This window comes from Segatella copri (assembly GCF_002224675.1).
Classification (GTDB): domain Bacteria; phylum Bacteroidota; class Bacteroidia; order Bacteroidales; family Bacteroidaceae; genus Prevotella; species Prevotella copri_U.
On the sequence record NZ_NMPZ01000012.1, the window covers coordinates 1 to 57,671 of the forward strand.

43 protein-coding genes and 2 tRNA genes (1 of these 45 running past the window's edge) are annotated in these 57,671 nt (G+C 48.0%); 23 read left to right on the forward strand and 22 right to left on the reverse strand.

From position 1 onward, the window contains the following. Positions 1-217 precede the first annotated feature (217 nt). The 5 genes from CFT61_RS08750 to CFT61_RS08770 form a co-directional block, all read right to left on the reverse strand. Complete coding sequence (locus CFT61_RS08750) at positions 218-1,177, reverse strand: hydroxymethylpyrimidine/phosphomethylpyrimidine kinase (protein WP_089544063.1); 960 nt, start codon at positions 1,175-1,177, stop codon at positions 218-220. Between the two features lie 28 nt (positions 1,178-1,205). Further along, complete coding sequence (locus CFT61_RS08755; protein WP_176425553.1) at positions 1,206-4,103, reverse strand: two-component regulator propeller domain-containing protein; 2,898 nt, start codon at positions 4,101-4,103, stop codon at positions 1,206-1,208. Between the two features lie 250 nt (positions 4,104-4,353). After that, positions 4,354-6,813 (reverse strand): glycoside hydrolase family 2 TIM barrel-domain containing protein, encoded by a 2,460-nt coding sequence (locus tag CFT61_RS08760; protein WP_089544065.1) that lies wholly within the window; start codon positions 6,811-6,813, stop codon positions 4,354-4,356. Positions 6,814-6,902: 89 nt separating this feature from the next. Then, entirely contained in the window at positions 6,903-7,979 is a 1,077-nt protein-coding gene (locus CFT61_RS08765; protein ID WP_089544066.1) for a glycoside hydrolase family 53 protein, read from the reverse strand. 283 nt (positions 7,980-8,262) lie between these two features. After that, a tRNA-Phe gene (locus CFT61_RS08770) sits at positions 8,263-8,335 on the reverse strand. 175 nt (positions 8,336-8,510) lie between these two features. Between CFT61_RS08770 and CFT61_RS08775 the strand changes: the two genes are divergently transcribed. Beyond that, positions 8,511-8,583 (forward strand) — tRNA-Pro (locus tag CFT61_RS08775). 22 nt (positions 8,584-8,605) lie between these two features. Further along, positions 8,606-9,565 (forward strand): helix-hairpin-helix domain-containing protein, encoded by a 960-nt coding sequence (locus tag CFT61_RS08780; RefSeq protein WP_089544067.1) that lies wholly within the window; start codon positions 8,606-8,608, stop codon positions 9,563-9,565. A gap of 96 nt (positions 9,566-9,661) precedes the next feature. Here CFT61_RS08780 and CFT61_RS08785 read toward each other — a convergent pair whose 3' ends face one another. From CFT61_RS08785 to CFT61_RS08805, 6 genes are all read right to left on the reverse strand, one after another. Further along, positions 9,662-11,017 carry a sodium-dependent transporter gene (locus CFT61_RS08785; RefSeq protein WP_089544068.1) on the reverse strand — a complete coding sequence of 452 codons (1,356 nt, stop codon included), beginning with the start codon at positions 11,015-11,017 and terminating at the stop codon, positions 9,662-9,664. 103 nt (positions 11,018-11,120) lie between these two features. Further along, positions 11,121-12,482 carry a sodium-dependent transporter gene (locus CFT61_RS08790; protein WP_089544069.1) on the reverse strand — a complete coding sequence of 454 codons (1,362 nt, stop codon included), beginning with the start codon at positions 12,480-12,482 and terminating at the stop codon, positions 11,121-11,123. A 202-nt stretch (positions 12,483-12,684) separates the two neighbouring features. Beyond that, positions 12,685-13,170, reverse strand: coding sequence for a CYTH domain-containing protein (locus CFT61_RS08795; protein ID WP_089544070.1), 486 nt, complete (start codon positions 13,168-13,170; stop codon positions 12,685-12,687). A gap of 30 nt (positions 13,171-13,200) precedes the next feature. Beyond that, positions 13,201-13,350, reverse strand: coding sequence for a hypothetical protein (locus CFT61_RS16960; RefSeq protein WP_176425554.1), 150 nt, complete (start codon positions 13,348-13,350; stop codon positions 13,201-13,203). A gap of 29 nt (positions 13,351-13,379) precedes the next feature. After that, positions 13,380-14,504, reverse strand: a complete 1,125-nt coding sequence (gene prfB, locus CFT61_RS08800) for a peptide chain release factor 2 (RefSeq protein WP_089544071.1) — start codon at positions 14,502-14,504, stop codon at positions 13,380-13,382. 33 nt (positions 14,505-14,537) lie between these two features. Beyond that, positions 14,538-16,346 (reverse strand): AMP-dependent synthetase/ligase, encoded by a 1,809-nt coding sequence (locus CFT61_RS08805; RefSeq protein ID WP_089544072.1) that lies wholly within the window; start codon positions 16,344-16,346, stop codon positions 14,538-14,540. Positions 16,347-16,476: 130 nt separating this feature from the next. On the opposite strand from CFT61_RS08805, the gene CFT61_RS08810 reads away from it, so the two are divergent. Further along, positions 16,477-17,541 (forward strand): M20 family metallo-hydrolase, encoded by a 1,065-nt coding sequence (locus tag CFT61_RS08810; RefSeq protein WP_089544073.1) that lies wholly within the window; start codon positions 16,477-16,479, stop codon positions 17,539-17,541. Between the two features lie 52 nt (positions 17,542-17,593). Here the strand turns inward: CFT61_RS08810 and CFT61_RS08815 are convergent, their stop codons facing one another. From CFT61_RS08815 to dut, 4 genes are read right to left on the reverse strand one after another with little or no spacing between them, the layout of a single operon-like run. Further along, entirely contained in the window at positions 17,594-19,342 is a 1,749-nt protein-coding gene (locus CFT61_RS08815) for a murein hydrolase activator EnvC family protein (protein ID WP_089544074.1), read from the reverse strand. A 41-nt stretch (positions 19,343-19,383) separates the two neighbouring features. Continuing rightward, the gene (locus tag CFT61_RS08820) at positions 19,384-20,280 is read right to left on the reverse strand and encodes a DUF4292 domain-containing protein (protein ID WP_089544123.1); all 897 of its coding nucleotides are present in this window, start codon (positions 20,278-20,280) and stop codon (positions 19,384-19,386) included. A 5-nt stretch (positions 20,281-20,285) separates the two neighbouring features. Beyond that, positions 20,286-22,172, reverse strand: a complete 1,887-nt coding sequence (locus CFT61_RS08825) for a tetratricopeptide repeat protein (protein ID WP_367379335.1) — start codon at positions 22,170-22,172, stop codon at positions 20,286-20,288. Positions 22,173-22,200: 28 nt separating this feature from the next. Next, positions 22,201-22,638 (reverse strand): dUTP diphosphatase, encoded by a 438-nt coding sequence (dut, locus tag CFT61_RS08830; protein ID WP_089544075.1) that lies wholly within the window; start codon positions 22,636-22,638, stop codon positions 22,201-22,203. A gap of 158 nt (positions 22,639-22,796) precedes the next feature. On the opposite strand from dut, the gene CFT61_RS08835 reads away from it, so the two are divergent. Further along, positions 22,797-24,134 (forward strand): deoxyguanosinetriphosphate triphosphohydrolase, encoded by a 1,338-nt coding sequence (locus CFT61_RS08835; RefSeq protein WP_089544076.1) that lies wholly within the window; start codon positions 22,797-22,799, stop codon positions 24,132-24,134. Positions 24,135-24,689: 555 nt separating this feature from the next. On the opposite strand, the gene CFT61_RS08840 is transcribed toward CFT61_RS08835, so the two are convergent. Continuing rightward, positions 24,690-25,682, reverse strand: coding sequence for a GNAT family N-acetyltransferase (locus CFT61_RS08840; RefSeq protein ID WP_089544077.1), 993 nt, complete (start codon positions 25,680-25,682; stop codon positions 24,690-24,692). Between the two features lie 81 nt (positions 25,683-25,763). Beyond that, a complete protein-coding gene (locus CFT61_RS08845; protein ID WP_089544078.1) occupies positions 25,764-26,591 on the reverse strand; it encodes a glycerol acyltransferase in 828 nt (275 codons plus the stop codon). A gap of 373 nt (positions 26,592-26,964) precedes the next feature. On the opposite strand from CFT61_RS08845, the gene rsmH reads away from it, so the two are divergent. The 12 genes from rsmH (at position 26,965) to ftsZ (ending at position 42,431) form a co-directional block, all read left to right on the forward strand. Then, complete coding sequence (gene rsmH, locus CFT61_RS08850; protein WP_089544079.1) at positions 26,965-27,879, forward strand: 16S rRNA (cytosine(1402)-N(4))-methyltransferase RsmH; 915 nt, start codon at positions 26,965-26,967, stop codon at positions 27,877-27,879. A gap of 47 nt (positions 27,880-27,926) precedes the next feature. Continuing rightward, entirely contained in the window at positions 27,927-28,478 is a 552-nt protein-coding gene (locus tag CFT61_RS08855; RefSeq protein ID WP_176425555.1) for an FtsL-like putative cell division protein, read from the forward strand. Continuing rightward, positions 28,475-30,631 carry a penicillin-binding protein gene (locus CFT61_RS08860; RefSeq protein WP_089544080.1) on the forward strand — a complete coding sequence of 719 codons (2,157 nt, stop codon included), beginning with the start codon at positions 28,475-28,477 and terminating at the stop codon, positions 30,629-30,631. The genes CFT61_RS08855 and CFT61_RS08860 overlap by 4 nt, the downstream gene beginning before the upstream one ends. Before the next feature lie 38 nt (positions 30,632-30,669). Then, positions 30,670-32,130: a UDP-N-acetylmuramoyl-L-alanyl-D-glutamate--2,6-diaminopimelate ligase gene (locus CFT61_RS08865; protein ID WP_089544081.1), complete on the forward strand. Its 1,461-nt coding sequence runs from the start codon at positions 30,670-30,672 to the stop codon at positions 32,128-32,130. A gap of 34 nt (positions 32,131-32,164) precedes the next feature. Beyond that, on the forward strand, positions 32,165-33,433 hold the full coding sequence (mraY, locus tag CFT61_RS08870; protein ID WP_089544082.1) for a phospho-N-acetylmuramoyl-pentapeptide-transferase: 1,269 nt from the start codon (positions 32,165-32,167) through the stop codon (positions 33,431-33,433). A 41-nt stretch (positions 33,434-33,474) separates the two neighbouring features. Then, positions 33,475-34,812 (forward strand): UDP-N-acetylmuramoyl-L-alanine--D-glutamate ligase, encoded by a 1,338-nt coding sequence (gene murD / locus CFT61_RS08875; protein ID WP_089544083.1) that lies wholly within the window; start codon positions 33,475-33,477, stop codon positions 34,810-34,812. 57 nt (positions 34,813-34,869) lie between these two features. Next, a complete protein-coding gene (locus CFT61_RS08880) occupies positions 34,870-36,147 on the forward strand; it encodes an FtsW/RodA/SpoVE family cell cycle protein (protein WP_089544084.1) in 1,278 nt (425 codons plus the stop codon). Positions 36,148-36,250: 103 nt separating this feature from the next. Next, the gene (gene murG, locus CFT61_RS08885; RefSeq protein ID WP_089544085.1) at positions 36,251-37,357 is read left to right on the forward strand and encodes an undecaprenyldiphospho-muramoylpentapeptide beta-N-acetylglucosaminyltransferase; all 1,107 of its coding nucleotides are present in this window, start codon (positions 36,251-36,253) and stop codon (positions 37,355-37,357) included. Then, positions 37,357-38,733, forward strand: coding sequence for a UDP-N-acetylmuramate--L-alanine ligase (gene murC, locus CFT61_RS08890; protein WP_089544086.1), 1,377 nt, complete (start codon positions 37,357-37,359; stop codon positions 38,731-38,733). The genes murG and murC overlap by 1 nt, the downstream gene beginning before the upstream one ends. 44 nt (positions 38,734-38,777) lie before the next feature. Next, complete coding sequence (locus tag CFT61_RS08895; protein WP_089544087.1) at positions 38,778-39,572, forward strand: cell division protein FtsQ; 795 nt, start codon at positions 38,778-38,780, stop codon at positions 39,570-39,572. Between the two features lie 39 nt (positions 39,573-39,611). Next, complete coding sequence (ftsA, locus tag CFT61_RS08900) at positions 39,612-41,066, forward strand: cell division protein FtsA (protein WP_089544088.1); 1,455 nt, start codon at positions 39,612-39,614, stop codon at positions 41,064-41,066. A 27-nt stretch (positions 41,067-41,093) separates the two neighbouring features. Continuing rightward, positions 41,094-42,431 (forward strand): cell division protein FtsZ, encoded by a 1,338-nt coding sequence (gene ftsZ, locus CFT61_RS08905; protein ID WP_089544089.1) that lies wholly within the window; start codon positions 41,094-41,096, stop codon positions 42,429-42,431. 11 nt (positions 42,432-42,442) lie between these two features. Here ftsZ and recO read toward each other — a convergent pair whose 3' ends face one another. Beyond that, the gene (gene recO / locus CFT61_RS08910) at positions 42,443-43,168 is read right to left on the reverse strand and encodes a DNA repair protein RecO (RefSeq protein ID WP_089544090.1); all 726 of its coding nucleotides are present in this window, start codon (positions 43,166-43,168) and stop codon (positions 42,443-42,445) included. Positions 43,169-43,401: 233 nt separating this feature from the next. Between recO and rpsT the strand changes: the two genes are divergently transcribed. The 4 genes from rpsT to CFT61_RS08930 all read left to right on the forward strand — a co-directional run bounded on the left by rpsT (position 43,402) and on the right by CFT61_RS08930 (position 49,345). Beyond that, entirely contained in the window at positions 43,402-43,656 is a 255-nt protein-coding gene (rpsT, locus tag CFT61_RS08915) for a 30S ribosomal protein S20 (RefSeq protein WP_089544091.1), read from the forward strand. Between the two features lie 201 nt (positions 43,657-43,857). Further along, the gene (gene gyrB / locus CFT61_RS08920) at positions 43,858-45,828 is read left to right on the forward strand and encodes a DNA topoisomerase (ATP-hydrolyzing) subunit B (protein WP_089544092.1); all 1,971 of its coding nucleotides are present in this window, start codon (positions 43,858-43,860) and stop codon (positions 45,826-45,828) included. A gap of 117 nt (positions 45,829-45,945) precedes the next feature. Continuing rightward, entirely contained in the window at positions 45,946-48,321 is a 2,376-nt protein-coding gene (locus tag CFT61_RS08925; protein ID WP_089544093.1) for a glycoside hydrolase family 95 protein, read from the forward strand. Between the two features lie 100 nt (positions 48,322-48,421). Then, positions 48,422-49,345: a hypothetical protein gene (locus CFT61_RS08930; RefSeq protein ID WP_089544094.1), complete on the forward strand. Its 924-nt coding sequence runs from the start codon at positions 48,422-48,424 to the stop codon at positions 49,343-49,345. Between the two features lie 31 nt (positions 49,346-49,376). On the opposite strand, the gene CFT61_RS08935 is transcribed toward CFT61_RS08930, so the two are convergent. The 4 genes from CFT61_RS08935 to CFT61_RS17260 form a co-directional block, all read right to left on the reverse strand. Beyond that, the gene (locus tag CFT61_RS08935; RefSeq protein WP_089544095.1) at positions 49,377-50,012 is read right to left on the reverse strand and encodes a DUF3109 family protein; all 636 of its coding nucleotides are present in this window, start codon (positions 50,010-50,012) and stop codon (positions 49,377-49,379) included. A 91-nt stretch (positions 50,013-50,103) separates the two neighbouring features. Beyond that, positions 50,104-50,769, reverse strand: a complete 666-nt coding sequence (locus tag CFT61_RS08940) for a uracil-DNA glycosylase (protein WP_089544096.1) — start codon at positions 50,767-50,769, stop codon at positions 50,104-50,106. A 57-nt stretch (positions 50,770-50,826) separates the two neighbouring features. After that, positions 50,827-52,344, reverse strand: a complete 1,518-nt coding sequence (gene gpmI, locus CFT61_RS08945) for a 2,3-bisphosphoglycerate-independent phosphoglycerate mutase (RefSeq protein WP_089544097.1) — start codon at positions 52,342-52,344, stop codon at positions 50,827-50,829. Positions 52,345-52,469: 125 nt separating this feature from the next. Then, on the reverse strand, positions 52,470-53,549 hold the full coding sequence (locus CFT61_RS17260) for a winged helix-turn-helix domain-containing protein (RefSeq protein WP_254918916.1): 1,080 nt from the start codon (positions 53,547-53,549) through the stop codon (positions 52,470-52,472). A 202-nt stretch (positions 53,550-53,751) separates the two neighbouring features. Between CFT61_RS17260 and CFT61_RS08955 the strand changes: the two genes are divergently transcribed. From CFT61_RS08955 to CFT61_RS08965, 3 genes are all read left to right on the forward strand, one after another. Continuing rightward, a complete protein-coding gene (locus CFT61_RS08955) occupies positions 53,752-54,615 on the forward strand; it encodes a GLPGLI family protein (protein WP_089544098.1) in 864 nt (287 codons plus the stop codon). Between the two features lie 87 nt (positions 54,616-54,702). Next, positions 54,703-57,255 (forward strand): TonB-dependent receptor, encoded by a 2,553-nt coding sequence (locus CFT61_RS08960; protein WP_142990599.1) that lies wholly within the window; start codon positions 54,703-54,705, stop codon positions 57,253-57,255. A gap of 195 nt (positions 57,256-57,450) precedes the next feature. After that, positions 57,451-57,671 carry the 5' portion of a GLPGLI family protein gene (locus CFT61_RS08965; RefSeq protein WP_089544100.1) on the forward strand. It continues 604 nt past the right edge of the window, so only the first 221 of its 825 coding nucleotides appear in the window; it begins with the start codon at positions 57,451-57,453; its stop codon lies beyond the right edge, outside the window.

Sequence of the window (57,671 nt, forward strand, 5' to 3'; positions counted from 1 at the left end):
AGTTTACGTTCCAACCTCTCTTATTCTCCTTAGGCTGCTTTAGAGCTTTATGTTAACGAAACCAACTCATAGTTTTATGGCTCCTAAGTCTATGAGTTCCAAGAAGAAAAACATAGAGTTAAAAAGCAAAGAAAAAAATAACACGGACAAATTCAATTTGTCCGTGTTTCTAATTTAACTTAATTATTTTAACTTTTTGGTCAAAAACCACCTGTTTTCAGCCTTTCTGCCTGAAAGCAGAAGGCGTGACCCCTCTCATCTTCTTGAAGAACTTGGTGAGATGAGCCTGGGATGAGAAGCCGAAGGTATTGGCTATTTCCTGCACCGTATGCGTGGTGGTAGAGAGTTCGCGTTCAATCTCCTTCACGATGTATTCATCGATGATTGCCTTCGGCGTCTTGCCGGAGATACGGCGGGTAACCTGCGCCAGATAGCGGCCACTCACATTCAGCTGGTCGGCATAGAAATGCACATCGCTATAGGTGCGGCAGAAGTTATTCACCTGCGAGATAAACTGGTTGTAAAGTTCAGAACTCCTGCCCTGCAGATTGCTCTCCCTAGCCAGTTCTATATTGATGAAATCCTGCGCCATCGCCAACGCCTCCTCCATCTTCTTGCCCTGGTTCAGATAGATGGCAAGGGCAGAAGAGAAGCGGTTGATGAGACCATGCGAATTGGCATTATCGAGCCGGTAAATCCTGAGCCCCTGCTTTTCGGCAAGCTCCAGAAGTCGGGAGTTCTGAAGAATGATATCACTCTCCTTCTTTCTCGCCACAACTACCGAGCAGAGCGGCAGCAGACGGTATTTGATCTGGCTCACCACATCCTCGGTCATCAGCGCATCGCCCTGACTCGACCAGATGGAAGGGGCGTAGATGATATGGTCGGGACGATACTTTGTCAAGGCATCGATGAGCACATTCAGCGTCTCTACCTTGCGTATCATTCCCACCTTCACGATGTTGGGCTGCATATCGTTCATGATTGCCTCTATCTGTCCGGAAACAATCTCGACGGGAATATCGAAGAACTCCTGGATACCCAGCGTATTCTGCACGGTGATGCTGGTTATCGCCGAAACGGCATAACCTCCCAATTCGAATATCGTCTTGATATCCGCCTGCACACCAGAGCCACCGGTGCTGTCGGAACCTGTAATCGTTAATATTGGCAACATATCGTTTGAACTTTAATCCATATACTTTTTAGCTGCGCATAAACTCGGTTGGAGTCATTCCAAATGCCTTGGAAAAACATTTGGAGAAATAGCTGCTGTTAGAGAAGCCTACGGTGTACATTACCTCCGACACGCTGAACTTGCCCGCCTTTAATAATTTTGCCGCCTTCTGCATTCTCATATCACGGATATACTCCACCGGAGTCTGACCCGTAAGCGCCTTCAACTTTCGGTAAAGCTGCTTGTTTCCCATACCCATCTTCTCCTGAAGCATCGACACGTTAAAGTCAGAATCCACCATATTCTCTTCTATCATCTCCCGAATCTGGTTGAGCAGTTTCTTATCCATCTCATCCATCTCAACTTCCGGAGCCTGAGGAGCATGGAGATCTACAATCATTGCCGACTCGGAATCGCCAGCGGAAGCATTCACATCGAGATTAGAAACTACCAGATGATTCACCTCCTCGAACGAACGGTGAGCGGCAGCATTCTTCAGGTCATCGGCAAGATTGGCATAGAACTGCATACGCGCCTGCACCTGCTCCAGGATTTCCTCCTTCTGCTTTTTCGCCTCCTTCAACTGCTTTCTTACGAAATGAGCATTGATGACCCAGGCTATACCCACAATCAGGAGGGTAAGATAGAACAGCTTGCACCAGATGGTGAGATACCATGGTGGAAGAACGGAGATTTCGAGCTGATAAACTTCATCTCCGATATTTCCCTCGCCATCCACCACATGCACGGTGAGATGATAATCGCCATACGACAATCCATTGTAAGTGATGTCAAGATTGCCCTTGTCCAGATAATGCCACTCGTGGTCGCTACCCTCCAGACGGTAGGCATAGACGGCGGTAGGATGATCGGCAAAAGGCAAATCAGACAGTTGGAGCGTGAAGTTGTTCTCATCATGCTTCAGTACCAGCGTCTTCAGTCCCACGGGCGAAACACCCGGTGTTCCCTCAATGCTCTCGTCGAGCAAGGCATCCTGGGTCTGTCTGCCATTCACCACGATACCCGCCAGGAGCAGCTGCGCCTTGTCGTCCTTCTGCATGGTAAGGTCGGCACGGATGGAGATGAAGCCATCATTGCCACCCATCACCACTTCGTGGTTCAGCTTGGAATAATAGATATTGTTCGGACTCTCCATCGGAATGAAGAATCGGAAACTGTTGTTCTCAGGATCCAGCACGCTGCAGGCATTGCCTGCCACCACCCAGACCTTGTCTGCCACATCACACATGGAGACTACCTTCGCACCAATCTTCCATTCCTTGCTTTCCAGTTCCTTGCCCTTCATCGGCAGGTTCACCATAAAGCACTTCACGCTGGCATTGTATCCTACCCACACATTGCCGTTGTCTGATTTCATCAGATAATTGATGGCATCAGTGCCAGGGATATGAGAGATGCGAAGGGTACGGGTATCGATACGGTCGAGATGATTATAAGATGATGCCCAGACCATTCCCTTTCCATCGAGTACCAGCTGACCGATGTGCAGGCCCGAGAGGGCGTTCTTTCCCTTGTCTGAGAAATGATGGTCTGCCACACAGGTAGCGGTAGCAGCAGATGAGAGCGAGATGGCTGCCAGAAGGCGCTGCTTGTCCAGCACGAAGACGCCACCCTGATAAGATGCCATCCACATTCTGCCCATCTGATCCTGAAGAATATCATAAGCCCAGGCAGTAGAATACTTGCCGGTCTTGTCATAAACGATGAAGTTGAGCAACTTTCCCGTACTCTTCTGATAGAGGTTGATGCCGTGGTCTGTACAGATCCATACATCCCCCTCCTTATCTTCATAAATCTTACGCACACGGTTGTGAGCTAGAGGAGCCGAAGGATTGTTCTGCTTATACCATACCACATTCTGATATTCAGAAGCTGCACCCTGCACACGCACTCCCTCTGCATAGTGAATCAAGCCGTTGGTTCCGCCCATCCACCAGTCGCCGCTGCGGGTCTGAAGGATAGCATGCAGACAGTTTCCCTCGCCCGAGAAGGTAATCTTATCGAGCGAAGTGAAGCGATAGTAGGTATGGGTAGATAAACGGGAAAGTCCGTGATCGGTACCGATCCACACATTCTGCCACTTATCCACATAACAGGACCATACGATATTGTTGGGGATGGTTGCCTCATTGCGCGAGTCGTGAACGAAATGCTCCAGACTGTTGTTCATCGCCATGCGATAAAGTCCATTATCTGTACCGATATAGAGATTGCCATCCTGGTCTTCGTCCAGACACTTCACGGAGTTTCCATCCAGCGCCGCAATCTTGGAGAAGTTCTGCAAAGCCTGGTCGGCGCAGTACAAGGCTCCCTCGGTACCTATCCAGTAACAGTGGCGCTTGGCATCGTAAGCCAGGGCGTTCACCAGCGGCTGTGCTCCGGGAGTCAGGAGAATCTGGCGCTGGTTGAGACGGAGTCCGGCGAGAGAACCCACCAGAAGTCCCTTCTGTGTATGCAGGATAGCATACACATCGTTGCCAAAGGCATCTTTCCTGCCCTTCATATCAAGCACTCGCAACTCCCTTGCCACCTTTTTACTGCCCTTGCCTCCATCTGATTCCATCGCTGGCGCAGAAGCATAGATTCCCTTCTGCGTATCAAACTTCAGCATTCCATTGCCCGTAGCCAGATAGAGCATGCTACCCTCGAAGCCGAGCGCATTGATGCGGATATGACTAAAGGTATGGGAAGCAAAATGACGATAGTCGTGATAGCCATCATAACTGTAGAGACCGTTGTCGGTACCCAGCCAGACTACTCCTGATGTATCTTGGGTAATGGCATAGACAGCCTGAGCACCATCCAGGGTGGTGTTGACGAAACGTTGCGCATGGAGCGCTATGGTTATAAAAAGCATAGCTATCGCCATGCTTACTCTAGATAAAGCGGTTAGTGATTTGTTCATAGCTGCAAAAATACACATTATTCACGACAATGCCAAATATTATTAGAGAAAAATAACAATAGAATAAGGAGAATTTGTTGCTACCATTAGAAGAAATCTCCGTTCAATACTGCTGAACGTATGTTCAACAGTGCTGAACACACATTCAACAGTGCTGAACACACATTCAACGTCGCTGAACGAAGAATTCCCCTAGGGGTAAGAACTTCTACTCCTAGGGGAATCTATATTTATCATTAATAAGTCTGCTTTATATTGCCTGCAGCGTAAGCGACTTTTCCATATTGCGCTTGCCATCCTTTACGGTGAGGATGATGTCTCCCTTCTGTGCCTTGCTCTGAACAACAATAACGAGTTTGCCAGAGAAGAGTCGCATGTGTGGCTGAGTGAAGGAATCGAGCGAAGTAGCATCACCGTTGCATGCTGCCTTGAAGGTTCCGGCACCCTTTACCTCGAAGGTAAGTTCATCATCGGCGAGCGGACACTCGTTGCCGTCCTTATCCAGGAGGCTCACGGTGATGAAGGCAAGATCGTTGCCATCAGCATTCAGCAGTACGTTGTGCTCATCGGTGCATCCCTCTACCATGCAGGCGATAGGCTCATGGTCTGGAGTCTCCACGCTGAACTTCATCTGCGCTGGTTCTCCGGCTGTACGCTTCACGTCCTCGCCTACCTTGTCGCCATACTGGTTGTAGGTAACCACGCGAATCTCGCCTGGCTCATACTTCACATTGTTCCAGCGGAGGCGATAGCGGTCGAGGCGGCTTGACTTGTCCTTGCGCACTCTGCCCTGGCTCTTGCCGTTTACGAAAAGCTCGCCTTCCACACCATCGGTGTAGCAATATACAGGGGTAACCTGTCCTTCCCTGCCCTTCCAGTTCCAGTGAGGAAGAAGATGGGTGGTATGCTGATGCTCATTCCAGCGGGCACGATACATATAATATCGGTCCTTTGGAAGTCCGGCAAGGTCGCAGATACCAAAGTAGCTGCTGCGGCTTGGCCAGTAAGTATCGTAAGGAGTCGGCTCGCCCAGATAGTCATAGCCCGTCCACACGAACTCTCCGATTACCCAACTGTAGTCATCCTGCATCTTCCAGTCATCATCCGGGAGATTACTCCAGGAGCAATACTCCGTATCATAGCTGGAGCACTGGCCATCGGCGTATGGATTGTTGTCGCTGGCACGCACCTGAACCGGGAACTTATACACGCCACGGGAGCTGACGGTAGATGCCGTCTCGGAACCCAGAAGGAAGCCCTGAGGCAACTGCTCGATATTCTTATAATATTTATGTACGCGATAGTTGAAGCCCGGAACGTCCATTACCTGGGCAAATCCACTCTTCAGGGCATCCTCAGCCCTATCCATACCCTGGGTTACAGGACGGGATGGGTCGTACTGATGACAGAGATCCTGCAGATGCTTCGCAATTTCCGTCCCCTCCTTGCTCCACTGCTCAGGAATCTCGTTGCCGATGCTCCACATGATGATGCTAGGATGGTTGCGGTGATGCTTCACCAGGTTGGTGATGTCCTTGTCGCTCCACTCCTTGAAGAACTTGGCATAACCATTCTTGCACTTAGGATAAATCCACATATCGAAGCTCTCAGCCATTACCATCATACCGAGGGAATCGCAGATTTCCATCTGCATGGTAGAAGGCATGTTGTGGGCTGTACGGATGGCGTCGCAACCCATCTCCTTCATCGTCTTGATCTGGCGGATGAGTGCCGCCTTGTTCTCTGCAGCTCCCAACGGACCGAGGTCGTGGTGCAGGCAGACACCCTTGATCTTGCGGGTGATGCCATTGAGCTGGAAACCATTATTCTTGGATACCGAGATGGTACGGATTCCGGTCTTCAGCGTCTGGACATCAGCCACCTTCTTTCCTTCATATCGGGTTAACTTCACCTGATAGAGATAAGGAGATTCCGGAGACCAGAGCTGAGGATTTGCTACCTTCAGGGTAGTCTTGATGGCTGGAGTTGCACCAGAGATAGTCTGCTCAGCAACCTTTGTACCAGCCTCATCGAGCAAGGCGATGACTGTCTTGCCCGATTTTCCTATCTTTCCTTCCAAGAGAGCATTCACTTCTACTTCTGCCTCCTGCTTATCAGCTTTCAGGGTACGCACGAAGGTATCCCAGGTAGAGAAGTTCTCGTTGCCGTAAAGTTCCACGGAAACCGGACGGTAAAGACCGCCGCCCGGATACCATCGGCTGCTTTCCTCTACATTGTTGAGATGAACCTCTACGAGATTCTTCTTTCCGCCAAACTGCACGTAAGGAGTGATGTCGATGCGGAAGGCATTGTAGCCGTAAGCCCATCTGCCAGCCTCCTTGCCATTCACGCTCACCACAGGCTGACTCATCGCACCATCAAATACGAGGACGGCACGCTTGTAGCCCTTCGGCAACTGAAGATTCATCTTATACATACCCTCTCCAATCCAAGGGAGAGCTCCAGAGCGTCCCGACTTCTCGGTCTTCTCCTTTTCGCCATTCTGCTCGATAGCCACCATCTGCAGGTCCCATTTCTTATCGAAAGGACCCGCGATAGCCCAGTCGTGAGGCACGGCTACCTGAGACCACGCTTTGCCATCGCGGGAGAAATCCCACGATGGCAAATTAATGACTTTTCTGCTCTGCGCCTGGCACATGGTAGAGAACGCCAGGGCGAGAGACACGAAAGTAATGCTTCTCTTGATCATATCTTTTTCTTCTAAGTTAGTACAATATTCCATTTTAAAATTCGCTTTCTATCGCTCCCAGAGGAAGCGAAGAAAGCTAACTTACCCAATTACTTGAAAGCATCGAGTGCTGCGGTTGGCTTGCCGCTGTTGTCGAAGGCTCCCTTGTCGTAGCCGTTCCAGCCGCTGTTGCATTCAGGCTCCCAGTAGAACACACCCTCGCAGGTAGAGATTGCCTTGCAGCCATCCACCATCTTCTTGAGGAATGGAGCGGCATTCTCAGAATTCCATACCATACCAATCTCTGAGATGATGACATCGCAGTTGTATTTGCCGGAAAGGGTCTTGATGTTGCTGAGACAAGCATCGGATACCTGCTCCCAGGTCTTGTCAGTAATCCAATCTGGATAGAGCGACATACCGATGACATCCCATTTGGCTCCATTCTGCTTCAAGCCATCAAACATCCAGGTATATTGGCTCAGATTGTTTCCCTTATCGAGATGCACAATCACCTTAGCCTCCGGATAAACCGCCTTGACGGCATCATAACCGGCATTGATATAAGCGGCAAAATTAGCCATGTTCTTAGAGGCACGGCCTGTTACCTTCAGGGCAGCATCGCCAGCCTCATCATTCCAGAGCATGCCGTCGGTGGTCTCATTACCTACCTGTACCCACTCTACGTTGACACCTCTTGCCTTCAAGGCATTCAATACATCCTTGGTATGATCGGCAACCGCCTGCTTCATCTGCTCGAAGTCATAGTTTTTCCAGGCAGCAGGAACACCCTGCTTGGATGGGTCTGCCCAGGTATCAGAGTAGTGGAAGTCTATCATCAGACGCATACCAAGCTGCTGAGCTCTCCAAGCCTTTGCCACCACATCATTCTTTCCGTTCCATCCATCCTCAGGGTTTACCCATACACGAAGACGGATGGAGTTCATGCCGAGGTCGCGGAGAAGCGCCATGCACTCAGTAGCCTTGCCATTGGCGTTATAGAACTTCTTTCCGTTCTGCTCCATCTCTGTAATCCAACTTACATCGGCTCCCTTGGCGAAGCCACTCATATCGTATGTCTTCTCCTTTTCGGGAGTGGTATTATCATCATTGCTGCAACTCGTGCCCGTAATAGAAAACAAGAGTGCTGAAGCCAGCAATATGGCTTTTCCTAAAATATTCTTCATTGTTCTTTTGGCTTTTTGGTTTGATTTCGATTGCAAAAGTAGGTTAGAATACCGCAATCTCACGCTAAATATCAGACAAATCTAGCAACAAAAGGGACAAATACCCGAAATATATCGAAGAAAAAGGGAAAAGAAAGAAAAAAGACGCAGGAATCCAAGCCCCCAACATAGCCTAGGGCAACGCCCTAGGTTAACATTACCAGATAGCTATGCGCCCTGAAAGGGCAAAAGCCTTAAAAACACAAAAAAGCCGAACCTCTTTGAAGAAGTTCGGCTTTTTAAGTGGTACCACCAGGAATCGAACCGGGGACACAAGGATTTTCAGTCCTTTGCTCTACCAACTGAGCTATGGCACCATACTCTTACAGATGATTTCTCATTTGCGGGTGCAAAGGTACAACAATTATTTGGTTCCACCAAATTTTTAAGTGAAAAACTTTTCAAAAAAGATAAAAAAGTGCTTTTTTATTTGGTATTATGGAGATTTTGGTGTACCTTTGCACCGTCTTTGTACTCACAAGTACCACAAAACGGGATTTAGCGCAGTTGGTAGCGCACGTCGTTCGGGACGATGAGGTCGCTGGTTCGAGTCCAGTAATCCCGACTCACCTATAAAATCGGAGCTTATGAAGTTCAAAGACATTTTTTACCTTCAAAAGAAAGACCGACAAGCTCTCCTCACCCTGCTTGCCATTATGATTGTGTGTGTTTCTCTCACGTTCCTGATTCAGGAAAAGCAGAACGATGCTCCTGTGACTTCCCAACTAGACTCCACAAACAGCAATCAAGAGAAAGATGCATCATCTGCCAAAATCCATCACGCCTCCAAATCTCATCCTTTATACAGCAAAGAAGAAGGTATGGTGCACGAACTCTTCCCTTTTGATCCCAATACGGCTAGCGCTGAGGATTTCGAACGGCTGGGATTAGAAAGCTGGCAAGCCAGAAGCATCATCCGTTTCCGGGAGAAAGGCGGCATCTTCTCCCGCCCATCCGATTTCGCCCGAGTCTATGGCATCACCAAGAGAACCTACGAGGTGCTGTTGCCGTTTATCCAGATAGCCGACGATTACAAGCCTGCGGCTGATTTCTACGGAAAAGAAGGGTATGGAAGAAGCGGAAGGCGCAATACACCTTATTATAATAATAGAAGAAACGATGATACCAAGGTTTATAGTTATCCACATAAGCTGAGAGCCAACGAGCATATCGAAATCAATGGTGCCGATACGACGCTGCTGATGAAGATTCCCGGTATAGGCAGTTACTATGCCAGCCGCATCGTAAGATACAGAGAACGGCTGGGAGGATTTGCATCTGCCCAACAGTTGGAAGAAATCGATGGATTGCCCGAATCTTCCATTGCCTATATCAAGATTGACGAGCAGCAAATCCGCAAGATGAATCTCAACAAGTTAACGCTCAACCAGCTCAAGAAACATCCCTATCTCAACTTCTATCAAGCCAAGGAAATCTGTGATTATCGCAGGCTGAAAGGTCCACTGCATAGTATAGAAGACCTCAAACTGCTGAAGGATTTCCCACCAGACGAAATAGAAAGGTTGAAGCCCTACATCTGTTTCTAGCTATCCGGCAAGACCTGCATATAAAAAGTAAGGGCAAAAGCATCGTACCCTATTGGCGTATGGTGCTTTTGCCCTTACAAGACTATATGTGAGGAACTAGATAATTCCAAACTGATGCAGGAAGATCAGGAAGATGCAGATTGGACAGATGAATCGGATGGTAAAGAGGAAGACAGGAAAAAGCTTTCCACTTACCGTATTCCAGTTGGTGAATTCATCACGCACAATCTTCTTTGGTACATACCAGCCCAGGAACAGGCAGGTGATGAACGAAGACAACGGCATCAGAAGCTGCGCCGTCAAATTATCACAGTTGGAGAGGAAATCCTTACCGAAGAAGCCCAAGCCCTCTACCGCTCCCTGAGAAAGGGAACAGAATACTGCGATAATACCACAGACTATCGTCTCAACCCAGGCTCCCTTCGCACGACTTACCTTGCCCTCTTCATAAATAAAGGCAGTACCAATCTCGTGCATCGAGATGGTAGAGGTAAGAGCAGCCAACACCAACAAGCCATAGAACAATACAGAGATGATGTAACTAACCACCGGCATATTGCCAAAAGCCTGCTGGAAAACATTAGGCAGGGTGATGAAGATAAGCGACGGACCACTATCCGGCTGAACTCCCACAGAGAAAGCTGCAGGGAAAATCATCAATCCTGCCAATACGGCTATGACCGTATCGATGGTTACAATCTGAGTGGCTGATTTCAAGAGATTCGTCTGTCGGTTGAAGTAAGAAGCGTAGGTGCAAAGACATGCCGTACCCATACTCAGCGAGAAGAAAGCCTGTCCCAGAGCCTCGAGCAGCACATTCTCATCTACCTTACTGAAATCCGGTTTCAGCAGGAACTCCACTCCCTTCATCGCCCCCGGCAATGAGCAGGAAGCAATCACGATGACCACCAACAGGATGAAAAGCAGCGGCATCAAGATCTTGGATGCCTTTTCAATACCGTTGCGAACACCGCGAACCACCACCATGTGGGTGAGCAGGATAAAGCCTAAAGCCCATAATACAGGACGAATCGGATCGGATGCGAAGGTCTGGAAATAGCTCTTCACATACTCCGGATCACCATGCACGCCACCAATAATGCTGGCATAAAGATACTGCAAGCACCAGCCTGCCACTACGGAATAAAATCCGAAGATGATCATGGAAGTGATGATGCCCATCAATCCCAAGGCACCCCACGCCTTGTGCTTACCCAGATTGGTATAAGCACGGGCTGCATTGGATGCAGAATGACGACCGATGATAAATTCGCTCAGCATACCCGGCAAACCCAGCAGAATGATGCAGACTAAATAAATCAGGATGAAGGCTGCACCACCATTCTGACCAGTCATATATGGGAAACGCCAAATGTTTCCCAATCCTACAGCAGATCCCGCCGTGGCGAGAATAATGCCTAACTTGCTTCCGAAATTTCCTCTTGTTTCCATTATGTTTATGTTAAATGTGTAGGAATCTATGTTTATTGAAGAACTACACCTTATATTATATATACCTTAATATTATATATAGCTTATGTCCAAACTCCGATTATCACAAAACTCCAAACTGGTTTAAGAACACCAGCAAGATGAGGATTGGGCACACGAACTTAATCAGGAAGAAATAGATGCCAAAGAGGCGACCCTTCAAGGTTCCCCAGTTGGTAAACTCATCCTTCAAAATCTTCTTTGGCACATACCATCCCAGGAATAGACAAGTAAGCAAGCCTGCCATTGGAAGGAAAATCTGTCCGGTGATGAAATCAAACCAATCGAAAAGCGTCTTGCCCAACCAGGAAAGCTTGTCGGTAGCTCCCAATGAGAACGAACAGAATGCACCAATGACGGCACAGGAGATGGTTACAATCCAAGCACCCTTCTTACGGTCGATCTTCAACTCCTCGTAGAAGAACGAAGTATTCACCTCGTGAAGCGACATCAGAGAGGTCAATGCTGCCACTGACAGAAGTACATAGAACAGCAGGGAAATAATCCATCCCAATACAGGAAGTGCCGCAAACGCCTTGTTGAAGACATTCGGCAAAGTAATGAAGATGAGTGACGGACCACTATCCGGCGAAATGCCTACAGAGAAGGCTGCAGGGAAAATCATCAGACCCGCCAATACTGCAACCATCAAGTCGATGACAGAAATCTGCAATGCCGACTTAAAGAGATTGGTCTGGCGACTGAAATAAGATGCATAGGTACAGATGCAACCCATACCGATACTCATAGAATAGAACGACTGTCCCAAAGCATTGAGGAACACATTGCGATCTACCTTTCCAAAATCAGGCTTGAGCAGGAACTCCACACCCTTGCCCGCATCAGGCAACAGGCAGGAAGCCACAACGATGATGAGCAGCAGGATGAAAAGCAGCGGCATCATCACCTTGGATGCCTTTTCGATACCGCCACGAACACCATGGATAATCACGAAATGACAAATCAGGAAAATAACCACCGTCCACAATACAGGACGGAACGGATCGGCAGCAAATTCCTGGAAATACTGAGTCACATAATTGGCATCACCATGCAGTTCGCCAATAATGCTGGCATAAACATACTGAAGGCACCAACCCGAAACCACGGCATAATAACCCGTAATCAGGAAACCCGTGAGCACTTCCAGAAATCCCACCCACTTCCAGGCTGTGCCATTGGCAAGCTTGGTATAGGCGCGAGCTGTATTGGAAGCACCGTGGCGACCGATGATAAACTCCGAAATCATACAAGGGATACCGAGCAAAAGCACGCTTCCGATGTACACCAAGATAAAGGCTGCGCCACCTTCCTGACCAGCCATATAAGGGAAGCGCCATACGTTACCCAAACCTACGGCGCCACCAGCGGTAGCAAGAATCATTCCCAACTTGCTACCAAAACTACCTCTATTTGAATCTGCCATTTCCTTTACTTTCTCTTTATTATTACTATATTATTTCTTTTTAAAACTTAGATTCTCCTTTATTATTTCACATCAAACTCACAGCGCTATTATATCTTTCTTAACGCTTCAGTTCTTTGATGCTGCAAAATTATAAAAAATAATCCAAATAAGCGTATAAATCGAAAGTAAATTATGCAAAATCTTAAATAATTATACAATTTTATAGCGAATCACGCCATTTATAGAATGGATTTGTCAAAAGATGCGAATTATAGAAGCGTTTGTCGCCTGTTACTTCGCGATCGATGAAATCCGGTTTCTCGTAAGCTTCGGTCTCGCTTTCCAGCTCTACCTCCGCCATCACCAAGCCTTCGTTGTCACCATAAAACTCATCCACCTCGAAGATATGATTACCGCTTTTCACGAGATAGCGGCGCTTATCAATCACGCCTCCCTGACAAAGTTGCAGGAGATGCTGCGCCTCGTCCATGGTAATCTCCTTCTCAAACTCATAGCGGGTCATTCCGCCATTCACCGACTTACCCTTGATGGTAAGGTAAGCCTTGTCGTCTCGGGTGCGAACGCGCACCGTAGCCCCCTCAGCCGGAATATATCCCTGCTGGATATGACTACTAGAAAAGGCGGCGCTTTTGTAAGCGTCGCCCTTCTTGACGAGGAATTTTCTTTCTATTTCCAATCCACTCATTTCTTACTCTTTTTATGCAATAGAAGTTTATTAAGCTATAGAAGCTGCATAGATGGCAAAGAGAGCACCCAGTGCAATCAAAGAGATGAAAATCCACTTTACTACTTTCTCGCCCTTGGCAGCCTGCTTCTTCTGATAAGCCTCATGCTTGGCTCTTCTTAAATCTTTATTTCCACTCATAGTTATCTTATTTTTAGGTTGTTATAATTCTATTGTTCGTCATCGGTAGTTGGGAACTCCATCAGGTATGCCTTGATGAAATCATCTATCTTGCCGTCCATCACGCCATCCACATCAGAGGTCTGATAGTTGGTACGATGGTCTTTCACACGACGGTCGTCGAAGACATAGCTTCTAATCTGGCTTCCCCATTCTATCTTCTTCTTGCCAGCCTCTATCTTCGCCTTGGCTTCGAGGCGCTTCTTCATGGCGCGGTCGTAGAGTTGACTCTTCAAGAGCAACAATGCCTTGGCACGGTTCTTCGGTTGGTCGCGGGTCTCGGTGTTCTCGATGAGGATTTCTTCCTCCTCGCCCGTATCAGGATCTGTGTACCAATAACGCAGACGGACACCCGACTCCACCTTATTTACATTCTGACCACCGGCACCACTCGAACGGAAAGTATCCCAGGAGAGCTTGGCAGGATCTACATACACCTCGATGGTATCATCCACCAACGGAGTAACAAAGACACTGGCAAAACTGGTCATTCGCTTGCCCTGAGCATTGAAAGGAGATACACGCACCAGACGATGCACACCATTCTCGCTCTTCAGATAACCATAGGCGAACTCGCCGCCCTCGATGGTCATCGTCACGCTCTTGATACCAGCCTCATCGCCTTCCTGCATATCGGTGATGGTTACCTTGTAGCCATGAGCCTCAGCCCAGCGCATATACATACGCATCAGCATCTGCGCCCAATCCTGACTTTCCGTACCACCGGCACCGGAATTGATCTTGAGCACGCAGTCCATCGGATCTTCCTTCTGGCGAAGCATGTTCTTCAACTCCAGGTCTTCGATAGCCTTGATAGCCTTGCTGTAATCGGCATCCACCTCTTCCTCGGTCACCATATCGTCCTTATAGAAATCGAAGGCGAGCTTCAATTCATCGGCATAAAGGCGCACGGTCTTATAGCCATCGAGCCATTTCTGGATGCTCTTCACCTTCTTCATCTGTTCCTGCGCATACTTTGGGTCTTCCCAAAAGTCAGGAGCCTGGGTGCGGAGCTGCTCCTCCTCGAATTCTACTTTCTTCTGGTCGATATTGAGATAATGATGGAGAGCATCGGCTCTGTCCATCACATCTTTCAACTGGTCAGCTGTAATCATTAACTTTGAATTTTGAATTTTAAAGTAAAACCATTATTCCTCATACATTTTGTCAATCTCCGCCTTATAGTTCTTGTTGATGATAGGACGGCGAATCTTCAATGTATTGGTCAACTCTCCCGACTCCATAGAGAAATGGTGAGCCAGAAGGGTGATACGCTTGATTTGCTCATAATAAGCCAGGTGCTGCTGAAGAATCTGGATGCGATCCATCAACATCTTCTGCACCTTCTCGTTGGCACACAGGTCCTCACGGCAGGCGAAGGCGATGTGATGCTCACGAGCCCAATCCTCTACGAGACGGAACTCAGGTACAACGAGGGCTGAAACGAACTTGCGCTGGTCGGCGATGACTGCCACCTGATCAATGAACTTATCCACCAGGAGCAAAGACTCCACCTGCTGCGGAGCGATATATTTACCATTCGAAGTTTTGAACAAATCCTTGATACGCTCGGTGAGGTAAAGCTCACCATCCTTCAGATAGCCGGCATCACCGGTATGGAAGAATCCATCCTTATCGAAGGCCTTGGCATTGGTGGTATCGCGATGATAATATCCTGGAGTGATGGTAGGTCCCTTGAGGAGCACCTCGTTATCCTCACCGATCTTGACCTGGATGCAGGAGATAGGACGACCCACAGAACCCAGGCTGCGCTTCTTGTCGAGATGATCGCAAGATACGGTAGCAAGACTCTCTGTCAAGCCATAACCCACCACCATATTGATACCGATGGCATGTACGAACTCCTCCACCTCAGGACTTACGTAAGCGCCTGCCGTAGGGAAGATATTAGGATTATCCAAGCCCAACTGCTTGCGCACAATGCTCAGGATAGTCTTGTTGACAATCTTATATTCCAGCTCCAGAGCCAAAGGAGGGCGCTTGCAGTTGGCTATATACTCGATATTGCGCTTCCTACCCACTGCCAGAGCATGGTAGAAGAGCTTCTTCTTGACAGGACCAGCATCATCCATCTTAGCCTTTACGGCGATATACACCTTCTCCCAGAAACGAGGCACACTGCACATACAGGTAGGGCGCATTTCGCGCATACTCTCCTGAATCTCCTGTGGATAGGTATTGATGATGAGCTGGGCTCCCTCACTCAAGCAGAGATATGCCCATCCACGCTCAAAGATATGGGTGAATGGAAGGAAATCTATGACACGATCCTTTTCGGTAACAGGAATGCACTCATTGTTTGCCTTCAAAGCAGCATAATACTGGCTATAGGTCAGCATAACGCCCTTGCTGTCACCGGTAGTTCCACTGGTATAGAGGATGTTGGCCAAATCATCCATACTTGCCTGCTTGTAGAGTTCCTCCACTTCGGTCTGACGTGGAAGATTCTCACCCAACTTCAGGAAGTCCTTGAAATAGAGGGCTGCAGGGTCGTGTGTACTGATGCGCACACTGGAATCGAAGATGATGATGCGCTCCAGGGATGGGCAGAGGGCAAAGATACGATGTGCCTTGTCATACTGCTCCTGTTCGCCAACGAAGAGAAAGCGAATCTGGGCATCATTGATCATATATTGAATCTGCTGCTCACTGCTGTTGGCATAGAAAGGAACGGAGGTTACTCTGATACCGTATGCACCAAAATCGGTGTACAGATAATGCACACAGTTCTGTGAGAAGACAGCAATTTTGTCTTGTGGTTTAGCCCCAAGATTGAGGAGGGCATTGCTCACTTGTTTCACTCTTAGGGAAAACTGATTGAATGAAACCGTTTGCCACTGGTCACCACCAAACTTCCTGAAGGTAAGCGCAGGCTTATCTCCCCACTTCTTAGCAAGGTCATGAACCAGAACCGAAAGATGACTATTAATTTGCATAAGCTTAGTATTATAATATTGGTGCAAAGATAATAGAATTTGTTAAGAACACAAAATAAAATGTTGGTTTTTCCACTTTATATGCTCTTTTTTTCGTAACTTTGTCCCCAAAACATTAAAAAGAGAGATTATGATGACACAGGAACAATATGTTAGCGATGCGGTGGAACTGCTTAAAAAGCTGATTGCCACTCCATCGGTAAGCCGCAACGAAAAAGATGCTGCCGACATCATGGAGCAGACCATCCGCAGCTATGGTTTCGAACCGCAGCGCGAGGCAAACAACCTCTGGATTATCGACCCTCACTACGATGAGAGCCGTCCTACCTTGCTGCTCAATGCCCATATCGACACCGTGAAGCCCGTGGCTTCGTGGAGCCGTGATCCTTTTTCTCCAGATGTAGAAGATGGCGTGCTTTATGGTTTGGGTAGCAACGACTGCGGTGGCGGACTGTGCTCTCTTCTTCAGATTTTCCGAATGCTGACGGAGAAGCCGCAGAGCTACAACCTGATTTATCTGGCTTCCGCCGAAGAAGAGGTTTCGGGAAAGGATGGCATCACACGTGCCCTACCCTTGCTTCCACACATCGATCTTGCCATTGTGGGAGAACCTACAGGCATGAATCCTGCCGTAGCCGAAAAGGGACTGATGGTGCTGGATGTGATTGCTCATGGCAAGAGTGGCCATGCGGCAAGAAACGAAGGAGTGAATGCAATCTACGAGGCACTGGATGACATGCGCTGGATTCGTGATTACAAATTCGAGAAGGTAAGCGAATTCCTGGGTCCTACCAAGATGACGCTCACTGTGGTGAATGCCGGAACCCAGCATAATGTGATTCCGGATAAGTGCACGATGCTTGTGGATATCCGAACCAACGAGTTTTACGACAACGAGGAGGTTTACGAGTTTATCCGCCAGCACCTCAAGAGCGAGGTAAAGGCACACAGTTTCCGCCTGAAGTCTTCGCGCATCGACCCGGAGCATCCTCTTATCAGAAAATGTGTAGCTATGGGTATGAAGCCATTCGGAAGTCCTACCCTCAGCGATCAGGCATTGATGCATTTCCCATCCTTCAAGCTGGGTCCGGGCGAATCTTCCCGCTCCCATTCTGCCAACGAGTTTATCCGCATCAGCGAAATACGCGATGCCATTGCTAAATACGAAACCCTCTTAGATGGCGCTGCCATCTAAGAGGGTTTCCTCTATCTTGTTTATACAGGTTACCTTAATGATCTCCTATATTTTATCTTCCCAGCCAAGCCTCAGGGTTAAGCTTGGCAGTCTCTTTTCTAAGCTGGAACTGGAGGATGTTGTCGGAGCCAACGGCACCCAAAGCCTGACGGGTACTAACCTTCTGCCCCTTATGTACGCTGACCGATTTCAGGTTGCAATATACCGAGATGTAGGCACCATGGCGAACCAGGACATTCCACATACCACCGTATCCGAAGACGGCACTCACCTCACCATCGTAGATGCTGCGAGCCACACAACCCGGCCTACCCTGGATATTGATACCCTTGTTGTCGAGGGTAACGCCCTTCAATCCCTGAACATTATACTGACCGAAGTGGCTCACGATGCGATAACCGCCGCTGATAGGCATAGGCAATCTGCCACGGTTTGCCTCGAATCCGCCACTCAACATTCTATCTACCGAACTCAAGGTTGCCGCTTCCTGCGCCTCCTTCTTGGCAGCAGCAATCTCACGGGCCTGACGCTCCTCATCCGCCTTGGCTTTCAGCTCAGCAGCCTTGCGGTCAGCTTCCGCCTTCTTAGCCGCCTGTTCGGCAGCAGCTTCACGAGCCGCCTGTTCTGCGGCAGCACGCTGAGCAGCTTCGGCAGCAGCACGGGCCTTAGCCTGCGCCTTTGCTTTAGCCTTCGCCTCAGCCTGGGCAGCAGCTTCTTCCTGCGCCTTTCTAGCAGCCTCGGCAGCAGCACGAGCCTCCTCGGCAGCCTTTCTTCTTGCAGCCTCGGCAGCAGCCTCACGAGCCTTCGCCTCAGCAATACGACGTGCATTCTCCCTTGCAGCAGCCTCAGCAGCAGCTTTCTTACGCGCCAGTTCCTCTGCACGCTTCTTGGCAGCAGCGGCCGCAGCAGCCTTGCGCTTAGCCTCGGCAGCAGCACGGGCACGAGCCTTGGCTACTTCCTGCTGAATCAAGCGGTCGATCTGAGCATTGATGGCAGCATCCTTCTGGCGCTGATCGGCGATGACAGCCTGAATGGTCTTCTGCTGCTTCTGCAGTCCGTGTACCATCTCCTGCTGCTGGGTCTGCTTGCCTTCAAGAGCAGTTTTCTCCTGCTTGCCCTTATATAATAAGGTATTCTTATGCCCCTTTACATTCTGCAACTGCTTGTGCTTATCGTTCACCTGCTGCTGCTTAGCCTTTACAGCCTCGCCCTGCACCTTCTGGTAAGAAGAGTACTGGCGGATGAACGAGAGACGGCGGTACATCTGGGTCAGGTTCTTGGCACTGAAGATAAACATCAGCTTGTCCTGCACCGTATGATGCCGGCTCATATATCGCATAGAACGGATATACTTGTTCTTTCTATCCTGCAACTGCTGCTGAAGGGTCTTCAACTGCGCCTGCAGGATACCGATGTTTCCATTAATATGATGAATATCCTTCTCGATACCTTCAATCTTCTTCTGACTCTGATCGATTTCGCCATTCAGCGCCATCAGGTCTTCCAGACGCTTTTTCACGTCAGCCTTGTTCTTGCGCAAAGCCTGCTCCTGCTCCCTGATTCTTCGCTGGATATCGGCACGCTGCCCCTGCAATCCTCTGATAGAAGCATTGCTATAGGTAGCAGCACGGCGTTCTGCCTTGGTAGGTGCCTTGGCACGGCGAGCCGCCGGTTTTCTTTGAGCCTGATGCTTACGATTGGCAACAGCGGTTTTCTTCACCGGCTTCTTATGCACCGTTTTCTGCGCATAGGGAGCAAGCGAGAACATGATTGCCAATAGGAAAAATATAATTCGCTTCATTATTCAATACATGATTTCATTGTTTTCTTTCGCGACAAACACTACATACTCATCAGTTTGCCGAGTACATCCTCTGGAGCCACCTTCTTGTACTTGTCAGACACTTCGGTCTGTGCCTCCCATTTACTGTCGGTCTTCACGCTCTTCATATCGATGTTGATCTTCACTACCTGAGGCTTGTTGTTCACCATGGCAGAGAGTGTAAGATTCTGGGTAGCCGGGAACATCTTCACGCCCACGCTCTTGAAATTGCTGTATTTCAGATTGAGCTTGGCTGTGCTGGTGCTTCTGTCCTGATACACCACATTGGCCTCGGTGATTCTGCCCGAATTACGGTTGGCAGTCCAGGTATAGTTCAGTTTGCCATATTGCAGAGCCACAGGTACATTCTCACCCACAGCATCCAGGTTGGCAGAGAATTTTTTCAGGTCTGCATCTGTCACCTTCTTGGTTCCAGGCACGAGCAACTGGTTCCAGAAGAGCGCCTGGAGAGAATAGAAGTTTACGCCCTGCTTCTTCAGGAAATCCACCTGGGTATAATCTGCCTTGATGTATTCCTTGTGAAGGCGGTCGATGATCAGCACATAGTTAGGGGTGAATTCCAGTCTTCCCACCTCTGTACCCAGGATAGGGATGAAGAGCTGGATGCGGATTACCTCATCCTTGCGCATACTCAACTTGCCCGGCACGGTGATGTCCTTATCTGCTGCCTGCAGATTGAAATTCATATTGCCCACAATATTATTGGTATAAACCTGATTATCTGATACTTTCTGAACGAAAGCCAGATTCCTGAGCGCAGCCGACTGCTCCGCCTTTGTCTCGGTTTTCTTATCATTGGCATTCACCTTTCCAGCTCCTTCCATCTTCTTGGTAGTGCCGCAGGAAGCCATCAGCAGGAGTGCCGCAGCAGCTACTGCCATATTCATCTTCTTCATATTCATTACTTCTTTTTACCTTTCTTATTCTTTTTACCCGCAGACTTGCCTGCCACTTTCGATTTCTTGAGCTCAGCAGCTGCAGGGTTCTTCTTTCGTTGGAATTCTTCCTCGGAAATATATTGCTTATTTTCTATCTTCCATTTCAGAATTTCGGTCTGATGATCGTCATCCAAGGCCTGTTTCCAATAGCCGACAGCCTCATTCACCATACCGTTCATGGCGTAAATATCGCCGGCATGCTCCAATACCGTACTGTTATTCTCGGTAGAATCACGGTTCTTGAGAGCCGCATCGATGTAGGTCTTGGCATCTACATAACGCTCTTCCATAAACAGAATCCAGGCGTAGGTATCAAGATAGGTACCATTGTTCGGTTCCAGCTTGATGGTCTTGTAGCTCATTGCCTCAGCCTTGTGCAGGTCCTTGCCTTCCTCGCTCAGATAGTAGGCGTAGTTGTTGAGCGCCATTACGTTGTCGGCTTTCCACTGCAGACAGGAATCATAGGCTGCAAAGGCTGCATCCTTCTGATTCTTCTGATGCAGGATGTCGCCCATCACGGCATAGAGATCAGAAACCAGGTCGTTGGCAGAGAGTTTATTCACCTGAGCCACACCCAGCCGGAACTCATTGAGCGCCGCATCTTCGTCCTTATTCTGATAGTAAGCCATACCTCCGAAATAATAGAAGATCATCTCTTCCGGATTGTATTCGTGGGCAGCCTTCGCCTGTTCGATCACCTCATGATACTTCTTCTGATTCCAGAGCAGCTGAATGGTCTGGATGCGCGCATTGGCATTGTCAGGAGCGATATCAAGCACCTTTTTGAAGGCTGAAATCACAGAGTCGGGCGGCATCTTCTTCAAACTCATATAGGCAGCACGCACCTCGGCTATTTCAGAAGACGGCTGTGGCACATTGAGCACCTTATCGAAGAGGGCGATGACCTTGGTAGAGTCGCCGCCTTCGGTTTCATTGTTCTGGATGAAGGAACGGAACATCATGATCTTGGTCTGGGTATCCGTCTTCTGACTCATCAGAATCTTATCGAGCATGCCATTCGCCAGATCCGCCTGCTTGGTGGCATTGTAATAATCGTAGAGCGACATCTGGGCGTAGGAATTATCCGGTTCTTCCTTCAGCACATCGGTGAAGTACTTGAACGCTTCCTTCTGACGGTCGTGCTGCATCAGCCAGTTGCCCAGCATGGTTTTATACTGCATATCCAGAGGATGCTGTTCTACAAGCGACTTCAGTTCGTTATAGGCAGCCTTCTTGTCATCCATCATCTCATGGATACGCATCTTGGTGAGTGTAAACTGCTCGCTCTCACCTTCTTCGGTCTCCAGACGGTTGACGGTATTGAGCATCATCTTGAAGTTCTTCTGCTGCTGATAGAGCTGCGCCAACACGCGGAGCACATCCGTATTGCTGTGATTCTTGGCATAGACAGCCTCGTAGGCATTGATGGCATCCTCGTATTTTCCCTTGCTGATATAGTATTGGGCGAGTCGCTCTGCAAAAATCAGGTTCTCAGGATCCTGCTCTATCGCCTTCTGCAATCGCAGAAGACCCAGCGAATCCTGCTTCATCTCGGTCAAATAGAGAGACAGATAATAATTTGCCGTTGCCGAGTTAGGATCGATGTTCCGGGCGTGTTCGTAGAGATCGAAGGCGGCAGAATAATTGCCAGCTGCATGCTGGCGAGCCGCCTCGGTCAAGAAGTAATCATATCGCTTACGATTGTTTGGAGAAAGCGAATCCACCCTTACAGTCTGCTGTTGCTGTCCGACAGGCTGCATCTTCTTTTTCCGGGCGAGCGAAGGCAAGGCTATGGCGCCGATGAGCACCACAGTCACCCAGACTCCCATGTTTCTTAAATCTATCTTCACTATCAAATCTTATCTAAAAATCCTTATTTTATTTTACGCCGGTATGACCATAACCGCCTGCACCACGCTCAGTTTCATCCAGCTCCTCCACCTCGATGAAGTCGCACTGTTCGTGCTTGGCAAGCACCATTTGTGCGATGCGCTCGCCATCATTGATGACGAAGTCTTGCTGTGAGAAGTTGATGAGCAGCACCATGATTTCGCCACGGTAATCGGCATCGATGGTACCCGGAGTATTGAGCACGGTGATGCCATGCTTCAGAGCAAGACCGCTGCGAGGACGGATCTGTGCCTCATAACCAGCCGGCAATGCCATGAAAAGCCCCGTAGGAACGAGTCGGCGCTCCATAGGATGAAGCACGATAGCCTCATCGATATTAGCACGCAAATCCATGCCCGCACTCTGAGGTGTGGCAAACGCAGGGAGAGGCTGATGCCCCTTATTGATAATCTGTACTTTCAGCATAATTTTCTATTTTTCTGCAAAAATACTGCTTTTTAACCGAATAATCGCATTTTAGACGTGAAAATGATATAATTTATCCTTTTTTATTTTGATTTATCCTAACTTTCGTGTATTTTTGCACAATAGACAACATAAAAGACTCATAATACAGAAAGAATATGGAATGGACCCAACTCATATCTAACAAGCGATTCGGACAGGAGCATAAGCACGCCGAGCGCCACGATGACCGCTCGGAGTTCAAGCGCGATTACGACCGTCTGATCTTCTCTTCGGCTTTCCGCCGATTGCAGAACAAGACGCAGGTCTTCCCCTTACCGGGCAGCATCTTCGTACACAACCGCCTCACTCACAGCCTGGAAGTGGCAAGTGTGGGTATGTCGCTGGGCAACGATATCTCCCGCCACATCATCCAGAAGCGCCCGGAGCTGAAGGATACACTCTTCGAGGAAATCAGAACCATCGTGAGTGCAGCCTGCCTGGCGCACGATCTGGGCAATCCTCCCTTCGGTCATTCCGGAGAAAAAGCCATCCAGACTTTCTTCAGCGAGGGTGCCGGACAGGGATTGAAAGATGAAGTTTCTGCCGAGTTCTGGGACGACATCACCCATTTCGAGGGTAATGCCAACGGCTTCAGAATCCTGACGCATCAGTTTAAAGGTCGCCGCCAGGGTGGTTTCGTGATGACCTATCCTATGCTTGCTGCCATCGTGAAATATCCTTTTGCCAGCAGTTTGGCTGGGAAGCACGGCAAGTTTGGATTTTTTACTTCCGAAGCCGAATCTTACCAGAAGGTTGCTGAGGAGTTGGGAATCCTAAGAAAATCGAAACCGGGAGAGCCTCTGGAATATGCCCGCCACCCGCTGGTGTATATGGTAGAAGCAGCTGATGATATCTGTTATGAGATTATGGACATCGAAGACTCCCACAAACTCAAAATCTTATCCTTCGAGGAGACAGCTGACTTACTGCTGGGATTCTTTGACGAGGAAACCCAACAGAAGATTCGCCAGCGAATCCTGGATGAGGGATTGACAGATGAAAACGAACAGGTAGTGTACATGCGTGCCTGCGTAATCGGAAAGCTTGAGAACGAATGCGTCAATGTTTTTCTGAATCACGAAGAGGAGATTCTTGCCGGCACTTTCGAGGGATGTCTCATCGAACATATCGCCGAACATCAGCGCCAAGCCTATCAGAAATGTACGCAGGTTTCCCGCAAGAAAATCTATGCCAGCAAACCGGTTCTCGACATCGAACTTTCGGGTTACAAGATCATGGCTACCCTGATGGAGGTCTTCATCGATGCCGCCGTGAATCCATCCCGCTTCTACTCCAAGCAACTCCTGAGAAGGGTAAGCAGCCAGTACGACATAGAGAACGAGAATCTGGAGGAGCGAATCATGGCGATATTGGATTACATCAGTGGCATGACGGATATCTATGCACTCGACATCTATCAGAAAATCAACGGAATAAGTCTGCCGATAGTATAGAAACAAAGCAATCTCTTACTTACCTAAGAAAGTATAATGGAATATTGGCATTCTTTGCCTTATTCCATTTACTGCCTGGTTATGGCAAGATATTGCCCTTTACCAGGGCAACTTTGTGCCATTGCCAGGCACAAAACGATACGTCGGGAGATAAAATTCAGCTGAACTATCTGTAAAAAGACTACTCTCGCTTTTACTCTTCACTCTTCACCAAATCGACTGAACCCCCTATAAACACTGGGGGTGTGGGCGGTGAAGAGTGGTGGTTCACTCTTCACCACTCTTCACCACTCTTCACTTATCGCGAGGTTCAGCTATCATTTATTCCAAGATCTGGTCTTCATTGATGACAGGGTCTGGTCTTCATTGATGACAAAGCCTAGTCTTCATTGATGACGGAACCATTGCCTCTCTGATATTCTTTCCTCTAAAATAATATGGGTGAAGAGTGGTGAAGAGTGGTGAAGTGTCAGTTCAACTCTTCACCCGTCTAACCATCTAATTTACAACACCTTAAACCTTCCCGGTGAAGAGTGAAGAGTAAATTAGAAAATACTATTCTTTTTCCTTGTAGAAAATCTTGTTGGCACCGCTTGTAATCTTCAGCGCCTCAGGATGCTCCTCAATAAAGCTGTTGATATGGCGGATACGCTTCTCCTCCAGGATTTCATCCACGGCAATGAGAATGCCCGTCTCCTCTACATCGCCGAAGCCATAATTGATGGCTGTACCAAAGAGCTTCATGGTAGGACTGAGGTTCATATAGGCATTCACCAGAGGAGGTATATTGAAACCGAGCTGGCGAATCTCATGATTCAGAATGCGATAGTCAGCACGGAAATCATCTTCCGTGAAGATAGCTGCCATCTCGCTCTCAGGAGTTTCCAACTTCAATGGCTTCATCGGAATCACCAGGTTCTCCTTGTCATCAAAATGCTTCTTGAGGAAGTAGAGAATCATATCGCGGCCACGACGGATGTAAGAAGGATACATCGTCATCTTGCCGAAGAAATACTTTACATCCGGATAGAGCACGGTAAGGGCACCCAATCCGTCCCAGAGATTGTCAAGAGCAAAGATACTCTTGGTATTCTTGCGCACATTCTGATACTCGAGAGAGACGAACGAACGGCCCAGCTCCACAGTATATGGCATGTATTCCTTCAGGAACTTATCTGAAAAGTGGAACATGTGACTGGTAGCAAGCTTAGGCTGCCCCTTTTCATCAAGTTCCCAATCCTTGCCCAGGAGATAACGGTAGCCACCAATAATCTCGTTAGCATCTGGATTCCAGACAATAAGCTGCTTGTAGCAGTTGTCACCAAAGTCGAATTCGTCAAGGTCCATCGATTTACCCGTTCCACCACCTGCTTCGCGGAAAGCGATTTCACGAAGGCGACCAATTTCCTTCAATACATTTGGCGAATCATTAGCCGTAACGATATAGATTTCGTTATGACTCTTGTTGGTCATACGAAGCTGCTTCTCGGGAGTCAACTCGCTCTTCAGCAGTTCGCGGTCAATCGGTTGGATGATTTCTTCTTCCATAATTCTCTATATAATATCGATAATTATCTTGTTCTATTTCTCTTACTTTTTCTATGATTGCTCACTGTAAAAGGGTTCTCACTAGAGTTCGTAAACCCTGTCCTTCACATACTGCGCCCACTCTGTAGCCGACTTGCTGTGATCGAAAGTCTGCCAGGGAATCGGCTTGCCGATGGCGATGCGGAAATGCTTGCCCACATTCTTGTACATTTCATCCACAAGGAACATCATGGCAAGGTTGAAAGGCAGATGCTTGTCGCTGAACCTGGCGATGCGATAGAACCTTTCGGAGTTCTGCCCACCGAAATGGATAGGCACCACATCACGCTGATATTCCACACTCTTGGAGATGAAAGTCTTCTTCCAAGGCAAATCGCGGATGCTGCCATCAGGCTGCTTGCGGCTGTTCAGTCCCGCAGGGAACATCAGCATGTGGTTGTCGCTCTGGAATCCAGCCTCTACCATGCGAGGGAAGTCACGACTCTGTCTGCCGGTCTTATTGATACCGATGCTCACCGGCTTCAAGCCCGGGAGATTGAGCAGCAGATCGTTTACCAGATAGCGGAACTTACCATCGTAATGCGTTCCGATGATGGAGCCGAGGCACACGCCGTCCTGTCCGCCCAGCGGATGATTAGACACGAAAGTATAGAGTTTGCCATCATTCTTATCCGGCAAATTCTCCAAGCCTACGATTTCAACATCCATCTTCAGATAGCGCACGCATTCTGTAAGCCACTCCGTACCGGAGAGGTTTCGGCTTTCCCACAAGAACTTGTTCACTTCGTCTTCGTGTATAATCTTTTTTAGCCACGACACGAGGAATCCGGGAACAAATTTAGCTTTGCTCCCCATCTTGTTCTTCAGTATCTTTTCTATGTCTATCGTTTTCTCTATTGAACCACTCATTTTTAGTAAACCTAATAAGTACGTGCAAAGTTAGTTTTTCTTTTTTAAATATGAGTCATTTTTCCCGAAAAATTATCAATAAAGCTAAAAAATAGTGCATTTTTCCATCTTTTCGGGAGAAATCAAGACAAAAAACATCGTTTTTCGCGAATTACTAGATACCAGCGAATAAAGAGCGTAAAATGAAAAAAATCATTTTTTTGCGCCCGTTTCATAAAATTTGTGGGGAAACATGGAGCTATGTGAGGATTTTTATGTACCTTTGGAGCCGAATTCCTATTAAATAGGTACATACGCGCTGTATATAAGTACATGCACGTGAAAGAAACAAGTTAAAAATAAGTAACTTACAAAAGAAAAAGAATCAAGAAGAATGATCAAGACAGCAGAAACATATCACGTACCCGTGCTCCTCAAAGAGAGCGTTGACGGACTCAACATCCAACCAGGCGGCATCTATGTAGATGTTACCTTCGGCGGTGGAGGACATTCCAGAGAAATCATCTCCCGCCTGAGCGAGGGAGCACATCTCTACAGCTTCGACCAGGACGCTGATGCCGAGCGCAACGTGGTGGCAAATCCCAACTTCACCTTCGTATGCTCCAACTTCAGATACCTGAAGAACTGGATGAGATACTATGGCGTAGAGGGACTGGACGGACTACTCGCCGACCTCGGTGTATCGAGTCATCATTTCGACGACGAGACCCGCGGATTCTCCTTCCGCTTTGATTCTCCTCTCGACATGCGCATGAACAAGAGAGCCGGGAAGACTGCTGCCGACATCGTGAACGAATACGAGGAAGAGGCACTTGCCGACATCTTCTATCTCTACGGCGAACTGAAGAATTCCCGCCGCATCGCTTCAGCGCTGGTCAAGGCAAGAGCCGCAAGCCCTATCAAGACCACCAAGGACTTCATGGCTGCCGTGGAACCCCTCTTCAAGCGAGAGCGGGAGAAGAAGGAGATGGCCAAGCTCTTCCAGGCACTGCGCATAGAGGTGAATCACGAGATGGATGCCCTGAAAGAAATGCTCCGCTCTGCCACCGAACTGCTCAAGCCGGGAGGAAGACTCTCGGTGATTACCTATCACTCACTGGAAGACCGCATCGTGAAGAATATGATGAAGGCGGGCAATCCAGAGGGCAAGGTAGAACAGGACTTCTTCGGAAGAATCGAGACACCTTTCAAGCTCGTCAACAACAAGGTAATCATACCAGACGCCGATGAGCAGGAGAGAAACCCGAGAAGCCGCAGCGCCAAGTTGAGAATCGCAGAAAAGAAATAGAGTAAATGAGATTATCATGTAACTGCAATCATGTAATGCAATAGAAAATGAAACAAGATAAAGAAAAACCAGAAACAAGCATCCCGGCAGAAGAGCAGAAGACGCAGGTTTCTGAGTCGGCAAAGACCAAGGAGAAAGCACCGACTACTGAAAAGCAGAAGGCGCAGGCTTCTGAAGAGCAGAAATCGGAACCGGAAGCTCCCAAACCGGCTCCGCAGGCTTCGCTCAAGGAAGTGATTGCCAAGCAGGCCATCGAGGAGGAAGTGTCGGGTTCTGCCAGCTTCACACTGCGCAAGATTCTGGGTGGTGACATCCTCACCGCACAAATCATCAGAAAGCAGATATGGCTGTTCATGCTCATCGTGGTTTTCATCATTATCTACATATCCAACCGATACAGCATCCAGAAGGATCTCATCGAATTGGATCAACTGCAAAAAGAGCTGCAAGACACGAAATACAAAGCACTGTCAACCAGCAGTCAGATAACAGAGAAGAGTCGTGAAAGCAATGTGCTCGATATGCTGAAACACAGCAAGGACAGCACCCTGCACATCGCCACACAACCTCCTTACATCATAAACGTACCAGAAGAATGAGCAAGTTTGAGCATAAGAAAGTAATGCCGCGCTATAGTGCCATCGCCATCATCATGACCCTGATTGCCACCGCCATCGTAGGAAAAGCACTCTACATCATGACGGCTAAGCACGACTACTGGATGCAGGTTGCCGAGCGACAGAAGAAAGACTCCGTGACCGTGAAGCCTAACCGAGGCAACATCCTGAGCTGCGCAGGACAGCTGATGGCGAGTTCGCTGCCAGAGTTCAAGGTATTCATGGACTTCAAGGCGCTAACCGAAGCCGGCAACGACTCGCTTTGGGATGCAAAGCAGGATTCCATCTGCCAGGGACTCCACAAGATATTCCCGGAGAAGACAGCAGAGGAATTCAAGCGCCATCTCATAGAGGGACGCGGCAAGAAGAGCCGCCACTGGGCGGTATATGGAAGTCGTATCGACTATAACACCTTCACCGAGGTGAAGGCGCTGCCAATTTTCCGCCTCACTCCCTACAAGAGCGGATTCCACTGGGAGGAATACAATGCCCGCACCCGCACCTACGGTTCGCTGGCAGGAAGAACCATCGGAGCCATGTTTGGTGCCAAGGATACCGCCAGATTCGGACTGGAGCTGAGCTATGACTCCATCCTGCGCGGAACCAATGGTATCGTGCATCGCCGCAAGGTGCGCAACAAGTTCCTCGACATCACCGACACCCCTCCTATCGACGGTGCCGACATCGTTACCACCATCGATGTGAGCATGCAGGATCTTGCCGAGCGCTCACTCATCGAAGAGTTGAAGGAAATCAATGCCAACGTGGGTGTAGCCATCGTGATGGATGTGCCTACCGGCGACATCAAGGCCATTGTAAACATGGAAAAATGCTTCGATGGCGAATACAGAGAGATTCACAACCATGCCGTGAGCGACCTTCTGGAGCCGGGTTCGGTATTCAAGCCAGCCTCGCTGCTCGTAGCACTCGATGACGGCGTGGTAGATACTACCTATCGCGTGGAAACGGGATGTGGTGTCTGGCAGATGTACGGACGAGATATGAAGGACCATAACTGGCGAAAGGGCGGATATGGAATGCTGACCTTCGCAAAGACACTGTGGTACAGTTCTAACATCGGTGTGAGCCGAATCATCGACGACCACTACCACAACTGTCCGGAGAAATTCGTACAGGGCATCTATCGCACCGGTCTGCACGACGACCTGAAGATTCCACTGGTGGGAGCTACTCCTGCCCGAATCCGAATGCCGCACAGAAACAGCCACGGACAGTATGACAACTGGGCAAAGACCAGCTTGCCATGGATGAGTATCGGATACGAGACGCAGGTGCCACCGATCTCTACCCTCACCTTCTACAACACCATCGCCAACAACGGCAAGATGATGCGTCCTAGATTCGTGAGCAAGGTAGTGAAGAACGGAGAAACCATCATGGAGTTTCCTCCAGAGGTGATGCGCGAACAGATAGCCAAGCCGCAATCCATCAAGAAGATGCAAACCATCCTGGAACAGGTGGTTAGCCTGGGACTGGGCAAAAAAGCCGGTTCACCTAACTTCAAGGTTGCCGGAAAGACCGGTACGGCTCAGGTTTCCAAGGGAGCCGGCGGTTACAAGAACGGCATTACCAACTATCTGGTGAGCTTCGCCGGCTACTTCCCAGCCGACAATCCGCGCTACAGCTGTATCGTCTGCATTCAGAAATCAGGTTTGCCAGCTTCCGGCGGAAGCATGAGTGGTAAGGTATTCCACGACATTGCCGAAGGCATCATGGCACAGAGCCTGAAACTCGACGTGAAGGATGCCAAGGATTCAGCCTCCATCTTCGTTCCGGACGTGAAGAACGGAAACGTGCTGGCTGCCGACTACGTACTCACCCACCTGGGCATCAAGACCAACACCAACTGGAGTGGAAGCTACGCCAACGGCAATCCTATCTGGGGCAAGGCAGAACGCATAGGAAGCAGAAGCATCAAGCTTTTCAAAGAGAAGCAATACGGCAAAAGCACCGTGCCCGATATTACAGGCATGGGAGCCAGAGACGCTATCTTCTGCATGGAGAGCAGAGGAATCAGAACCAGGATTCATGGCAGAGGCAAGGTAATCAAGCAGAGTCTCATGCCGGGAACACCGGTCAAGAAGGGTTCCATCTGTATCATCGAATTGAACTAATATATATAATAAGGTGTAAATACATAAAGATATTAAATATGAAGTTACAAGAATTACTCAAAAACATCGAGCCGATTCAGATTGTCGGTGATGCTGATGTAGAGGTTTCGGGCGTAAACATCGACTCCCGAAAGATTAAGGAAGGTCACTTGTTCGTTGCAATCAAGGGCACTCAGGTTGACGGCCACCAGTTTATTTCAAAGGCATTGGCCCTGGGCGCAAAGTCGGTTTTGTGCGAGGATATGCCTGAGGAGAAAATCGAAGGCGTAACTTACATTCAGGTAGCATCTACCGAAGATGCTGTAGGTAAAGTGGCTACACTCTTCTATGGAGATCCATCCAAGAAGCTGAAGTTGGTTGGCGTGACTGGCACTAATGGCAAGACCACCATCGCCACCTTATTATATAATATGTTCCGCAAGTTCGGACATAAGTGCGGTCTGCTCTCCACCGTCTGCAATTACATTGAGGGCGAGGCAATTCCTGCCGACCACACTACCCCAGACCCTATCGAGCTGAACATGCTGCTGGGCAAGATGGTAGAGGCAGGATGCGAATACGCCTTCATGGAGTGCTCTTCTCATGCCATCGCACAGAAGCGTATCGGCGGTTTGGAGTTCGCCGGCGGACTGTTCACCAATCTCACCCGCGACCATCTCGACTATCACAAGACATTCGAGAACTACCGCAACGCCAAGAAGGCTTTCTTCGACGGTCTGCCTAAGACTGCCTTCGCCATCACCAATGCCGACGACAAGAACGGCATGATCATGGTACAGAACACCAAGGCTACCGTGAAGACCTACTCTACTCGCTCTATGGCAGACTTCAAGGCAAGAATCCTGGAGTGTCACTTCGGCGGCATGTATCTGGAGATAGATGGCAGAGAGGTAGGCGTACAGTTTATCGGAAAATTCAATGTAAGCAATCTGCTTGCCGTATATGGTGCAGCCGTCATGCTCGGCAAGAAGCCGGAGGATGTACTCGTAGTGATGAGTACCCTTCACAGCGTAAGCGGACGATTGGAGCCAATCCAGTCGCCAGAAGGCTATACAGCCATCGTTGACTATGCTCATACACCAGATGCATTGGAGAACGTACTGAATGCCATTCACGAAGTTCTCGACGGCAAGGGCGGCGAAGTGATTACCGTCTGCGGTGCCGGTGGAAACCGTGACAAGGGCAAGCGCCCGTTGATGGCTCAAGAGGCTGTCAAGCAGAGCGATAAGGTTATCATCACCAGCGACAATCCTCGCTTCGAAGAGCCACAGGACATCATCAACGACATGCTGGCTGGTCTCAACGCCCAGCAGATGAAGAAGGTGATCAGCATCGTTGACCGCAAGGAAGCAATCCGCACAGCCTGCATGCTGGCCAAGAAGGGCGATGTAATCCTCGTTGCCGGAAAGGGACATGAAGACTACCAGGAGATCAAGGGCGTGAAGCATCACTTCGACGACAAGGAAGTGCTTCGCGAAATCTTCGGTATCAACAAGTAGTATTATCATCTAATAGAAAAAGAGAAGAAGAAAAATGTTATACTATCTTTTTAGATTTCTGGAGCAGTGGGGCATTACAGGTTCCCACATGTGGGGTTACATTTCATTCCGTGCCCTGCTCGCACTGATTTTATCACTCGTCATCTCTGCATGGTTTGGCGAGAAGTTCATCAAGTACCTCAAGAGCAAGCAGATTACCGAGACCCAGCGCGATGCCAGCATCGACCCATTCGGCGTAAAGAAGATTGGTGTCCCATCCATGGGTGGCGTCATCATCATCCTGGCCATCCTCGTACCGGTATTGCTGCTCGGCAGATTGCGCAACATCTATCTGATCCTGATGATCATCACTACCGTATGGCTTGGTTTCCTCGGTGGTATGGATGACTTCATCAAGATTTTCAAGCGCGACAAAGAGGGACTGAAGGGCAAATACAAAATCGTAGGACAGGTTGGTATCGGCCTCATCGTAGGTCTGGTGCTCTGGGCTTCTCCAGACGTGAAGATGAACGAGAACCTCGCCATCGAACGCCAGGGACAGGAGACGGTGGTAAAGCATCGTGCAGAGGCACGAAAGTCATTGAAAACCACCATACCATTCATCAAGGGGCATAATCTCGACTACTCCAGCATCACCAGCTTCTGTGGTGAGCACAAGGTAGCTGCAGGCTGGATTCTCTTTGTAATCATGACCATCTTCGTGGTTACCGCCGTTTCCAACGGTGCCAACCTCAACGATGGAATGGATGGAATGTGTGCCGGAAACTCCGCCATCATAGGTGTGGCATTAGGCATTCTTGCGTATGTGTCGTCGCACATCGAGTTTGCCGCCTACCTCAACATCATGTATATTCCTGGCTCCGAGGAGCTGGTGGTATTCTTCTGTGCCTTTATCGGAGCCCTCATCGGCTTCCTCTGGTACAATGCCTACCCTGCGCAGGTGTTCATGGGCGATACCGGTTCGCTCACCATCGGCGGTATCATCGCCGTGGGCGCCATCATCATCCACAAGGAGCTGATGCTGCCTATCCTCTGCGGAATCTTCTTCGTAGAGAGCCTCAGCGTGATGATGCAGGTATATTACTACAAGCTGGGTAAGCGCAGAGGCATCAAGCAGCGCATCTTCAAGCGCACGCCTATCCACGACAACTTCCGTACACAGGACAGCCAGCTGGATCCAGACTGCAAGTATCTGTGGAAGAAGCCTCGCAACTGCTACCACGAATCGAAGATTACCATCCGTTTCTGGATCGTGACCATCATCCTGGCAGCACTCACCATCATCACATTGAAGATTAGATAAAACAAAGGCTCTTATCAGCCTGACAAGAAAAAGATACAACAATGAGCAAAATTGTAATTTTAGGAGCTGGCGAAAGTGGCGCAGGTGCTGCCGTGCTGGCGAAGAAAGAGGGATTCGAGGTATTTGTCTCTGACATGTCTAAGATCAAGGACAACTACAAGAAGTTGATGGACGACCACGGCATTGAGTGGGAAGAGGGACATCATACTGAAGAGAAAATCTTAGACGCTGATGAAGTCATCAAGAGCCCGGGCATTCCTAAGGAAGCCCCTATGATTCAGAAACTGATGGCAAAGGGTACTCCTATCATCAGCGAAATAGAATTTGCAGGCAGATATACAGATGCCAAGATGATCTGCATCACAGGTAGCAATGGCAAGACCACAACTACTTCGCTGATCTATCACATCATCAAGTCGGCTGGCTACGATGTAGGACTGGCTGGCAATATCGGCAAGAGTCTGGCGCTGCAGGTGGCAGAGACACCTCATAAGTACTACGTCATCGAACTGAGCAGTTTCCAGCTTGACAACATGTACGAATTCCGTGCCAACGTGGCAATCCTGCTCAACATCACTCCAGACCATCTGGACCGCTACGAGTTCAAGATGCAGAACTATACCGATGCCAAGATGCGCATCACACAGAACCAGACAGAGGAAGACAGCTTCATCTTCTGGAACGATGATCCTATCGTGAAGAAGGAACTGGAGAAGTATGACCTCAAGTCACACCTCTGTCCATTCTCAGAATTCAACGAGGAAGGATGCGTGGGCTACATCGAGGACGGCAAGTACAAACTCAACTTCCCATCAGCCTTCGAGATGCCACAGGCAGACATGAGCCTGCGCGGCAAGCACAACATCTACAACAGCCTGGCAGCAGGACTCGCCTGCAACATCGTAGGCATCGACCACGAGACCCTGCACAAGGGCCTCAACGACTTCCCAGGCGTAGAGCACCGACTGGAGAAGGTGGGCAAGTTCAAGGGAGTTTACTATGTAAACGACTCAAAGGCTACCAATGTGGATGCTTGCTGGTACGCTCTGGAGAGCATGACAACCCCTACCATCCTCATCATCGGTGGTAAGGACAAGGGCAACGATTATAACCAGATCAAGGACCTGGTAAAGGAGAAGTGTGCAGGTATCGTATATCTCGGAGCCGACAACCAGAAGCTGCACGACAACTTCGACGCCCTGGGCATTCCTGTTCGCGACACCCACAGCATGAAAGACTGCGTGGCTGCCTGCCAGGAGCTGGCCAAGCCAGGCGACACCGTATTGCTGAGCCCATGCTGCGCCAGCTTCGACCTCTTCAAGAACATGGAGGACCGCGGCGAGCAGTTCAAGGCACTGGCAAGAGCCATCGGTGAATAACTTTTCATTTGGCAAGAACTTAAGTGATAATAATTTTAGAGATAGGACAGTTAAGAAATGAACAATAAGACCATAGGCAACATATTCAAGGGAGACAAGGTCATCTGGATGGTCTTCTTCTTTCTCTGTATGATAAGCATCATAGAGGTGTATTCCGCCTCTAGCTCCTTGTCTTACAAGAGTGGTAACTATATGGCGCCGGTAATACGCCATATAGGTCTCCTTTTTCTAGGCTTAGGCACCATGATATGTATGCTCAAGGTTAAGTGTAAGTACTTCAAGATCGTCACTCCTTTTGTGATATTTCCATCTCTGGGCTTACTCATCTGGGTTTTGATAGCGGGACAATCCACCAATGGCGCATCCCGCTGGATTAACCTGGTGGGCATCCAGTTTCAGCCTTCGGAAATAGCCAAGGGAGCGGTGGTGCTGGTAGTGGCACAGATTCTCAGTGCAATGCAGACGCAGAATGGTGCAGAACGGAGAGCCTTCAAGTATGTCTTGACGGCCTGCTGCCCGTTTATCATCCTCATCGGACTTGAGAACTTATCCACCGCCATGCTTCTGTGCATCACCATCTTATGCATGATGATCATCGGAAGAGTACCTATGAGTCAGATAGGCAAACTCGTGGGCAGCGTCTTGATATTTATCTGCGTTGTCTTCGCCGGCGTTATGATCGTGGGTGAAGACAAGGAAAACGGAGGAAACAAGCCGGAAAATACGCTCACAGAGAACATCAACGAGAAGGAAGAAGCACCAGGTATGGCAGAGAAGATGTTCCACCGAGCAGATACCTGGAAAGCACGTATCGACAAGTTTATCAATTCCAAGCCAGTGGCTCCGGAAGACGTGGACCTGGATAAGGATGCGCAGGTGGCCCATGCCAACATCGCCATCGCCTCATCGAATATCGTGGGAAAGGGACCGGGAAACTCCGTAGAACGAGATTTTCTCTCTCAGGCATTCTCCGACTTCATCTACGCCATCATCATCGAGGAAATGGGACTGTGGGGTGCCTTCTTTGTGGCATTCCTCTACATCATTCTGCTCTTCAGAGCCGGGCGAATCGCCAACCGGTGTGAGAACACATTCCCAGCATTCCTGTGCATGGGACTTGCCATCATGCTGGTTATCCAGGCACTGTTCAACATGGCTGTAGCTGTGGGCTTGGCACCGGTTACTGGTCAGCCACTTCCGCTCATCAGCCGAGGTGGAACCTCAACCATCATCAACTGTCTCTACCTGGGCATCATCTTAAGCATCAGTAGAACCGCAAAAAAGAAAGATTTGCCTCAAAACGAAGCAAATTTTGACAAATTTGCTGCTGCATAACAAAAGAGTATCATAAATAAGGTAAAAAATGCCATTAAATGGATTTTTTTGCTTACCTTTGCGTGAAAATTGTTGACCCTCGGGTCGTAAACAAGAATGGATTATGAATAATGAACTGAGAATTATCATAAGTGGAGGCGGTACAGGCGGTCATATATTCCCTGCCGTATCCATCGCAAACGCCATCAAGGCAAAGCGCCCTGATGCCAAAATATTGTTTGTTGGAGCACTTGGCAGAATGGAAATGCAGCGTGTTCCTGCAGCGGGTTATGAAATCAAAGGATTGCCTATCTGCGGTTTCGACAGAAAGCATCTGCTCAAGAACATCGCTGTTCTCTTCAAGATATGGAAGAGCCAGCACATGGCCAAGAGCATCATCAAGAATTTCAAGCCAATGGCTGCTGTAGGTGTGGGCGGATACGCCAGCGGTCCTACACTCAACGTTTGCGCTAGCAAAGGTATTCCATGCCTCATCCAGGAACAGAACTCATACGCAGGTGTGACCAACAAGCTCCTGGCAAAGAAGGCAGAAAAGATATGCGTGGCTTACGAAGGAATGGAACGTTTCTTCCCTGCCGACAAAATCATCATGACGGGAAATCCAGTACGCCAGAACGTATTGGAGACTACCCTCACCAAGGAAGAGGCACGAAAGCAGTTCGGTCTCGACCCTGATAAGAAAACCATCCTGCTCGTGGGCGGAAGCCTCGGTGCAAGAACCATCAACGAGAGCGTGCTTCAGCACCTCGACCTCGTGAAGGAAAGCGGCGTGCAGTTTATCTGGCAGACAGGTAAGTACTACAACGCAGCCATCATGGAGCAACTCAAGGGCAAGGAACTGCCAATGCTCAAGGTTACCGACTTCATCAGCGACATGGGCGCAGCTTACAAGGCTGCCGACCTCGTGATCAGCCGTGCCGGAGCCAGCAGTATCAGTGAGTTCTGCCTCATCGGAAAGCCAGTCATCCTCGTCCCAAGCCCTAACGTGGCAGAAGACCATCAGACCAAGAATGCCATGGCACTGGTAAACAAGGATGCAGCCATCTACGTGAAAGATGCTGATGCGCCAAACGAATTGCTCCAGAAAGCCATCAACACAGTCAAGAACGAGGATAAACTCAACTCACTCCGTGAGAACATCAAGAAATTAGGATTAAAGAACTCAGCCGACGTCATCGCCGACGAAGTAATCAAATTAGCAACAAGATAATGGAAATCAAGGATATTAAAGCAGTTTATTTTGTAGGTGCAGGCGGCATCGGTATGAGCGCCATCGCCAGATACTTCCTCAGCAAGAAGTTGGTTGTAGCCGGATACGACAAGACTCCTTCCAATCTCACTCACGAGTTGGAGAAAGAAGGAATGCTCATCCACTACGAAGAGAATGTAGATCTCATCCCTGAGGCTTGCAAGGATGCCAGAAATACGCTGGTTGTCTATACACCAGCCATCCCTGCTGAGCACAAGGAGCTGGTTTACTTCCGCGAGAATGGATTCACCATCGAGAAGCGTGCACAGGTTCTGGGTACCCTGACCCGCACCCACAAGGGACTGTGCGTGGCAGGTACACACGGCAAGACTTCTACTTCTACCATGTGTGCCCACATCATGCACCAGAGCCATCTCGACTGCAATGCCTTCCTCGGAGGAATCTCCAAGAACTATGGCACCAACTACATTCTCTCGGACAAGAGCGACTTCGTAGTCATCGAGGCAGATGAGTTTGACCGCAGTTTCCACTGGTTGCGCCCATGGATGAGCGTCATCACATCTACAGATCCTGATCACCTCGACATCTATGGTACCAAGGAGGCTTATCTCGAAAGCTTCCGTCACTATACAGAATTGATTCAGCCGGGCGGTGCGCTCATCATCCACAAAGACCTGGAGATGAAGCAGCACGTACAAAACGGCGTCAAGATATACGAATACAGCCAGGACGAAGGCGACTTCCACGCTGAGAACATCAAGATAGAGAATGGCGGAATCACATTCGACTTCATCTCTCCTATCGAGAACGTTACAGGCGTAGAGCTCGGACAGCCAGTGCCAATCAACATCACAAATGGTGTGGCAGCAATGGCAATGGCACAGCTGAACGGTTGTACCGCCGATGAACTTCGCAACGGAATGAAGACATACGGAGGTGTGGACCGCCGCTTCGACTTCAAGATCAAGAACGACAAGCTCGTATTCCTTTCCGACTACGCTCATCATCCAAAAGAGATTTATCAGAGTGCAAAGAGTATTCGTGAGCTTTACAAAGATCGCAAGATTACAGCCATCTTCCAGCCTCACCTCTACACCCGCACCCGTGACTTCTACAAGGACTTTGCCAACAGCCTGAGTCTCCTCGATGAAGTCATCCTCTGCGATATCTATCCTGCTCGCGAGCAGCCTATCCCAGGAGTTACCTCCAAGCTCATCTACGACAACCTGAAACCAGGCGTAGAGAAGAGCATGATTCACAAGGAAGAAGTACTCGACCTGGTGAAGAGCCGTGACTTCGACGTACTCGTCGTTCTGGGAGCTGGAGATCTGGACAACTATGTTCCAGAAATCACAAAGATTCTAGAATCAAAATAAGCCCCCGGAGACAGGGGCTTATGCAAACAAGAACAAAGTAATCAATGCATATCAATTGGCAGAAAACCCTACTCATCACCCTGGATGTTGCACTGGCAACCTATCTGGGATTCGCTTTCACCAAGTTTAACAAACCTGATGAAAAGGGAATGCTATGCACCAAGGTGAACATCAACATTGAGGATGAGATGACCAACGGCTTTCTGAATGCAAAGGAAATCAAGAAGAGACTGGAGATAAAAAAGCTCTATCCCCTGGAGAAACCGCTGAACAACGTAAACGCCAGAAAGATAGAGGAAACCTTAAAGACCAGTCCCTTCGTGAAGACCGCAGAATGCTACAAGACGCAAGACGGACTGGTGGATATCTACCTCACCCAGCGTATGCCAATTGTGAGAATCAAGAGCATCAACAACGAGGACTACTATATAGATGATCATTATCAGGTAATGCCCAACACCAACTATACGAGCGACATCATCATCGCCACAGGCAACATCAACAAATGGTTTGCCCAGAAATACATATCGCTGGTAAGCAAGACCCTGATGAAGAACAATCTTTGGAGAAATCAGATAGAGCAGATCAACGTACTGCCCGACAGGGGCATTGAACTGGTGCCACGAGTAGGAAACCACATTATATATATAGGTAACCTGCCGGAAAGCAATATCATCAGCAAAAGAGAACAAGATGTAGAAGACTTCATCAACAAGAAGATGGACCGTCTGGAAAAGTTCTACAAATATGGTCTCTCTCAAGCTGGCTGGAACAAATACTCATACATCAACATCGAGTTTGACAACCAGATAATTTGCACAAAGCATCATAACAGCTAATTTTATAATTGAAACAGAAAAAGATAATATATAAAGACTATGCCAAAGGAATTTATTGTAGCTATCGAGCTTGGCTCATCTAAGATGACAGGTATAGCTGGTCAGAAGAATTTAGACGGCAGCATCACCGTGCTGGCTACCGTCGAAGAAAACTCGTCTTCTTGTATCAGAAAGGGTGTTATCTATAACATCGACAAAACATGCCAGTGCCTCACTAGCATCATCAAGAAGTTGAAGAACTTCCTCAAACAAGATATTACCCAGGTTTACGTGGGTGTAGGAGGCAGATCTATCAGAAGCCTCAAGAACGTCATCGTGAAAGATCTGCCAGGCGCATCTATCATCTCGCAGGATATGATTAATGAGCTGATGGACATCAACCGCAACATGACTTATCCAGACCAAGAAATTCTTGACGCTGCAACACAGGAATACAAGATAGACAACCAGTACCAGATTGACCCTGTAGGCATACAGTGCAGCCATCTGGAAGGTATCTTCCTGAATATCCTTTGGCGCAAGAACTTCTATAACAATATCAACACCTGCTTCGAGAATGCAAATATCTCGATTGCGGAGATGTATCTCGCACCACTGGCTATGGCAGACAGCGTATTGACCGACTCTGAGAAGAGAGCCGGATGTATGCTCGTTGACCTGGGCGCCGACACCACTACCGTATCCGTGTACTACAAGGGTATCCTGCGCCATCTCTCTGTCATCCCATTGGGTGGAAACAACATCACCAAGGACTTGACTTGCCTCCAGCTCGAGGATGCTGATGCAGAAAAGATGAAGCTGAAATATGCAAAGGCCTACACCGATATCAGCAATATCGACCCAACACTCAACTACTCTGTTGACAAGGACAGAACCATAGAGAGCAAAAAGTTTATCGAGATTGTAGAGGCTCGTGTGGAGGAAATCGTAGAAAATGCATGGTTCCAGGTACCTGTAGAATTCTCTGATAAGCTGATGGGGGGTATCATCCTCACCGGCGGTGGAAGCAATATGCCTGAAATCGATAAGGTATTCAAGACTCATACCCATATTGACAAGGTACGCATCGCGAAGTTTGTTACCCAGACAGTCAACTCAAAGGATCCTAAGATCACCAATCATACAGGTATGATGAATACCGTATTGGGACTCCTGGCTAAGGGCGACATGAACTGCGCAGGCAGCGAATTCAACAATGACCTCTTCGACAACCTCGACAACCGTCCTACAACAGGAACAGGTTCTGAAGCCCACAAGGCTCCTCGCAACCCGAACGAGACAGTAGGCACCGGCGTGGTATTGACTGCAGCCGAAAAGCTGAAGGCTGAAGAAGAGGCTCGCCGCAAGAGAGAACAGGAAGAGGAAGAGGCAAGACTCCTGGCTGAAAAGGAAGCTGAGGAAGAAGCAAAACGCAGAAAAGAGAACAGCCTCGTTCACAAGTTCATGAGAGGATTCAAGAAATTCGTGAAGGATACCATCTCTGAGGAAGAATAATATAATCATATTTTAGAATAGACTATTATGCTAGATAACACAAATACTCCACATATTCTGGACTTTGGAGAGCCAGAAAAGGAAAACAGCATCATCAAGGTGATTGGTGTAGGTGGTGGCGGTGGTAACGCTGTCAACCACATGTACCGTGAAGGCATCCACGACGTAAGCTTCGTATTGTGTAACACTGATAATCAGGCACTCAACGATTCTCCAGTACCTGTACATCTGCAGTTGGGCAAGGAAGGTCTGGGAGCCGGCAACAAGCCAGCCAAGGCTCGCCAGGCTGCCGAGGAAACCCTGGAGGAAATCAAGCACATGCTGAACGACGGCACCAAGATGGCTTTCATCACTGCCGGAATGGGTGGTGGTACCGGTACTGGTGCTGCGCCTGTCATCGCAAGAGTGAGCAAGGAACTCGGAATTCTTACCGTTGGTATCGTAACCATTCCTTTCCGCTTCGAAGGTCCTAAGAAGATCGACCAGGCACTGGATGGTGTAGAAGAGATGTCAAAGCACGTAGATGCGCTGCTGGTTATCAACAACGAGCGTCTCCGCCAGATTTATCCAGACCTCGCAGTACTCGATGCCTTCGGAAAGGCAGACGACACCTTAAGCGTTGCAGCAAAGAGTATTGCTGAAATCATCACCGTTCACGGACTCATCAACCTTGACTTCAACGACGTGAAGACCGTATTGAAGGATGGTGGCGTTGCCATCATGAGTACTGGTTACGGTGAAGGTGAAGGTCGTGTCAAGAAGGCGATTGAGGATGCATTGAACTCACCTTTGCTCAACGACAACGATGTATTCAACTCCAAGAAGATCTTGCTGAGCATTGCTTTTGCCAGTGAGAAGAAGGACAATCCTGGTTTGACCATGGATGAGATGAACGATGTAAACGACTTCATGGAGAAGTTTGGAGATGACTTCGAGTTGAAGTGGGGACTCGCCATTGATCCAGAGTTGGGCAGCCGTGTCAAGGTTACCGTATTGGCAACAGGTTTCGGACTCGAAGACGTAGAGGGAATGAACCGCCACATGAAGAAACATACAGAAGAGGAAGCTCGCCGTATCGCAGAAGAGGAAGAGACAAGGGCAGAGCGTCAGAACAGACGCGAGCGCTACTATGGTTCAGACGGCAACTCTACCCAGTATAAGCGTCATCCACACATCTTCCTGTTCCGTCCTGAGGATCTCGACAACGAGGATGTAATCCTTCAGGTAGAGAACACACCAACCTTCAAGCGCACCCGTCAGACTCTCGAAGACATCCGCAATCTGGCTTCTGGCAATGCAGAAACGGAGGAGGCTAAGAAGAAAGACGATAACGACACAGTACAGGGAGTCATCAGCTTCGCCTAGGGAACCGTTCCTTAAGCGAACAACTCCTGTAGAACAGAAAAGCTTTTCAGTTCCGGGAATCCCGGAACATGAATCCTATAATATTGCAATATCACCTCTACACAGCGGTTTCGATCCAATCGGGACATGGTGTAGAGGTGCATTGTTTCATAGCTCAGGCGAAGCAGCCCCAACATACGCAAAGAATCCTCTTTATTTAAATAATGTACGTGTGTAGGCACGAAGGATACAAAGCGGCCTTCCTCCAAGTCGAAGAAATCGCCATGCGCACCACTCTCAAGGTTAGGCGAAAATCCAAGAAAGAAGGTTAGCCGAACCATAAAGACAATATGGAAATTGGCATAATTCCCCTGTGCCTGGTCGAGCCACGCCACACTCTCCTCTATGAAGGAAAACAATGGAACATTCACCTGCTCGTTCCTGGTGGCTTGCCCCAAAAGCTCTGCCAGAAACATAGACATCGCCAACTTGTAAGGCGAAAAGGGAAGATCCACAAAGGGAAGAGCGATGGATACATCCTTCAATCGCTGCAAGTTAGCTTTCGGACGATGATCGAACTCCAGGTTGAGAATCATCAAGGGCTGAAACAGCTGACGCTTCATCTTCGCCTTAGAAGACTTGGGTATTTTGACCATAAAAGAGACTCTGCCCAACTTTTCGGTGAAGAAATCCACGATAAGTTGTGCATCCCCATACTTAATGGTTTGCAGTACGATAGCTCTAGTTTTTACTTCCATTTTGTCTATAATTATTAAAAAACAGGGCAAAATTACAAAAAAACAAGCATTTAGCGAAAATTTTCGCGGAAAAATTTGCAAGATTCAAATAAAAGTAGTAACTTTGCACCCGCAAATAAGCAATGGTCCCTTCGTCTATCGGTTAGGACGAGAGATTTTCATTCTCTAAAGAGCAGTTCGACTCTGCTAGGGACTACAAACATTAATAAAGAATATAAAAATAAAACATAGAGATGGCAAATCACAAATCATCAGTAAAGAGAATCCGTCAGGACAAGAAGAAGGCTTTGCATAACAAGTACTATGCAAAGACTATGCGCAATGCCGTTCGCAAGTTGCGCAACATGACTGACAAGGAGGAGGCTGCAAAGCTCTATCCTACAGTACAGAAGCTTTTGGACAAGTTGGCTAAGATCAACGTTATTCACGAGAACAAGGCTGCAAACTTGAAGTCTGGTCTTACACAGCACATCGCTAAGTTGGCCTAACTTCCAAGTTAAAGCAAAAGAGATAAATAAGGCTGCTATCCTTCATAAAGGGGTTGCAGCCTTACTCTTTTTTATACCCCTTCGACCTTCGACACATCACCACCTTACTTTTTTCTCCTTTTTCGCTAATTTTCACAAAGAAAACTAGCTGTTTCTCAGCTTTTTTTTGTATCTTTGCACGGAAATAAGACAATTCTAAAAATGGCAGAAAATCAAAACACCGCAAATAATTACTCAGCGAGCAACATCCAGGTTCTTGAAGGCTTGGAAGCTGTCCGCAAACGTCCGGCAATGTACATTGGAGACATTTCCGAAAAGGGTCTTCACCACCTGGTAAACGAGACCGTTGATAACTCTATCGACGAGGCGATGGCTGGTTACTGTACCGACATCGAGGTTACCATCAATGAGGACAACTCTATCACCGTAGAAGACAATGGCCGTGGTATCCCTGTGGATATGCACGAGAAGCTTCATAAGTCAGCCCTCGAAGTCGTAATGACCGTGCTCCACGCCGGTGGTAAGTTCGACAAGGGTTCCTACAAGGTTTCTGGAGGTTTGCACGGTGTGGGTGTAAGTTGTGTAAACGCACTTTCTACTCACATGTTGTCACAGGTCTTCCGTGGTGGCAAGATCTACCAGCAGGAATACGAGAAGGGTAAGCCTCTCTATCCGGTAAAGGTGGTAGGCGAGACCAACAAGCGCGGTACACGCCAGCAGTTCTGGCCAGACCCAACAATCTTTACTCACACTGTCTATAAGTGGGACATCATCGCCAACCGTATGCGCGAGTTGGCATTCCTCAACGCGGGTATCAAGATTACTCTGAGAGATCTGCGCCCAGACGAGGACGGAAAGACCAAGGAGCAGGTTTTCCATGCGAAGGATGGTTTGAAGGAATTCGTTCGCTACGTGGATCGCCATCGCACCCACCTCTTCGATGACGTCATCTACCTGAAGACAGAGAAGCAGGGTATTCCTATTGAGATTGCCGTGATGTACAACACAGACTATTCAGAGAATATCCACTCATACGTGAACAATATCAACACCATCGAGGGTGGTACCCACCTGACTGGTTTCCGTATGGCGTTGACCCGTACCCTGAAGGCTTACGCAGAAGCTGACCCAGCCATCTCTAAGCAGATTGAGAAGGCAAAGGTAGAGATTGCACCAGAAGACTTCCGCGAGGGTCTTACCGCCGTTATCTCTATCAAGGTAGCAGAACCTCAGTTTGAGGGCCAGACCAAGACCAAGCTCGGAAACAGCGAGGTACAGGGCGCCGTTCAGCAGGCTGTAAACGAAGCTTTGTCTGATTACCTGGAGGAACATCCAGACGAGGCTAAGCGCATCTGCGAAAAAGTTGTCCTGGCTGCTACAGCACGTATCGCTGCCCGCAAGGCACGCGAGAGCGTACAGCGCAAGAACTTCATGACTGGTGGCGGTCTTCCTGGTAAGCTTGCCGATTGCTCTATGAAGGATCCTAAGGAATGCGAGATTTTCCTCGTCGAGGGTGATTCCGCTGGTGGTTCTGCCAAGCAGGGCCGCGACCGTTTCCGCCAGGCTATCCTCCCATTACGTGGTAAGATTCTGAACGTAGAGAAGGTTCAGTGGCATAAAGTCTTCGAAGCAGAGTCTGTCATGAACATCATCCAGAGTATCGGAGTTCGCTTCGGTGTAGATGGTGAGGACAGCAAGGAAGCCAACACAGACAAGCTGCGTTACGACAAGATTATCATCATGACCGATGCCGACGTCGATGGTTCCCACATCGACACACTGATCATGACATTGTTCTATCGCTTCATGCCTAAAGTTATCGAGGAAGGCCACTTGTATATCGCTACCCCACCTCTCTACAAGTGTACTTACCGCAGCAAGGTAAGCGAATATTGCTATACAGAACAGCAGCGCCAGGCTTTCATCGACAAGTATGGCGATGGCACCGAAGATAAGAATATCCACACCCAGCGATACAAAGGTTTGGGTGAGATGAACCCAGAGCAGCTTTGGGAAACCACTATGGACCCAGCAACACGCTTGCTCAAGCAGGTTACCATCGAGAATGCAGCTCAGGCTGACGAGATTTTCTCTATGCTGATGGGCGACGATGTGGAGCCACGCCGAGAGTTCATCGAGCAGAACGCAACATACGCCAATATCGACGCATAAAGCGAGCACCATATATTGGGGGCAGACTCTGCAGGAGTCTTCCCCCTTTTTTAGGTTGCCGCCTTCAAAAAGCAACAACCCCGACATCATGTTTTTACAACTAACAAAACTAAATTTATGAAGCATCTGCTTTTTACGTTTGCGCTAGCTGCCTCAACGTTCTTGAACTGCCAGGCGGCAACAGTTAGTAAAACTCCCCTACCCAACAAGTTGTGGTACAACAAGCCTGCATACGCCTTCGAAGAGTCACTGCCACTGGGCAATGGCAAACTGGGTGCGCTGGTTTACGGCGGAGCCAACAATGATTCCATCCAGCTCAATGACATCACCCTATGGACGGGCGTTCCTGTAAACCCTGACGAAGGTGGCGAAGCCTACAAGTGGATTCCCAAAATCAGAGAAGCCCTGTTTAAGGAAGATTACAAGACTGCCGATTCCCTACAGCACTATGTACAAGGACACAACTCGGAGTTCTACCAGCCGCTGGGCATGATCAATATCATAGACTGCAACCAGGGAGAATTTACTGATTACTATCGTGAGTTAAGTCTCGACAAATCCCTTGCTACAGTACAATTCAAGCGCAATGGCATCCAGTACACCAAGGAGTATTTTGCTTCACATCCTGACAAGATGATCGCCATCAAGTTGAGTGCCTCTCAAAAGAGAGCCATCAACAGCGACATATCCCTGACCTCTCTCATTCCTCATCAGGTGAAAGCATCCAGAGGACAAATCACCATGACAGGTCATGTTCTGGGAGATGAAGCCAACAGTACGCATTACTGTGCGATACTTCAGGTAAAGAACACCGACGGACAGGTATGGGCTGACGATTCAGTGCTCCATCTAAAAGATGTAAGCGAGGCTATCATCTATCTTGTCAACGAGACAAGCTACAATGGCTTCGACAAACACCCGGTGAAAAAAGGGGCTCCATATATCGAAAGAGTATCTGATGATGCCTGGCATCTTGCCAACTTCACCTATGATGAATTCAAACAGCGTCATATCGCTGATTACAGGAAACTCTTTGATAGAGTAAGCCTGAACCTGAAAGGTGCCAAGTTTGATGCTTCCCGCCCTACCGACCAGCAGTTGCTCGCCTATAGCGACAACCACGAGAACAACCCTTATCTGGAACAGCTCTATTTCCAATATGGCAGATACCTGCTCATCAGCAGTAGCCGCACCAAGGGAGTACCAGCCAATCTGCAGGGACTCTGGGCACCAGCCCTTCGCTCTCCATGGCGTGGCAACTATACCATCAACATCAATCTGGAAGAAAATTACTGGCCGGCAGAAGTTGCCAATCTTTCCGAACTGGTTGCTCCTGTAGATGGATTGGTAGAAGGTTTGTCGGTAACAGGTCGCCACAATGCCCAGCACTTCTACGGCATCGATAAGGGATGGTGTGCCGGACATAATACCGATGCGTGGGCGATGAGCAACCCTGTGGGAACCGGAAACGAGAGCCCACAATGGAGCAATTGGGCGATGGGGGGAGCTTGGCTTGTAGAAACCCTCTGGGATCACTACGACTATACCCGTGATACGGAATATCTCCGCAATACAGCCTATCCTTTGATGAAAGGCGCTGCCGATTTTCTGCTGGAGTGGCTTATTCCGAATCCACACAATCCAAACGAACTGATTACAGCCCCTTGCACATCGCCAGAGGCAGACTATATCACCGATAAGGGCTACCGTGGCAGCAGTTTCTATGGTGGAACCGCCGACCTTGCCATCATCCGTGAGCTCTTCAAGAACACTATCAAGGGAGCGAAAGCCCTAGGTATCGACAGTGATTACCAGCAGCAGTTGCAAGCTGCCCTCAATCACCTGCGTCCTTACCACATTGGAAAGCGAGGCAACCTGATGGAGTGGTATCACGATTGGGATGACCAGGATTGGCATCATCGCCATCAGTCTCACCTGCTCGGTCTCTATCCTTTCCACCAGATTTCGGTAGCAAAGACACCCGAGCTTGCTGCAGCTGCAACCAAGACTTTGGAAATCAAGGGCGACAATTCTACTGGTTGGAGCACAGGCTGGAGAATCAACCTCTGGGCTCGTCTGCATCGTGCCGACAAGGCTTACCAGATATACCGCAAGTTGCTCACCTACGTTAGTCCTGAGATTTACAAGGATAGAAAGCATCACAGTGGCGGTACCTATCCTAACCTCTTCGATGCCCATCCACCATTTCAGATAGACGGCAACTTCGGAGGAACTGCAGGTGTTTGCGAGATGCTGATGCAATGCGATGGTGAAACGATGAATTTACTCCCTGCTCTTCCACAGGAATGGCAGGCAGGAGAAATAAGAGGTCTAAAGGCCCGTGGCAACTATGGCGTATCGCTCGCATGGAACAAAGGCAAATTGACTCAGGCAACCATCACCAGCAAAAACGAGGGTAATCTGACTATCCTCTACAATGGCAAACAGAAAATCCTTACCTTCAAGGCAGGAGAAACAAAGACCATCAGATAAAAGATCCACATCCATCTTATCTATATCTATAGAGTAAAAGACTATAGTTATCTATTAGAGTAAAAGACAAAACATTAAAGTAAAGGACAAAAGTAAATCAATGAGATACATAACAACTCTCATCATTTCTATACTTTGGGTACTGAGCTCCCATGCACAGGAGTTCGGTACCCACTGGATATCCTATCCCCTGCCCAACGATTCTTCTGAGGTATGGTTCCGCCAAAGTTATATCATGGACGAGTGCCCCACCCAGGCCTTTATGAATATAGCAAGCACTGGCAACTACAAACTCTATATCAATGAGAGAAACGTAACGGGAAGCCTGAAATTCGACGGTATCAAGGACAGCATTCTTCTGAACCGAACCATCGACGTAACCCGCTTCCTCAAAAATGGCGAAAATGTGATTGCTGTATGGTACGCCCCACAAGGCAAGCCTAGCTACGGCAAGCAACTCTCACTGGAATTCTACGGATGGCAGCAGGACAGCATTCCATTCTATCAGAAAGCAGACGGCAAATGGTTCTGCCGACAACTCAAGGAATGCAGCAATGGAGAAGGCGAACGCTTCCATGCCCACACCAATACGCAGGCTTGGAAATCTGAGGAATACCAACCTTACGGATGGATTCACCCTACCGGTTGCGTCATCACAGACAAATATAGACAAGATTCTGCCTATGTTATGAATTATAAAGCCTTCGGCGACAAGAAGGTTATCAAGGACGAGAATAAGCTCTACAAGGTATTGAAACCAGCCTGTACATACAGAGACTCCACCGGTTACAACATCGACTTTGGCAGACCTTTCTATGGCACCATCCGCCTTACGCTGCGAGGAGCCGGCAAAGGAACCAGATTAAAGATCAATGATTTCCTGTACATCTGCAACGGAGAACTGGATGAGCAGGCATTCTGCCGATTTAAATTCAGCAAGCAAAAGATATACACTCTTACCTGGAAAGGAAGATTCAAGGAAAGTGATATCGTGGATATTGAAGGATTAGAGATTTCGGAATAAGCTACCAAGCTTTTCGAAATCTCTTTTTTTATTAATCTTCCAATTCGGCAAGTAACTGCTCTGCCACTTCGCAAAGCTCATCATACCATTCTTTACCGAACTTCTCAATCAGCGGACCTTCCAGGAACTTATAAACCGGAAGATTCAACTCTTCACCCTTCTTGATGGCATCCTTGCAGATGCGCCATTTATTATAGTTGATGCCATACACTTCATTGCCGAAATCCTTGGCACGGATCGGATACAAGGCACAGGAGATAGGCTTCTTGAACTTCGACTTGCCTTCGCGATAAGCACGCTCCAAGGCACAAAGACAGCAATTCGGAATGGTATGTCCATCGCCCAAGTCTTTCAAGTCCTGATAGCAGGTAAACACACAATCCTTACCATTCACGATACTCGTTACCAAATCGCCTTCAATATCCGTATAAGCCACGCCCTGCTTGTCGATGATAGCCTGAGCAGAAGCCGAGAGATCATCCCAAACCACATCGAGCGCATCCTCTATCTCCATGATTTCATCCAGGGTAACAGGAGCACCCGCATCGCCTTCGATGCAGCATTCACCCTTGCAGGCATCAAGGTCGCAACAGAATTTTTCGGTGATGATATCAGGTGAAACCAATACGTTGCCCACCTGCAGAATACGCAGTTCGTCTTTCTTCATAATGTTTTTGAGATGAATAAATTTCTTTGAGTGTATAATAAAAATAATGATAGCTACCCATGAGTGGATAGCTATATATTAATAGGTGTACCTACCATTGGATAGGCGAAATACCATTCTGCTGCAGATACGCATTGCAGCGGGAGAAATGATGATTGCCAAACCATCCGCCACGGTTGGCTGATAATGGCGAAGGATGCACACTTTCCAATATCAGGTGCTTGCTCGTGTCGATGAGTTTCGCCTTGCTTCGGGCATAGCCGCCCCAGAGGATAAACACCAGGTGTTCCTTATCCTTGCTGAGTGCCTTGATGGCTGCATCGGTAAACTCCTCCCAGCCTTTGCGCTGATGGCTCGCAGCCTGATGGGCACGAACGGTAAGGGTGGCGTTGAGCAACAAGACTCCCTGCTTCGCCCAGCGGGTCAAATCGCCAGTGGCTGGCATCGGAGTGCCGAGATCCATCTGAATCTCCTTGAATATATTAATCAATGATGGTGGAAAAGTGATTCCATCCGGCACAGAGAAACTCAACCCCATTGCCTGCCCCGGCTCATGGTATGGATCCTGTCCGATAATCACTACCTTTACATCATCAAAAGGACAGAGATTGAAGGCATTGAAAATCAAACGACCCGGAGGATAACAGGGTGTACGAAGGTATTCCTCTTTTACGAAGTTTGTGAGGTCAACAAAATACTGCTTGTCGAATTCTTCTCCTATATGCTGTCTCCAACTTTCTTCTATCTTTACGTCCATAATGATTTAAGTTAAAGAAGTCAAGGCTCCAAAAAGCCTTGACTTCCGAAATTATTATTAGTCAATAATCAAGTTCTCACCTGTCATATCAGCTGGCTGCTCCAAGCCCATAATGTGGAGGATAGAAGGAGCAACGTCTGCCAAACGGCCATCCTTAACGGTAGCTGAGTTGTTGTCAGTTACGTAGATGAATGGAACTGGGTTCAAAGAGTGAGCGGTGTTTGGTGTACCGTCCTCGTTGATAGCGTGGTCTGCATTACCGTGGTCAGCGATGATGATAGCCTCATAATCGTTAGCCTTGGCAGCCTCGATAACGTCCTTTACGCAGTTGTCAACAGCATGAACAGCCTTAGCGATAGCGTTGTAGATACCTGTGTGTCCTACCATATCACCATTAGCGAAGTTAACAACGATGAAGTCGTACTCCTGTGTGTTGATAGCACCAACCAACTTATCCTTTACCTCGTAAGCGCTCATCTCTGGCTTCAGGTCGTATGTAGCCACCTTTGGAGAAGGAACCAGGATACGGTCCTCGCCCTCGTATGGAGTCTCACGACCACCATTGAAGAAGAATGTTACGTGAGCATACTTCTCTGTCTCTGCAGTATGGAGCTGCTTCTTGCCCTGTGCGCTCAAGTACTCACCGAGAGTGTTCATTACGTTCTCCTTAGGGAAGAGGATGTGAACGCCCTGGAAGCTTGCATCGTATGGAGTCATGCAGTAGTACTGCAAGTTCTTGATGGTGTGCATGCCTTCCTCTGGCATATCCTGCTGAGTCAATACCTGTGTCAACTCCTTGGCACGGTCGTTACGGTAGTTGATGAAGATAACAACATCACCCTCCTGGATAGTACCGTCAACCTTAGAGTTATTGATTGGCTTGATGAACTCGTCTGTTACGTCCTCATCGTAGCTCTCCTGCATTGCCTTCACCATATCGTCAGCCTGCTTACCCTTACCCTCAACGAGCAAGTCGTATGCTTCCTTCACACGGTTCCAGCGCTTGTCACGGTCCATAGCATAGAAACGACCTACGATGCTTGCGATGTGTGCACCGTTCTTGTCGCAGCAAGCCTGAACCTCCTCAATGAAGCCCTTACCGCTCTTAGGGTCTGTATCACGACCATCCATGAAGCAGTGAACGTATGTCTCCTTCAAACCATATTCCTTACCAATCTCAATCAACTTGAAGAGGTGATCCAAAGAAGAGTGAACACCACCGGTAGAAGTCAAGCCCATCAAGTGGAGCTTCTTACCAGTCTTCTGAGCATAGCTGTAAGCGTTGATGATCTCCTGATTCTTCAAGATGTCACCGCTCTCGCAAGCCTTGTTGATCTTAACGAGGTCCTGATATACCACACGACCAGCACCGATGTTGAGGTGACCTACCTCTGAGTTACCCATCTGACCGTTAGGAAGACCTACGTCCTCGCCACAAGTCTGGAGAGTAGAATGTGCTGAAACTGCTGTCAAATAATCGAGATAAGGAGTTGGAGTCTTGAAGATAACATCACCCTTATCATGCTTACCGATTCCCCATCCGTCGAGAATCATTAAAAGAGCTTTTTTTGCCATAATTACATAAAATAATTTAAATTCGAATTTCTGCCTGCAAAGTTACAACAAAATAGGTGAAGGACAAAATAAATTAAGATAAAAAAACTCCCACCTTTCTAAAAAGATGAGAGTTGATAACAAGATCAATAGGTTCGCAGGATATATCCCTTCTTGATGACAGCTTCGATACTTACCTTTTCATCCAGGTTCAATGCCCGGCGAAGATAGGTAATCTGCACGTTCAGGGCAAGGGAATTGGAGTATGAATCATCACCCCAGACTTCATTCAGTATGAAATCCCGCTCTACAAGCTGGTTCTGGTTCTCGGCAAGAAGCTTCAGAATTTCAGCTTGACGAGATGTGATGACTACTCTGGAATTACCACATTGCAGTTCATTCTGCGCATAGTAGAAAGAAATGGAACCGATAAAAACAGCAGATTCTTCACCTTTGTCGCCTTCTTTCGGTTGCTTCAACTCATAAATCATATTCTTCAGGAACTCATGGCGAATGCCGTCAATGCGTTTCTGGAAGACTATGGTCTTAACCAGATAATACAGACATCCTATCAATATGAAAAAGAGAAAGATGCTTCCTATCAATTGCCACATCATGGCTTTGAGCGTTCGAGTAACAGGAATGAGCACCTGAAAAGAAATACCTTGGCGAAACATTGGGTTCGTCTGATACTTCACCGTCACCACACGTGACCATCTGCCTTCGACATCATATTTTGCATTCAGGAAGACGGTCTTGTAATCAAGATGACGAAAAAAGGATATCTTCCCATATCCCTTATCATCCAGTAATCTTTGATAAGAAGCCAACGAGGGATGCTTACCAATATAAGCCAGATATCTGCTGATGATGAGATAAGCATCATCACCCGTAAGATCAGGATCATTCAAACGGACAAGAAAGCGGTGATTGTTCCAAAAAGAAAGCGTAGTACGGCTACATCCCTTCTTCATATCATATTCAGATTCTATCTTAAGCATAACCGTATCTCTTCGACCTTTCGTAGATGAATTCTCCTGCAACTTTTTTCTATTCTTCAAATCTTGCGCTAACACTTCATCACAATCCTTCTTGAATTGCTCTACCTGCTGGTCTAAGCTATATTGACATTGAAGATGGAGCCAATATGCCTGCGTGCAGAACAACAATACGATTGCTACCCCACATACCATCCACACTATTTTCAGCTTACTGTTACTGTTCATACATTCCTGATCTTTTGAATTTGACGGCAAAGTTACTGAAAAATCCGTAAACAAAGGCAAGAGTAATAAAATAATAATAGGCGAAAAGAAGCAAAAGTAATAACTCAGTAACAGAAATCATCGATTTCATCGGATGATCTCAGTACCTTTGCATCACAAAAACGAAAGAAACAGATAAAATAATGAATAATTGACGAAGATTATGAAAAAGGTATTATTAATAGCATGGCTTGCATTATATGCTTGCATGCTCCAAGCTCAAACAGTAAACCTGTTCGATGAATCAAGCATTGGCATGGGAGATTCCATTGATCAGGTAAAGTATCAGGTAGTATATGATGCCGAGTATATTTACGAAAAGAAATATACCAAGACCGACACCCTCATTGGCCGCATCGAAGAGAAAATGCTCTTGCAGATTGGCAACAAGTATTCCGCATTCTACAGTTATCCGATATTCCAAAGAGACTCTACCATCTCCGCAAATATGGCAAAAGGAATACCTGTCAATTTCTCCGGTAATGGCGGACAGATTAATTGGAAAGTATATAAGAACTATCCAGAACAGGGCAAGACTGCCTATCTCGATTTCTTTGCTGCTGACAGATATTTGTGCATTGAACCGATGGAACCGATAGACTGGCAACTCACAGACAGTATCGATTCCATCTGCGGTTACGAGTGCCACCAGGCTATTGCCAAGTTTAAAGGTAGAACATGGATTGCATGGTACACGGAAGACATCCCTATTGACAATGGTCCCTGGAAGCTGAGCGGACTGCCGGGATTGATTCTCAAAGCTCACGACTCCGAGAACGATTATGGATTTACAGCTGTAGGACTCACAACAGGCAAAGACTCCCTACCTATCTATTATAAAGGTAAGACTTTCGAGCCTATCGACCGCAAATCATTGACCTCCATTTACAAAAAATACTATGCCGATCCAATCGGTTATCTGCTTCAAGATGCCAAGTATGCTGCAATTGTAAAGATCAAGGATGAAAAAGGAAATATCCTGAAGCATTCCAAGCGTGCTGAGCCATACAATCCGATTGAAAGATAATTAGCAGTTTACTTTTTTGCCAGACAAGCGTCTTAAAGACATTAGCAAGATAAGTGTCTAAGGTAAAATAGAAAAGAGAGAAAAAAGATGAAGAAAATAATAGTTCTTTTCACTATTCTGTTCGTGGCGTTCCATGCGTTTGCCCAAGAGAAAATTAGCGGTTATGTAGAAGATTCACTTACACACAATCGCCTGACCAACGTATCGGTTACGCTGCTGCGTAATGGAAAGCCCTTGAAGTTTACACGCAGCAAGGGAGACGGAACTTTCCTGATTCCCATAGCACAAAAACAAACTGGCGATATGCTGCAAGCTTCCTATATGGGCTATAAAAAGCAAAAAACGGCGGTTTCATCGGGAAAAGAAACCATCATCAGTATGGCTTCAACAGCTTTTGTCTTGAAGGAAGTACAAGTAAAAGGCTCTCGCATCACGGGTCGAGACACCATATCTTTTGACCTCACCCGCTTTGCCAACGAACGAGATAACTCACTGAAAGATGTACTGAAAAAGCTGCCAGGCGTGGATATAGAGAAGAATGGTCGTATCAACTACAATGGTAAGCCCATCAATCGATTCACTGTGGAAGGTCTCGACCTGACCGGTGGCAAATATAACCAACTAGAGGAGAACATCAAGGCAAAAGATGTGAAAAAGGCCGAAGTCATCGAGCATGACCAGCCTATCAAGGCGCTCCAGAACAAGACCTTTACAGATAATGTAGCGATGAACATCGCCCTGAAAGATAGTGCCCGCGACAAACTGATGCCCACCCTCAAGCCTTACATGCTCGTAGGGCATCCGTCCCACGTAGGCGGAAGCATCAACATCATGCAAATTGGCAAGAAGAAACAGATGATGTATGATGCAGAATACGACAGAACAGGCAAAAATCTCGGCTATGCACTTAACCAACTCGCATCTTACAGCAATCGTCTGGCTCCAGCCTCCCTTCCATCATGGATATCAGTACCATCGCTTGACGCTCCTATCGACGAAGAACGCCTGCGCTTCAACACCTCGCAAAAATACTCCATCAACCATATCAAGAAGAACAAGGACGATGCAGAGACTCGCATAGAAGCCAACTATCTTCGTACGGTAACCCGACAAGAGCGAGAGAACATAAGTATCTACGACCTCGGCGGCGAAGCTCCTACAGTTACCACGGAGCATAACCACAAGACAATGATCAGCGATGCCTTCAATCTGCAATGGGAGAACAAGGTAAACAAGGCTGAGCATTATGGCAACGAGAGTATCAGCCTCAGCGCAGCACAAAGCGACGGTTTGTCAAACATCAACGACACGCTTACCCAACGTGTCCGCATCCCAAAGCTCGACCTCTCGGCAAGTATCTACCGTCTTCTCGTCTTCAAGAAAAGTCAACTCTCCTGGCGTAGCACTGCCGACTATCACCATGGTGTGGCGGACCTCTACGTTAACGACGAACGCAATCGCATCCGCACCAACCTTTGGCATACAGCCCACGCCTTACAGTGGATGAAGAATCGCTTCCACTGGACACAGGAATATAGAATGAGTATCGACCTCAACAACATCTATGCGAAATATCAGGAAAGAAGCGATAAAATCGGCAAAAACAACGGATTCATCGAAAATAGTCACGATGAAATCGGTCAAAACAGCCTTAACATCACAGGGAAGTTCACCCCTTACTGGCAATACAAGACCGAGACGTTCCGTATGTCGTTCTCTCCCGATTTCATCTGGGAACGCTTCACCTATCCACAGAAAACTCTACTTACCATATCACCCTACCTTTACTTATATAAGAAATTGGATTTCCGTAGAGAGTTGACTATCTACACAGGATACAGTACAGGAACAGGCAATGCCACCAACTACGCCATGAAGCAATATCGTCAAAGTTATCGCTCTTGGTACACTTCGAGCGACATCATTCCGATAACTCGCTCTCTTTATGGCAAGTTGAGTTACGACTACAAGCGCCCTATCAAGGAAATCTTCTTCAGCGCATCGGTCAATGCCAGCAAAAACTGGATGAACACGGCATCCGACCTACGCATCGTGGATGGCAAATACTATACCTCATTATATAAGCAGGACAGCAAGAGCAACAATCTAGGAGCATCACTCTACATATCGAAGGGCTTCTACGACCTGCATCTGAAAACCCGCCTGGAGGGCAGTTACAACTACAGCAAGGGTGAGCAATACAGCAGCGGCAATGCCATCAGCTACACCGCCGACAACTATACAGTGAAGCCCAGCATAGACTTCTCGCCATCTTGGTGTGCCTTTAGCTATGAGGGAGAATTCTCTTTTTACAACTCGAAACGCCAGAAAATGGCGAAGTCATCGTTATTTAATTGGCGCCAAAGCGTATCTGCCACCGCTACCATCAGCCATGTGGACCTCTCCTTCTCGCTCGTACATTATCACAATGAGCTGCAAGAGGGCAACCACCTAAACACCCTCCTTGGCGATGCATCGGCAGTTTGGAGAATGAAAAAGCTCCGCCTTTCAGCAGAGCTTCGAAACCTTTTCAACAAGAAGAACTATATGGAAACCATCTATAGCGGCATCAGTACATTGACCGACAGCTATCAGCTTCGCCCCCGCGAACTGATGATTTCCGCCCAGTATTCCTTCTAAACAAAAATACCCATCTCAGAAAAGAGACGGGTGTTTTTTGTTGTTGATATCAGGAGTTTTATATTTATATACTGTATCCCCCTATGAGTACTTATTTCTGCTTCAGATAATTCAACTGACCGTCATTATTCTGTTTACCTTTTCCCTATCTCTGCGTCTTACTCGTAAATAAGCATAAAAAAATAAATAGAGAACATGAAAAAGATTCTAATGATTCTTGCAGCCATCCTCGCCTTAGGCAGCCTGACCGCAAAAGCACAGATGAGATCGGGCGTGGACACACTCACCCTCGACCAAGTGAAGTATCGCATCACCTACGATGCAAAACAGGTAAACGACACCACACAAATACCATATATTTATCGCAAGGCACAGATGCGACTCGACATCGGTAGCAACATCACTCACTTCTATAA

Excerpts from the sequence above, each read along its gene's own strand:
- CFT61_RS08750 (WP_089544063.1), bottom strand. The coding sequence starts at position 1,177 with ATGTTGCCAATATTAACGATTACAGGTTCCGACAGCACCGGTGGCTCT.
- CFT61_RS08755 (WP_176425553.1), bottom strand. The coding sequence starts at position 4,103 with ATGAACAAATCACTAACCGCTTTATCTAGAGTAAGCATGGCGATAGCT.
- CFT61_RS08760 (WP_089544065.1), bottom strand. The coding sequence starts at position 6,813 with ATGATCAAGAGAAGCATTACTTTCGTGTCTCTCGCCCTGGCGTTCTCT.
- CFT61_RS08765 (WP_089544066.1), bottom strand. The coding sequence starts at position 7,979 with ATGAAGAATATTTTAGGAAAAGCCATATTGCTGGCTTCAGCACTCTTG.
- CFT61_RS08780 (WP_089544067.1), top strand. The coding sequence starts at position 8,606 with ATGAAGTTCAAAGACATTTTTTACCTTCAAAAGAAAGACCGACAAGCT.
- CFT61_RS08785 (WP_089544068.1), bottom strand. The coding sequence starts at position 11,017 with ATGGAAACAAGAGGAAATTTCGGAAGCAAGTTAGGCATTATTCTCGCC.
- CFT61_RS08790 (WP_089544069.1), bottom strand. The coding sequence starts at position 12,482 with ATGGCAGATTCAAATAGAGGTAGTTTTGGTAGCAAGTTGGGAATGATT.
- CFT61_RS08795 (WP_089544070.1), bottom strand. The coding sequence starts at position 13,170 with ATGAGTGGATTGGAAATAGAAAGAAAATTCCTCGTCAAGAAGGGCGAC.
- CFT61_RS16960 (WP_176425554.1), bottom strand. The coding sequence starts at position 13,350 with ATGAGTGGAAATAAAGATTTAAGAAGAGCCAAGCATGAGGCTTATCAG.
- prfB (WP_089544071.1), bottom strand. The coding sequence starts at position 14,504 with ATGATTACAGCTGACCAGTTGAAAGATGTGATGGACAGAGCCGATGCT.
- CFT61_RS08805 (WP_089544072.1), bottom strand. The coding sequence starts at position 16,346 with ATGCAAATTAATAGTCATCTTTCGGTTCTGGTTCATGACCTTGCTAAG.
- CFT61_RS08810 (WP_089544073.1), top strand. The coding sequence starts at position 16,477 with ATGATGACACAGGAACAATATGTTAGCGATGCGGTGGAACTGCTTAAA.
- CFT61_RS08815 (WP_089544074.1), bottom strand. The coding sequence starts at position 19,342 with ATGAAGCGAATTATATTTTTCCTATTGGCAATCATGTTCTCGCTTGCT.
- CFT61_RS08820 (WP_089544123.1), bottom strand. The coding sequence starts at position 20,280 with ATGAAGAAGATGAATATGGCAGTAGCTGCTGCGGCACTCCTGCTGATG.
- dut (WP_089544075.1), bottom strand. The coding sequence starts at position 22,638 with ATGCTGAAAGTACAGATTATCAATAAGGGGCATCAGCCTCTCCCTGCG.
- CFT61_RS08835 (WP_089544076.1), top strand. The coding sequence starts at position 22,797 with ATGGAATGGACCCAACTCATATCTAACAAGCGATTCGGACAGGAGCAT.
- CFT61_RS08840 (WP_089544077.1), bottom strand. The coding sequence starts at position 25,682 with ATGGAAGAAGAAATCATCCAACCGATTGACCGCGAACTGCTGAAGAGC.
- CFT61_RS08845 (WP_089544078.1), bottom strand. The coding sequence starts at position 26,591 with ATGAGTGGTTCAATAGAGAAAACGATAGACATAGAAAAGATACTGAAG.
- rsmH (WP_089544079.1), top strand. The coding sequence starts at position 26,965 with ATGATCAAGACAGCAGAAACATATCACGTACCCGTGCTCCTCAAAGAG.
- CFT61_RS08855 (WP_176425555.1), top strand. The coding sequence starts at position 27,927 with ATGAAACAAGATAAAGAAAAACCAGAAACAAGCATCCCGGCAGAAGAG.
- CFT61_RS08860 (WP_089544080.1), top strand. The coding sequence starts at position 28,475 with ATGAGCAAGTTTGAGCATAAGAAAGTAATGCCGCGCTATAGTGCCATC.
- CFT61_RS08865 (WP_089544081.1), top strand. The coding sequence starts at position 30,670 with ATGAAGTTACAAGAATTACTCAAAAACATCGAGCCGATTCAGATTGTC.
- mraY (WP_089544082.1), top strand. The coding sequence starts at position 32,165 with ATGTTATACTATCTTTTTAGATTTCTGGAGCAGTGGGGCATTACAGGT.
- murD (WP_089544083.1), top strand. The coding sequence starts at position 33,475 with ATGAGCAAAATTGTAATTTTAGGAGCTGGCGAAAGTGGCGCAGGTGCT.
- CFT61_RS08880 (WP_089544084.1), top strand. The coding sequence starts at position 34,870 with ATGAACAATAAGACCATAGGCAACATATTCAAGGGAGACAAGGTCATC.
- murG (WP_089544085.1), top strand. The coding sequence starts at position 36,251 with ATGAATAATGAACTGAGAATTATCATAAGTGGAGGCGGTACAGGCGGT.
- murC (WP_089544086.1), top strand. The coding sequence starts at position 37,357 with ATGGAAATCAAGGATATTAAAGCAGTTTATTTTGTAGGTGCAGGCGGC.
- CFT61_RS08895 (WP_089544087.1), top strand. The coding sequence starts at position 38,778 with ATGCATATCAATTGGCAGAAAACCCTACTCATCACCCTGGATGTTGCA.
- ftsA (WP_089544088.1), top strand. The coding sequence starts at position 39,612 with ATGCCAAAGGAATTTATTGTAGCTATCGAGCTTGGCTCATCTAAGATG.
- ftsZ (WP_089544089.1), top strand. The coding sequence starts at position 41,094 with ATGCTAGATAACACAAATACTCCACATATTCTGGACTTTGGAGAGCCA.
- recO (WP_089544090.1), bottom strand. The coding sequence starts at position 43,168 with ATGGAAGTAAAAACTAGAGCTATCGTACTGCAAACCATTAAGTATGGG.
- rpsT (WP_089544091.1), top strand. The coding sequence starts at position 43,402 with ATGGCAAATCACAAATCATCAGTAAAGAGAATCCGTCAGGACAAGAAG.
- gyrB (WP_089544092.1), top strand. The coding sequence starts at position 43,858 with ATGGCAGAAAATCAAAACACCGCAAATAATTACTCAGCGAGCAACATC.
- CFT61_RS08925 (WP_089544093.1), top strand. The coding sequence starts at position 45,946 with ATGAAGCATCTGCTTTTTACGTTTGCGCTAGCTGCCTCAACGTTCTTG.
- CFT61_RS08930 (WP_089544094.1), top strand. The coding sequence starts at position 48,422 with ATGAGATACATAACAACTCTCATCATTTCTATACTTTGGGTACTGAGC.
- CFT61_RS08935 (WP_089544095.1), bottom strand. The coding sequence starts at position 50,012 with ATGAAGAAAGACGAACTGCGTATTCTGCAGGTGGGCAACGTATTGGTT.
- CFT61_RS08940 (WP_089544096.1), bottom strand. The coding sequence starts at position 50,769 with ATGGACGTAAAGATAGAAGAAAGTTGGAGACAGCATATAGGAGAAGAA.
- gpmI (WP_089544097.1), bottom strand. The coding sequence starts at position 52,344 with ATGGCAAAAAAAGCTCTTTTAATGATTCTCGACGGATGGGGAATCGGT.
- CFT61_RS17260 (WP_254918916.1), bottom strand. The coding sequence starts at position 53,549 with ATGAACAGTAACAGTAAGCTGAAAATAGTGTGGATGGTATGTGGGGTA.
- CFT61_RS08955 (WP_089544098.1), top strand. The coding sequence starts at position 53,752 with ATGAAAAAGGTATTATTAATAGCATGGCTTGCATTATATGCTTGCATG.
- CFT61_RS08960 (WP_142990599.1), top strand. The coding sequence starts at position 54,703 with ATGAAGAAAATAATAGTTCTTTTCACTATTCTGTTCGTGGCGTTCCAT.